55 protein-coding genes and 2 pseudogenes (2 of these 57 only partly in view) are annotated in these 57,671 nt (G+C 46.5%); 35 read left to right on the plus strand and 22 right to left on the minus strand.

Going from position 1 to position 57,671, the window contains the following annotated elements; genetic code table 11:
- The 4 genes and pseudogenes from DCMF_RS21140 to DCMF_RS21150 all read left to right on the plus strand — a co-directional run.
- Positions 1–172: the 3' portion of a DUF364 domain-containing protein gene (locus DCMF_RS21140; RefSeq protein WP_148136259.1), read on the plus strand. 593 nt of this gene lie to the left of the window's left edge; 172 of the gene's 765 nt are visible here — the last part of the coding sequence; its start codon lies off the left edge, out of view; it ends in the stop codon at positions 170–172.
- A 171-nt stretch (positions 173–343) separates the two neighbouring features.
- Positions 344–1,702, plus strand: a pseudogene (trsS, locus tag DCMF_RS29825) (radical SAM (seleno)protein TrsS); the annotation flags it as partial.
- A gap of 300 nt (positions 1,703–2,002) precedes the next feature.
- Positions 2,003–2,515, plus strand: a pseudogene (locus tag DCMF_RS29830) (DUF5714 domain-containing protein); the annotation flags it as partial.
- An 88-nt stretch (positions 2,516–2,603) separates the two neighbouring features.
- Positions 2,604–2,954 (plus strand): DUF134 domain-containing protein, encoded by a 351-nt coding sequence (locus DCMF_RS21150; protein ID WP_148136261.1) that lies wholly within the window; start codon positions 2,604–2,606, stop codon positions 2,952–2,954.
- Between the two features lie 77 nt (positions 2,955–3,031).
- Here the strand turns inward: DCMF_RS21150 and DCMF_RS21155 are convergent, their stop codons facing one another.
- The 4 genes from DCMF_RS21155 to DCMF_RS21170 are packed head-to-tail and all read right to left on the minus strand — an operon-like array spanning position 3,032 to position 6,902.
- Positions 3,032–3,769 carry an SH3 domain-containing protein gene (locus DCMF_RS21155; RefSeq protein WP_148136262.1) on the minus strand — a complete coding sequence of 246 codons (738 nt, stop codon included), beginning with the start codon at positions 3,767–3,769 and terminating at the stop codon, positions 3,032–3,034.
- Complete coding sequence (locus tag DCMF_RS21160; RefSeq protein WP_148136263.1) at positions 3,766–4,725, minus strand: hypothetical protein; 960 nt, start codon at positions 4,723–4,725, stop codon at positions 3,766–3,768. The genes DCMF_RS21155 and DCMF_RS21160 overlap by 4 nt, the downstream gene beginning before the upstream one ends.
- The gene (locus DCMF_RS21165; RefSeq protein ID WP_148136264.1) at positions 4,722–6,350 is read right to left on the minus strand and encodes a hypothetical protein; all 1,629 of its coding nucleotides are present in this window, start codon (positions 6,348–6,350) and stop codon (positions 4,722–4,724) included. The genes DCMF_RS21160 and DCMF_RS21165 overlap by 4 nt, the downstream gene beginning before the upstream one ends.
- Positions 6,351–6,362: 12 nt before the next feature.
- Positions 6,363–6,902, minus strand: a complete 540-nt coding sequence (locus DCMF_RS21170; RefSeq protein WP_148136265.1) for a TIR domain-containing protein — start codon at positions 6,900–6,902, stop codon at positions 6,363–6,365.
- A gap of 320 nt (positions 6,903–7,222) precedes the next feature.
- Here DCMF_RS21170 and DCMF_RS21175 point away from each other — a divergent pair, with 320 nt between their 5' ends.
- The 6 genes from DCMF_RS21175 (at position 7,223) to DCMF_RS21200 (ending at position 13,061) form a co-directional block, all read left to right on the plus strand.
- On the plus strand, positions 7,223–7,591 hold the full coding sequence (locus tag DCMF_RS21175) for a hypothetical protein (protein WP_148136266.1): 369 nt from the start codon (positions 7,223–7,225) through the stop codon (positions 7,589–7,591).
- Positions 7,584–7,886 (plus strand): plasmid mobilization protein, encoded by a 303-nt coding sequence (locus DCMF_RS21180; protein WP_148136267.1) that lies wholly within the window; start codon positions 7,584–7,586, stop codon positions 7,884–7,886. Before DCMF_RS21175 ends, DCMF_RS21180 begins: the two co-directional genes overlap by 8 nt.
- A gap of 136 nt (positions 7,887–8,022) precedes the next feature.
- Positions 8,023–8,631 (plus strand): TetR/AcrR family transcriptional regulator, encoded by a 609-nt coding sequence (locus DCMF_RS21185; protein WP_148136268.1) that lies wholly within the window; start codon positions 8,023–8,025, stop codon positions 8,629–8,631.
- Between the two features lie 92 nt (positions 8,632–8,723).
- Positions 8,724–10,466: an ABC transporter ATP-binding protein gene (locus DCMF_RS21190; protein ID WP_148136269.1), complete on the plus strand. Its 1,743-nt coding sequence runs from the start codon at positions 8,724–8,726 to the stop codon at positions 10,464–10,466.
- Between the two features lie 12 nt (positions 10,467–10,478).
- Positions 10,479–12,233 (plus strand): ABC transporter ATP-binding protein, encoded by a 1,755-nt coding sequence (locus DCMF_RS21195; RefSeq protein ID WP_148136270.1) that lies wholly within the window; start codon positions 10,479–10,481, stop codon positions 12,231–12,233.
- 18 nt (positions 12,234–12,251) lie between these two features.
- Complete coding sequence (locus DCMF_RS21200; RefSeq protein WP_148136271.1) at positions 12,252–13,061, plus strand: class I SAM-dependent methyltransferase; 810 nt, start codon at positions 12,252–12,254, stop codon at positions 13,059–13,061.
- Between the two features lie 97 nt (positions 13,062–13,158).
- On the opposite strand, the gene DCMF_RS21205 is transcribed toward DCMF_RS21200, so the two are convergent.
- Positions 13,159–13,548, minus strand: a complete 390-nt coding sequence (locus DCMF_RS21205; protein ID WP_148136272.1) for a metal-dependent transcriptional regulator — start codon at positions 13,546–13,548, stop codon at positions 13,159–13,161.
- A gap of 403 nt (positions 13,549–13,951) precedes the next feature.
- Complete coding sequence (locus DCMF_RS21210; RefSeq protein WP_214658792.1) at positions 13,952–19,450, minus strand: S8 family serine peptidase; 5,499 nt, start codon at positions 19,448–19,450, stop codon at positions 13,952–13,954.
- A 302-nt stretch (positions 19,451–19,752) separates the two neighbouring features.
- Here DCMF_RS21210 and DCMF_RS21215 point away from each other — a divergent pair, with 302 nt between their 5' ends.
- Both DCMF_RS21215 and DCMF_RS21220 read left to right on the plus strand, forming a co-directional pair.
- Positions 19,753–20,547, plus strand: a complete 795-nt coding sequence (locus DCMF_RS21215) for a SatD family protein (RefSeq protein ID WP_148136274.1) — start codon at positions 19,753–19,755, stop codon at positions 20,545–20,547.
- 2 nt (positions 20,548–20,549) lie between these two features.
- Positions 20,550–21,371, plus strand: a complete 822-nt coding sequence (locus tag DCMF_RS21220; RefSeq protein WP_148136275.1) for a DUF3307 domain-containing protein — start codon at positions 20,550–20,552, stop codon at positions 21,369–21,371.
- Here the strand turns inward: DCMF_RS21220 and DCMF_RS21225 are convergent.
- Positions 21,364–21,744 carry a SatD family protein gene (locus DCMF_RS21225; RefSeq protein WP_148136276.1) on the minus strand — a complete coding sequence of 127 codons (381 nt, stop codon included), beginning with the start codon at positions 21,742–21,744 and terminating at the stop codon, positions 21,364–21,366. The genes DCMF_RS21220 and DCMF_RS21225 overlap by 8 nt on opposite strands.
- A 452-nt stretch (positions 21,745–22,196) precedes the next feature.
- Here DCMF_RS21225 and gvpJ (DCMF_RS21230) point away from each other — a divergent pair, with 452 nt between their 5' ends.
- From gvpJ (DCMF_RS21230) to DCMF_RS21270, 9 genes are all read left to right on the plus strand, one after another.
- Positions 22,197–22,448, plus strand: a complete 252-nt coding sequence (gene gvpJ / locus DCMF_RS21230) for a gas vesicle protein GvpJ (protein WP_148136277.1) — start codon at positions 22,197–22,199, stop codon at positions 22,446–22,448.
- A gap of 190 nt (positions 22,449–22,638) precedes the next feature.
- Entirely contained in the window at positions 22,639–22,854 is a 216-nt protein-coding gene (gene gvpJ, locus DCMF_RS21235) for a gas vesicle protein GvpJ (protein ID WP_148136278.1), read from the plus strand.
- An 81-nt stretch (positions 22,855–22,935) separates the two neighbouring features.
- The gene (locus DCMF_RS21240; RefSeq protein WP_148136279.1) at positions 22,936–23,217 is read left to right on the plus strand and encodes a hypothetical protein; all 282 of its coding nucleotides are present in this window, start codon (positions 22,936–22,938) and stop codon (positions 23,215–23,217) included.
- Positions 23,218–23,315: 98 nt separating this feature from the next.
- Entirely contained in the window at positions 23,316–23,582 is a 267-nt protein-coding gene (gene gvpO / locus DCMF_RS21245) for a gas vesicle protein GvpO (RefSeq protein WP_148136280.1), read from the plus strand.
- Positions 23,583–23,620: 38 nt separating this feature from the next.
- Positions 23,621–24,523, plus strand: coding sequence for a gas vesicle protein GvpN (gene gvpN / locus DCMF_RS21250; protein ID WP_214658793.1), 903 nt, complete (start codon positions 23,621–23,623; stop codon positions 24,521–24,523).
- 14 nt (positions 24,524–24,537) lie between these two features.
- The gene (locus DCMF_RS21255; protein ID WP_148136282.1) at positions 24,538–24,795 is read left to right on the plus strand and encodes a hypothetical protein; all 258 of its coding nucleotides are present in this window, start codon (positions 24,538–24,540) and stop codon (positions 24,793–24,795) included.
- Complete coding sequence (locus DCMF_RS21260) at positions 24,795–25,727, plus strand: ArsA family ATPase (RefSeq protein WP_148136283.1); 933 nt, start codon at positions 24,795–24,797, stop codon at positions 25,725–25,727. The genes DCMF_RS21255 and DCMF_RS21260 overlap by 1 nt, the downstream gene beginning before the upstream one ends.
- Before the next feature lie 27 nt (positions 25,728–25,754).
- Positions 25,755–26,504: a GvpL/GvpF family gas vesicle protein gene (locus DCMF_RS21265; protein ID WP_148136284.1), complete on the plus strand. Its 750-nt coding sequence runs from the start codon at positions 25,755–25,757 to the stop codon at positions 26,502–26,504.
- Between the two features lie 4 nt (positions 26,505–26,508).
- Positions 26,509–26,805, plus strand: a complete 297-nt coding sequence (locus DCMF_RS21270; RefSeq protein ID WP_148136285.1) for a gas vesicle protein GvpG — start codon at positions 26,509–26,511, stop codon at positions 26,803–26,805.
- 185 nt (positions 26,806–26,990) lie between these two features.
- Here the strand turns inward: DCMF_RS21270 and DCMF_RS21275 are convergent, their stop codons facing one another.
- The 6 genes from DCMF_RS21275 to DCMF_RS21300 form a co-directional block, all read right to left on the minus strand.
- On the minus strand, positions 26,991–27,446 hold the full coding sequence (locus DCMF_RS21275; protein ID WP_148136286.1) for a hypothetical protein: 456 nt from the start codon (positions 27,444–27,446) through the stop codon (positions 26,991–26,993).
- Between the two features lie 14 nt (positions 27,447–27,460).
- On the minus strand, positions 27,461–28,447 hold the full coding sequence (locus DCMF_RS21280) for a glycosyltransferase (RefSeq protein ID WP_148136287.1): 987 nt from the start codon (positions 28,445–28,447) through the stop codon (positions 27,461–27,463).
- Positions 28,448–28,513: 66 nt separating this feature from the next.
- Positions 28,514–29,170, minus strand: coding sequence for an acetyltransferase (locus DCMF_RS21285; RefSeq protein WP_148136288.1), 657 nt, complete (start codon positions 29,168–29,170; stop codon positions 28,514–28,516).
- Positions 29,171–29,259: 89 nt separating this feature from the next.
- A complete protein-coding gene (locus tag DCMF_RS21290; protein WP_148136289.1) occupies positions 29,260–29,898 on the minus strand; it encodes an acetyltransferase in 639 nt (212 codons plus the stop codon).
- A 62-nt stretch (positions 29,899–29,960) separates the two neighbouring features.
- Entirely contained in the window at positions 29,961–31,091 is a 1,131-nt protein-coding gene (locus DCMF_RS21295) for a DegT/DnrJ/EryC1/StrS family aminotransferase (RefSeq protein WP_148136290.1), read from the minus strand.
- Between the two features lie 102 nt (positions 31,092–31,193).
- On the minus strand, positions 31,194–32,093 hold the full coding sequence (locus DCMF_RS21300) for a glycosyltransferase (protein WP_148138017.1): 900 nt from the start codon (positions 32,091–32,093) through the stop codon (positions 31,194–31,196).
- Positions 32,094–32,380: 287 nt separating this feature from the next.
- Here DCMF_RS21300 and DCMF_RS21305 point away from each other — a divergent pair, with 287 nt between their 5' ends.
- Entirely contained in the window at positions 32,381–33,442 is a 1,062-nt protein-coding gene (locus DCMF_RS21305; RefSeq protein WP_148136291.1) for a glucose-1-phosphate thymidylyltransferase, read from the plus strand.
- Between the two features lie 34 nt (positions 33,443–33,476).
- Complete coding sequence (gene rfbB, locus DCMF_RS21310) at positions 33,477–34,466, plus strand: dTDP-glucose 4,6-dehydratase (protein ID WP_148136292.1); 990 nt, start codon at positions 33,477–33,479, stop codon at positions 34,464–34,466.
- 120 nt (positions 34,467–34,586) lie between these two features.
- Here the strand turns inward: rfbB and DCMF_RS21315 are convergent, their stop codons facing one another.
- From DCMF_RS21315 to DCMF_RS21330, 4 genes are all read right to left on the minus strand, one after another.
- Complete coding sequence (locus DCMF_RS21315) at positions 34,587–34,823, minus strand: acyl carrier protein (protein WP_148136293.1); 237 nt, start codon at positions 34,821–34,823, stop codon at positions 34,587–34,589.
- A gap of 3 nt (positions 34,824–34,826) precedes the next feature.
- Entirely contained in the window at positions 34,827–36,542 is a 1,716-nt protein-coding gene (locus DCMF_RS21320; RefSeq protein WP_148136294.1) for an HAD-IIIC family phosphatase, read from the minus strand.
- Positions 36,539–37,267 (minus strand): SDR family NAD(P)-dependent oxidoreductase, encoded by a 729-nt coding sequence (locus DCMF_RS21325; RefSeq protein ID WP_148136295.1) that lies wholly within the window; start codon positions 37,265–37,267, stop codon positions 36,539–36,541. The genes DCMF_RS21320 and DCMF_RS21325 overlap by 4 nt, the downstream gene beginning before the upstream one ends.
- A 75-nt stretch (positions 37,268–37,342) precedes the next feature.
- Positions 37,343–37,756: a MaoC family dehydratase gene (locus DCMF_RS21330; protein ID WP_214658794.1), complete on the minus strand. Its 414-nt coding sequence runs from the start codon at positions 37,754–37,756 to the stop codon at positions 37,343–37,345.
- A 191-nt stretch (positions 37,757–37,947) separates the two neighbouring features.
- Here DCMF_RS21330 and DCMF_RS21335 point away from each other — a divergent pair, with 191 nt between their 5' ends.
- Positions 37,948–38,538, plus strand: a complete 591-nt coding sequence (locus tag DCMF_RS21335) for a DapH/DapD/GlmU-related protein (RefSeq protein ID WP_148136297.1) — start codon at positions 37,948–37,950, stop codon at positions 38,536–38,538.
- Positions 38,539–38,553: 15 nt separating this feature from the next.
- On the opposite strand, the gene DCMF_RS21340 is transcribed toward DCMF_RS21335, so the two are convergent.
- Both DCMF_RS21340 and DCMF_RS21345 read right to left on the minus strand, forming a co-directional pair.
- Positions 38,554–39,360 carry a flagellar motor protein MotB gene (locus tag DCMF_RS21340; RefSeq protein WP_148138018.1) on the minus strand — a complete coding sequence of 269 codons (807 nt, stop codon included), beginning with the start codon at positions 39,358–39,360 and terminating at the stop codon, positions 38,554–38,556.
- Positions 39,347–40,159, minus strand: a complete 813-nt coding sequence (locus DCMF_RS21345) for a flagellar motor protein (RefSeq protein WP_148136298.1) — start codon at positions 40,157–40,159, stop codon at positions 39,347–39,349. The genes DCMF_RS21340 and DCMF_RS21345 overlap by 14 nt, the downstream gene beginning before the upstream one ends.
- A 525-nt stretch (positions 40,160–40,684) precedes the next feature.
- Between DCMF_RS21345 and DCMF_RS21350 the strand changes: the two genes are divergently transcribed.
- Complete coding sequence (locus tag DCMF_RS21350; RefSeq protein ID WP_214658795.1) at positions 40,685–40,888, plus strand: TOBE domain-containing protein; 204 nt, start codon at positions 40,685–40,687, stop codon at positions 40,886–40,888.
- An 88-nt stretch (positions 40,889–40,976) separates the two neighbouring features.
- Here DCMF_RS21350 and DCMF_RS21355 read toward each other — a convergent pair whose 3' ends face one another.
- Positions 40,977–41,441 carry a hypothetical protein gene (locus DCMF_RS21355; RefSeq protein WP_148136300.1) on the minus strand — a complete coding sequence of 155 codons (465 nt, stop codon included), beginning with the start codon at positions 41,439–41,441 and terminating at the stop codon, positions 40,977–40,979.
- 51 nt (positions 41,442–41,492) lie between these two features.
- The gene (locus tag DCMF_RS21360) at positions 41,493–43,193 is read right to left on the minus strand and encodes an ABC-ATPase domain-containing protein (RefSeq protein ID WP_148136301.1); all 1,701 of its coding nucleotides are present in this window, start codon (positions 43,191–43,193) and stop codon (positions 41,493–41,495) included.
- A 511-nt stretch (positions 43,194–43,704) separates the two neighbouring features.
- Here DCMF_RS21360 and DCMF_RS21365 point away from each other — a divergent pair.
- The 10 genes from DCMF_RS21365 to DCMF_RS21410 all read left to right on the plus strand — a co-directional run bounded on the left by DCMF_RS21365 (position 43,705) and on the right by DCMF_RS21410 (position 57,033).
- Positions 43,705–44,298 carry an ANTAR domain-containing response regulator gene (locus DCMF_RS21365; RefSeq protein WP_148136302.1) on the plus strand — a complete coding sequence of 198 codons (594 nt, stop codon included), beginning with the start codon at positions 43,705–43,707 and terminating at the stop codon, positions 44,296–44,298.
- Between the two features lie 158 nt (positions 44,299–44,456).
- Positions 44,457–45,788 (plus strand): type I glutamate--ammonia ligase, encoded by a 1,332-nt coding sequence (glnA, locus tag DCMF_RS21370; RefSeq protein WP_148136303.1) that lies wholly within the window; start codon positions 44,457–44,459, stop codon positions 45,786–45,788.
- 118 nt (positions 45,789–45,906) lie between these two features.
- A complete protein-coding gene (gene gltB, locus DCMF_RS21375) occupies positions 45,907–50,451 on the plus strand; it encodes a glutamate synthase large subunit (RefSeq protein WP_236860083.1) in 4,545 nt (1,514 codons plus the stop codon).
- On the plus strand, positions 50,444–51,874 hold the full coding sequence (locus DCMF_RS21380; RefSeq protein WP_148136304.1) for a glutamate synthase subunit beta: 1,431 nt from the start codon (positions 50,444–50,446) through the stop codon (positions 51,872–51,874). Before gltB ends, DCMF_RS21380 begins: the two co-directional genes overlap by 8 nt.
- 43 nt (positions 51,875–51,917) lie before the next feature.
- Positions 51,918–52,580: a lipoyl(octanoyl) transferase LipB gene (gene lipB / locus DCMF_RS21385; protein WP_148136305.1), complete on the plus strand. Its 663-nt coding sequence runs from the start codon at positions 51,918–51,920 to the stop codon at positions 52,578–52,580.
- A gap of 215 nt (positions 52,581–52,795) precedes the next feature.
- A complete protein-coding gene (gene dapF / locus DCMF_RS21390) occupies positions 52,796–53,629 on the plus strand; it encodes a diaminopimelate epimerase (RefSeq protein ID WP_148136306.1) in 834 nt (277 codons plus the stop codon).
- Between the two features lie 167 nt (positions 53,630–53,796).
- Positions 53,797–54,564: a patatin-like phospholipase family protein gene (locus tag DCMF_RS21395; RefSeq protein ID WP_148136307.1), complete on the plus strand. Its 768-nt coding sequence runs from the start codon at positions 53,797–53,799 to the stop codon at positions 54,562–54,564.
- 27 nt (positions 54,565–54,591) lie between these two features.
- Positions 54,592–55,440, plus strand: coding sequence for a 4-(cytidine 5'-diphospho)-2-C-methyl-D-erythritol kinase (ispE, locus tag DCMF_RS21400; protein WP_148136308.1), 849 nt, complete (start codon positions 54,592–54,594; stop codon positions 55,438–55,440).
- A 19-nt stretch (positions 55,441–55,459) separates the two neighbouring features.
- Positions 55,460–56,164, plus strand: coding sequence for a GntR family transcriptional regulator (locus tag DCMF_RS21405; RefSeq protein WP_148136309.1), 705 nt, complete (start codon positions 55,460–55,462; stop codon positions 56,162–56,164).
- A 95-nt stretch (positions 56,165–56,259) separates the two neighbouring features.
- Positions 56,260–57,033: a nucleotidyltransferase family protein gene (locus DCMF_RS21410; protein WP_236860084.1), complete on the plus strand. Its 774-nt coding sequence runs from the start codon at positions 56,260–56,262 to the stop codon at positions 57,031–57,033.
- Positions 57,034–57,297: 264 nt separating this feature from the next.
- Here DCMF_RS21410 and DCMF_RS21415 read toward each other — a convergent pair whose 3' ends face one another.
- Positions 57,298–57,671, minus strand: the 3' end of a protein-coding gene (locus tag DCMF_RS21415; RefSeq protein WP_148136311.1) for a magnesium transporter CorA family protein. The gene runs 556 nt beyond the window's last position; the window shows 374 of its 930 coding nt (coding positions 557–930); the start codon falls outside the window, past its right edge — the gene reads right to left on this strand; the stop codon is at positions 57,298–57,300.

Below are 57,671 nucleotides of genomic sequence, written 5' to 3' on the forward strand. Positions count from 1 at the left end.
CGGGTCCAGCACCCCTTTATACCCTCAGGCATTTCATGGAACCGGAGTGACGATGCTTTCCGGAACCAGATGGCTGTCGGAGCATAGAGACCCTATTCTCACAGGGATAAGTCAATGTTCCGGGGTAAGACAACTGATTAAATATGCCCAAAAGATGTCGGTCCGGGTGTAATTTCGTGTCAACCCGTAATAGATAACTTTTCACGAATCTTGCTTTACCTTGCCGGATTCTTGTCTGATTACTTTTATCTATGACATGATATTTCTTTAAATTAATTTTGCCGTCATTCCCTTTCGCAGTTATGATTACCGCCAGCAAGGATCTTATTTTTGGAGGAGTAATATGAATCAGCCTGAAAACATACTCCGTATGACGGAAAGCGTATGCCCCATCTGTTTAGATAAAATACCCGCACAGCATGTTCTGGCCGGCGGGGATATTTACCTGCAAAAAACCTGTGCCAAGCATGGCCGTTTTTCAACAATTATTTGGCGCGGCGACAGTAAACTTGATTATCATACCTGGACCAAAGAAAAATTGCCTTCCCAGCCGGAAGTGTGTCTGACAGCGCCGGAAAAGGGCTGTCCTTTTGACTGCGGCTTATGTTCTGAGCACAGACAGCAAACCTGCTGCGTTCTTCTGGAGGTGACTGAACGCTGCAATCTGAACTGCAACTTTTGTTTTGCTAACAGCAGGGCGGAGAGTGCCGACCCTTCTTTTGAGAAAATCTCTGCGTGGTTGGAGTATCTTGCAGATCTTGGCAAACCCTTTATTCATCTTTCCGGGGGAGAACCTACCGTACGCAATGATTTGCCGGAAATTATCAGCCTGGCCAAAGGGATGGGTTTTCCTTATATTCAACTGAATACCAACGGACTTCGTTTGGGCCGTGAGCCGGAATACGTGAAAAAGCTGAAAGAGGCGGGTTTGTCCTCTGTCTTTATGCAATTTGACGGCACAAGAGATGAAATATACCGGCAGCTCAGAGGCCGTAGCCTTTTGGCGGAAAAAGAAAAGGCGATCCAAAATTGCGGGGACAATCACCTGGGCGTAGTGCTTGTACCGACAGTTGTTCCGGGGATAAATGCCGATAATATTGGTGAGATCGTCAACTTTGCTCTGGCCAGAATACCTTCGGTAAGAGGCATCCACTTTCAGCCCGTGAGTTATTTCGGCCGGTATCCGGCGGCACCTCTGGACGAGCAGCGCATTACTCTACCCGAGGTGATCAGCGCTATTGAAAACCAGACGAAGGGAATCTTTAAAAGGGAAAACTTTACGCCTTCAGGCTGTGATCACGCCCGCTGCGGTTTTCACGGGAGTTTTGTCCTGTATCCGGACGGCAGTGTGAAGTCCTTAACGGAGAGAAGTGAACAGGCTTGCTGCTGCAGCAGGCCTACGGATTCTTCGGCAGTCGCGAAAAACAGGAATTTTGTCGCGAGGCGCTGGGTCAGAGACAGCGCCGAAAATGACCGGGAGCAAATAGAAGAGAATTCCGGCTTGGAGAGTATTGATTATTTTCTCTCCCGGGTTCGCTCCCACGGATTTACGATCACCGGAATGGCTTTTCAAGATTGTTGGAACATGGACCTGGAAAGGCTGCGGGAGTGCAGTTTGCATGTTTTCAGCCCGGACGGAAGGATTATCCCCTTTTGCGCTTACAACCTGAGCAGCGCCGAGGGAGAATCGCTTTATCGCAAGCCGGGTCTATCTCAAATAAGTTTCATGAACCGCACCGCACAAATAAAGAATAAAGCTGATGTACTAGGGGATAAAACTACCGTACCGGACCAGCAGCATGAATCTTGTTGCGGAACGGTGAAAAAAACCGAGGGCTGCCTTATCTGCGGCAAAAAATTGATCTATTCGAAAGAGTCCTCTAAGGAGATGTGTTTCATCTGTAGGAAAGAATATGAGTCGAAGATGAGATGCGTTGACGGCCACTTCATCTGCGATCAATGCCACAGCGGGGATATTCTCCAAATGGTGGAAAGCTTTCTTATTGCCAGCTCTGAAGTCAATCCTCTCCATCTTATCCAAAGGGTTTTTGATCTGCCCGGGCTGAATATGCACGGACCCGAGTATCACAGCATGGTGCCGGCGGTTCTGGTGGCTGCCTATCAAAACCTAACCGGAAAAAAGGATATAGGGAAAATCCGGGAAAGCATTAAACGGGGTGCTTGTATCAAAGGGGGAGGATGCGGATATTATGGAACCTGCGGTTCCTGTGTGGGAGCAGGAATTGCAGTAGCGGTAATAGATGATGTAACACCCATGTCTGTTGATAAAAGGGCCTTAGCCAACACCGTTACCGGACTTGCTCTGCTGGAGATGAGCAAGCATGGGGGTCCCAGATGCTGTAAGAGGGAAGCAGTTACCGCAATTAAAACGTTTATGAGGAATACCACCTATTTCCGAACCGTGCCTGATGTCAATTTTACCTGCAAACAGTATAAAATCAATAAAGATTGTATTTGGGAAAAATGCCCGTATTTCCCTAATTTGTCACGGTGATTATTTGTTCTTGGGCTGATGACAAAAGCGATGATGTGAATAACGGAGAACGTGCCTGTGCTTTTCAAGCCAAAACGAGGTGAAAAATATGTCAAGACCCAGGAAATGGAGAAAAGTTTGTTGCCTGCCGGCAAGCAACATATTTGGACCTTTTAACGCCGTACTGAACCGGGACGGCCTGGTCATCATGCCGGTTGATGAATATGAAACCATACGGCTCATTGACCTAGAAGGGTTTACCCAGGAAGAATGCGCCGCCCAAATGCACATTGCGCGCACAACGGTTCAGCGTATCTACAATGATGCCCGCCGAAAATTAGCAGATTCTCTGGTGAACAAAAAGGTGCTCAGAATCGAGGGCGGAGATTACCAGCTTTGCGACGGCCTGGAAAAAACATGCGGCTGTGGCGGGTGCCCCAAACATCGATACCGGGGGTAAGGAAAAATGAAGGTCTTGGTGAAAAAGAGTAACCAAGGGGACAGCACACCACAGCCTCCCGTTCCTCTGGTTCCCCATTAATCCGGAATCCCGTCTACATATTTTTTGCGAACCCAACCAATGATGCCATCTATAGTCTCAACTTGAACCCATTCTTCTCCATCGCTTTTTAATATTTTGCCAAGATAATATAGCGAGTCTCCCAAAGAAAGTTGACATAATGATTTACTTGAAGTATCTGCATTCTGCCATATATTTAATGATGAGTTTTTCTTGATGCCAGTAACTTTGATGATTGGTTTGGATGGTGAAGCTTCTCCATGTGTTGCCAAAGAATCTATTGGCACCGGTTCTCCTAAAACTTTGTACTCCGTTTGCACATAAAAAGTCTGAATCGCGCGTAGCGCCGCATTCTCTTCCAAATTAAGAATATCCGGAAGAGCGATTAACGCAACGATGATGAAATAGACTACAATAATTTGACTCATATGACGATTGCGGTGTTGGTTAAATAAGATGCAATATTTTTCCAGATTTTTATCAAATGCTCCTAAGATATCGGTAATTGTGTTGTTAATCTTTGCGAAAACTCCGCCCTTTCTTTTATGTAATCGTGTTAGTATTGTCCAACTAACCATAATATATAAAACTTTGATCATGCCTCTAAAGCACCACAAAAGTAGTGCGATAAGTCGCACAACGATCGGCATGAGAAGGGGCCAGGCAATACATGCGAGAATGCCCAACCAAATGAGGGCTCTAACCCCAATCGGCAGCGCATAAATCTGAGAAATTAGGCTTGTGTTGTCAGTCACTCGGCAGCATCTCCATCCATGTCCTTATCACCTTCCATATCATTGAAGACTGCGTCCGCTTCCTCAAGAGAAGGAAATCCAAGTTTTTTCATACCATCTCCGGAAGGCAGTCCTTTTATATTATCTCTTATGTATTCTGCGGCTTCGTTATCAGTTATTAGATCTGATTCTTTTAGTTTATTGATTAAGTCGATAATAGTATCAGTGTTTCTAACTTTTTGCATTCCTTCACTTTGAGTGAAATCCATTGCCATTTTAAGTGCCTGGGCAGATGACAATTGCCCCGCTACTACATCTTTAAATATGTTCGTAATCATATCCGTCCCGGTTAACGTGCTGGCATTGCTTGCTTTATATTTTTCTATGATCGTATTCGTTAGAATTTTTTGTTTTTCAGTTTCTTGCTTGAGCCTATTCGCAGAAATACTATGAATATGCTCACGCGCATTTGCATTTGGGGTACAGGTGACATCGTGAATAACATACTCAATACCTGTATCCTCGTAGTTATATTTCTTTGATGAAAATTGAGAAGCTAAAGCATCGTCCATATCCGAATAGTCAACAACGGAATATTTTCGCGCAACACGTCGAATCGTCGGGAGAAGATGGGGCTTAACACATTCAGCTATGTCAAAAATCCCTTTTAAGTAAAAGGCTAATGGATCAATAATTTGGATAATTGCCGTGATAGTTACATCAAACAAAAATGGTTCATTCAAGCTCGGTACTGTTACGGTAAATGAAATTGTGGTTTTCGTAATGTCAATTTCGATCTTTTCATCAAACTTTCCTACATATATCTCTCGTGGGGTGACCCTATCGTTGATACAAATTACAATTCCTTTTTCAGATGAGTATAAAAGAATCGCTCTTCCCTGCATCACAGAAGGAACCTTGGGGAAAAAACTATTTTTGTAAGGAGTTTTCGAAATAATTGGTGGATACGAACTCATTCCAATGCCTCCAATTTATTATTAGCAATTGCCGTCTTTCGAGAGGACTTTAACACATTTTCAAGAAGAATATAGACTTCTTCTGCGGATGTACAGGTCTTCGGCATCTTTCTTCCTAAAAAAAAGAGAATATGGTCATAATACGACCGATCGGAAAATGCGATACAATGGAAAAATATTTTCAGCTTTTCCATGGGTATGTTATACGCATCAATCTCAACCAAATATGCTGCGAGCAAATCAAAAATTAGGTCTCTCATGATTTTCTTGCTAAAAAGGAATTTCAACATGGGTAACAATTTTTCCACTTGTTGTCTTGAATCGCATGCAACCAGGGGTAATTGAGGACGGTTTTTTGTCACGGAAAAATATGCATAATGTACCAAAGAAAAATAGATAAAACAAACATTTTTTTTATAACTCAATACATCTTTAGAAAAAATTGTGTGCAGGTGCGCAGAAATCAGGTTACGAAACCGATCGGAATAGATTAAATTTTCTCCAATATACTTTAAGTCGGTATTCTGAAACGGTTTAGATTCTAAGGCACTGACAATCCTGCTGAATATCGCATCTTCTATCTCTCTTGTGTATTCGCCTTCCAATTTTTGTATGTATGCCATGCAGGGAATTCTCCAGAGCCAACCTCCGCGAGTTGTTGCCCACTTTTTTAAGAGCTCGTCCATGTTGTTCTTATACCTTTCGACTTTAAAAAGTTCTCTTGTTATTCCAAACAGAAGGTATATATTATTAGGATCTGACAAAAGTCGTGGATAGATTTCATCCATACCATATTTAAAATCAATTTGAATTAGCTTTGAAAAAGCACTAATTATCTGATTAAAGGCTAAGCTTCCTTTTATCCTTTCCTGCCCGGATATAGAAATTAGCCAGTGAATCATGGAATTTCTGATATTGGGGAATAAGTTCCAAAAATTCTCAAGTATTTTTTGAGATTGCTGATTTTCTGTGAATCGAACACACTGAGAAGTAAATGTGCCCAAACGGGAAGTAAACTCAATCTCTCCACGTTCTGCGCCAATCATCCCTAGTATTGTATCTTGAGAGAGATAGCTCTCGGCGTTTTCCATCTGAGCCCGTTCTTTTTCATCCGGATTTTGAGGCAACTCCTGGTAAAGACTCTGTGTAAAGGACGGCAACTCACTAACCGCCGTGACCTCGAACAAGCTGAGAACCAACGCATAAGCAAGAGTTCTGCTTGCCTTTTTGTCGGACACAAATTGATCACAATCTGTTGAATCCTCTAAGTGGTAATTTTGTTTTCCTCGTTTTGTTGTTTCGTTCGGTTTGAACGAATTGATATTTCCATTCATGTTATCTATGGCAAGGGAATTCCCATAGTAATTGTTTGTAATTTGTATTTCATTCTTCTTTGAATAATCGTAAGGTAAAGATTCTAGTAAGTCTTCTATCATCTTAGCTGATTGAACGGTGTTCTTTAGGGAGGGATTTTTCTCTCCTTGTTCTGCTGGTTCGTTCGGTTTAAGCGAAGTGCTGTTTCTGTCCGGGTCATCTGTTACAATAGAATTCAAATTATAATTGGTAGAATTAGGAGTGCTATTTCTTATATTCGCTTTGACATTCTCGTTATCCATATTTTGCATTGAGACTCACTCCTACAAATTGATATCACCAGTCATCGTTCCAATCACAACTTGCTTTCCATAGTTGTTATTAACTATGTTAATATTGTTCTGAGATGTTCCCTTTGCTTCATCTATATGGGATTTATCTTTAGCGGCACCCCTAGTATCTTTGATGATTTGTTTTATTAGACTGGCAATCATAGCAGGATTGTCTGTTCTGCGATAAATAACATCAGAATCCAATCCAGGCAGTGACGAATCATCCATGTAAAACGGGATTAGGCAAGAGGCCTTTTCTTCTGAATTGCGTACCAGTGCGGCATTTGCTTCCTGCATGGTTGCATCCTTTCGGATATACTCTTTTGAGACAAATGCAGCGATATAACGAGCTTCATAGCGGAATATACGATAAAAGGCTCGAACCATATCTTCTCCGACTAGTTTGTGCTGGTATTCTGGTGCGAAAAATACACAGAACCCTTCTTCGGTGAGGATTTTGTATACACGCTGAACAATGGATTCATTCTCGCTTGCATACGACAAGGCTAGATCATATTTATACTGGCGCACAACACAAACACCCCTTTATGTATTAGATATAAATCACCGGGACAATCCCCCCAAAAAATAAAGAATTGCATCTAGAACCCGACACGATTTTTATTTCCTTGTATAATTTTTACATCATATGCTACTATTCCCTAATATTGTAACATCGTAAAACAAACCTAGTCAATCATGATCATCGTAAGCAATCAATAAATCGTTACATAGAATAGTAAATTTTCACATAAGATAATTTTTTTATCTCCTGCTTGAATTTGCTAAAATAATTTTGTATACTTAATGTAATACAAGGGAATACAATATCATGAAAGACGGCTATGCTTATGCGTCCTAAAAGAATAATAAGTCATGAATTTGAATCCATTTTCAACGGAAATATCATTTTGGACTACGATATTGAGCAGAAACTCAACAATAAACACAAAGTATACAAAGAAGATTTACTTGATGTTATATCTGATCCTTATTTGATAGTCATGAGAGCAACACAAAAGTCGCCAATTAACACCAGTAGGATAACCTCCTCCGGTATCGTTTATGAAATTTTATGTGAATCGGAATCTAATCGTGTTATGTTTGTTGTTGGTAGATTATTCAAAGATGGCAATTTATTTATTATTACTGCATACTGGGCAAATAATAGTTTAGCCGCATTTTATTATCAAGAAAGCGAGGCTTTACGTAATGAATAATAAAGAACGAAGAAAAATAGAAATTAAGAGACCCGAGGAAGTCACTACTTTAAAGACGGTTGAAAAGAAAGATCTATTAAACGATGCTGAATTATTTGATCGTGATAATTATGATCCCTTAAAAAATCTATCAGAAAAGGAAATTATCTTTCCTCAAAAGAGAACTGAAATCATTACAATACGATTATCTCAAAAAGAAAATAACCAAATTAGAAAACTTGCGGAAGAAAACGGTTTAAGCAAAAGCTCATTTATCAGGATGCTCGTAAAAAGATCACTTAAAAAGGCGGACTAACAAGAGGATGTAACCAAGGGGACTGTATGACGAGTTACTACAAGATTTTTATCATTAAGACCTTGACAAAAGGAACGGGCAGCGTTAATATAACATTGTTATATAACGCTGTTATATTTTAAAGAGAAGGGATAAAATGGCTGAAGACACCCGGCAAAACATATTGGATTGCGGGCGGGATGAATTTTTACAAAAAGGGTTTGAAGGGGCCTCTCTGCGCACTATAGCGAAAGCCGCAGGCGTGACTACCGGTGCGATTTACGGCTATTTCCCCGATAAAAAAGCCCTGTTTGACGCACTGGTATCCCAGCCTGCCCAGGAATTGCTGGATAAATTTATCTCCATTCAGGAGGAGTTTGCCGCCCTTCCTCCGGAAAGACAGGCAGCAGAGATGGTTCAAACCTCCCATGACGGTATGGCGTGGATGGTGGAGCATATCTACCGTCATTACGATGCCTTCAAGCTTCTGGTTTGCTGTTCCGCCGGCCCGGATTATGCCGCCTACGTGAATAAGATGGTAGAGATTGAAACCCGGTCCACCTTCCGGTTTATCCAGGTCATGTGCCGGGCGGGAAAGCACGTGCGTGATGTGGATGAACAGCTGGTTCATATTTTGGTGAACGGGCTCTTTTCCGGGTTGTTTGAAATTGTGGCCCATGACATGCCCAAGGAAAAAGCCCTGGTCTATATCAACGGGTTGGAGGAATTTTACACAGCGGGCTGGTTTCAAATTTTAGGGCTTTGAACAAAGGCCAAAATTTTTACCCTTAAGTTAGAATAATCTAACTTAGTCCGATAATTTTTCATTAAAAAATACATATGGAAGGAGTACTTACGATGGATAAATCCAAAAAGAAAAGCAGGTTTGCGCGTTTAGCGGAATTTGCCGGTCCCCACAAGGGAAATTATCTGGCAGCGGTGTTCCTCGCTGTGCTGGGTGTTGCCTGCAGCATGATCCCCTACTTTGCCGTGTCCCGGATCGTCATCCGGCTCATCGAGGGGGAAGGGGACTTTTCCTATTTTCTTTTCTGGTGCGGTATGGCGGCTCTGGGTTTTCTGGGCAAGGTGCTGCTGCACAACATTTCCACCACCCTTTCCCACAAGGCGACCTTTGCCGTCATTTCGGAGGTAAGGCGGCGCATTGCCGCCAAGCTGACCCGGGTACCCATGGGCTATGTCCTGGAAACCCCGTCGGGTAAAATCAAGAACACCATGGTGGAAAAAGTGGACAGCATTGAGCCTACCCTGGCCCATGTGCTTCCGGAAATGACATCCAACCTGCTGGTCCCCCTGGCCATCATTATTTATCTCTTTGTGCTGGATTGGCGCATGGCGCTGGTCTCTTTAATCACCCTCCCCATCGGCGCTATATGCTACATGGGCATGATGAAGGACTATGAGACAAAATTTGGGGAGTATATGGCGGTAGGCAAGCACATGAATGCCACTGCAGTGGAATACGTGGGGGGCATCGAAGTGATTAAGGCTTTTGGGCAATCCGCCACCTCCTATCAAAAATTTGCCGATGCGGTAAGGGCTAACGCCAATTACGGACTGGACTGGATGCGCCAGTGCCAGGTGTACTTTGCCATGGGTATCGGCATCTGGCCCGCCGTTCTCATCGGCGTGCTTCCCATTGGCTGTATTTTTTACCTGAACGGCAGCCTGCCCGCCCCCACCTTTATCACCATCATGATCCTGGCCCTGGGAATTATGGCGCCCCTGCTCTCCGCCATGTATTACACCGACGACATTGCCAAAATCGGCACCATTATGGACGATATCGGCCTGGTCCTGGATGAGCCGGAGCAAATTCGCCCCACTTCCAGGGCTTCTCTTAAAGGCACCGGTATTGTCCTCCAAGAGGTCTCCTTCGGTTATGGGGACACCGAAGTTCTGCACGGCGTGAACCTGCGTATTCCTGCAGGTTCGGTAACCGCCCTGGTTGGTCCCTCCGGCGGCGGAAAAAGCACCATTGCCAAGCTGATTGCTTCCTTCTGGGATGTCACCGCAGGTTCCGTTTCCCTAGGCGGCGTGGACGTAAAAAATATCCCGCCCACCCAACTCATGGACATGATTGCTTATGTGGCCCAGGACAACTACCTCTTTGACCTGTCTGTGCTGGAAAATCTGCGCATGGGCCGCCCCTCCGCTACCGATGATGAAGTAAAGGCCGCGGCCAGGGCATCCGGGTGCCATGACTTTATCATGGGCCTGGAGCATGGCTATGACACCATGGTGGGTGGTGCCGGAGGACATCTTTCCGGCGGCGAGCGCCAGCGCATTTCCATTGCCCGGGCCATGCTGAAAAACGCGCCCATTATTATTCTGGATGAAGCCACGGCCTACACCGATCCGGAAAACAAGGCGGTGATCCAGGCGGCGGTGGCAAAGCTGGTGGCAGGAAAGACCCTCATCGTCATCGCGCACCGTCTATCCACCATTACCAACTCCGATCAGATCGCGGTCATCGACCAAGGCAGGGTGACTGCCCGGGGCAAGCATGAAGAACTGTTGGATTCCTGCCCCCTATACCGGGTTATGTGGCAGGCACATATGAGCGCCAGAGATGTGGCGTAAGGAGGGAGAACTATGCTGGGAATTATTCGCAAATTTTTTGCCTTTGCCGGAAAACGCCGAGGCAAACTGCAGCAGGGCATTGTATTTGCCTTTATCAATTCTATTTTCCAGGCCCTGCAGATCATGGCCCTTTATGTGGTGCTGAACGCCCTGGTGGAGAATCAGGTTAGCGCCGCCACCGCATGGAGTTCCTTTGGCATCATGCTGGCGAGCATGATAGGCTGTATTTTGACCAAACACAAATCCACCATGGGGGAAGCGGAGGGCAGCTTTTACATGTGCGCCGACAAGCGGACGGAAATCGGCGACCGCATGAAATATATGCCCATGGGCTATTTCAATGACAACAGCCTGGGGGCCATCACGGCCACCGTTACCTCCACCATGGAGGATGTGCAGGATGTAGCGCCCCGGGTCATGGACAAAACTATCCACGGCTATATTCATGCCGCCGTGATCACCCTGATGCTGGTTTTTTTTGACTGGAGAATCGGTCTCATCGTCGTGGGGGGGATCCTGCTCTTTATCGGCGTCAATGCCCTGATGCAGAGAAAATCCCGTCACATCTCTCCCGCCCGGGTAGCGGCCCAGACCGCCCTGGTGGGGGCCGTACTGGAATATGTCCAGGGGATGAGCGTAGTGCGGGCCTTCAACCTGGCGGACAATGCCCATAAGACCATGGACCGGGCTATCGAGGAATGCGAAAAACAAAATGTGGGGCTGGAGATAGCCTTTATTCCTTTTATCTTTTTCCAGAGCCTGATCCTGAAATGGGTGAGTGTGGTGCTGGTCATCGCCTCTATCTGGTTTTATCTGGCGGGTACCATGACGCTTTCGGTGTGCCTGCTGATGCTGATTTCCTCCTTCATTATTTACAGCCAGCTGGAGACGGCAGGCAGCATGTCCGCCCTGCTGCGCCTGATTGACCTGTCCATGGACCGGGTGGAGGAAATCCGCCGGACCCCGGTGATGGATGAAAAAGGCCATGACATTTCCCCGGCCGACTGCACGATTGTAGGCAGTGATGTCAGCTTCTCCTATGGGGAGCGCAAAATCATCGACAATGTCAGCTTTGTCATCCCTCACGGCACCACGACTGCTGTCATCGGCCCCTCCGGCGGGGGCAAAACCACCCTGTGCAACCTGATTGCCCGTTTCTGGGATGCGGACGGGGGCCGCATTACCCTGGGCGGCAGGGATGTGCGGGACTATTCCCTGGACAGCTTGCTCTCCAACTTCAGCATGGTGTTTCAGAACGTCTATCTCTTCAACGACACCATTGCCAACAACATCAAATTCGGCAAGCCGGACGCCACCATAGAGGAAATCCGTGCTGCGGCAAGGAAAGCTTGCTGTGACGACTTTATCATGGCCCTGCCCAAGGGATACGACACGGTGGTGGGCGAAAGCGGCGCCACCATCTCCGGCGGGGAAAAGCAGCGCATCTCCATCGCCCGGGCCATTCTGAAGGATGCACCGGTGATTATTCTTGATGAGGCGACGGCCAACGTGGACCCGGAAAACGAAAACCATTTGCAGGCGGCCATTGCCGAGCTTACCCGCCGCAAAACCGTGATCATGATCGCCCACCGGCTGAAAACCGTGCGCCATGCCGATCAGATCCTGGTGCTGGACCGGGGGAAAATCATCCAGAGAGGGAAGCATGACCAGCTTATGGCTGAGGGCGGCCTCTACGCCGATTTTATCGGCATGCGGGAAAAATCTCTCGGCTGGAAGCTGGACGGAACCGTCCGGGCCGCCGGATAACAAGGAAGGAGGAGTAAAATGATTCCATTAAAGGGTGTGCAGGAAACGATGCTGATACCCCTTGCTATTAAGGCAAGCGAAACAAAACGGCCCCATGCCAGGATCCATGATTCCAAGGCGGTGGAAATCATAGAAAAGCTGGATCTGGACACGTCCAAATATGATAAATTTATGAGCCATGAGGGGGTTGTAGCGAGAACGATTCTTTTTGATGCGGCCACGAAGCGCTATTTGAAAAAATATCCCCAGGCTGTGTGCATTTCTATCGGCTGCGGCTTTGATGCCAGATTCTCCAGGGTGGACAACGGAACGCTGATCTGGTATGATTTGGATCTTCCTGACGTGATTAATGCCCGAAAACAATTTTTCCCGGAGCATGAAAGAGTGCATTTGATCGCAAAATCTGCTTTAGATCCTTCATGGCCCCAGGAAATAAAAAAAGGCGATAAAACCATTCTTCTGATCGAAGGCGTGCTCATGTATTTTAAAGAAGAAGAGGTAAAGCAGCTTTTACAAATTATCAAAGACAATTTCGATAATGTGATCTTACTGGCAGAACTGATGCAGCCTTTTTCGGCAAAAGGCAGCAAGTGGCATGATACCGTCAAAAGCACAGAGGCAACATTCAAATGGGGCGTAAAGTCAGGCGAAGAAGTGGAAAAACTCTGCCCTGGTCTGAAGCTGGTTGACGAAAAGAGTTTTAATTGCGAAATGAAAAAACACTCCCTCAGGGGGAGGCTGTTCGCTTCTATTCCCGTTATTCGCAATTTTAACGACCGGCTCGCTATTTTTACCTTGAATGGGAAAGGACCTTCTATGAATGGATGAGAAGGAAAGGCGTTCCTTTACAATATATCCCTGATTTAGGAGAAAAATCTACATAAGCTCTGCTAACCACCGGCTGTATGCCCTGGACCAACGATAGTCATGACTTTTGAAGCTCTGTGAAATGAGCAAGGAATTGCTCCATGGCCTGAATGGAATCGTTGCTGATCACATGTTCAATGGCACAGGCATCCCTGTCCGCAATAGCGGCATCAATGTTTAAAACCTTTGTAAAGAATTTCTGAATCACTTGATGCTTGATTGAGGTAAACCTGGCCAACTGAAGTCCGGCCGGAGTAAGAAATACTTCCTTATATTTTTCCGCGACAATAAGTCCTTTTTCAGAAAGTGTGGACATGGCGCTGTTAGTGCTTGCCTTTGTAACGCCTAATCGTCCGGCAATATCGGATACTCTTACCCCTGCCTGTCCACCGGATAACTCATAAATGGCCTCCAAATAATTTTCCATGGTAAATGTCAGTTTTTCCATTGATTTTCCTCTTTCTCTGATCGTGATATTTTCATAGCACATCCGAAGCGGAAAACACTCTTTCATAATAAAAGTCAGAATAGGACAACTTTTGTATATTATATCCTTTCCCTTGTGTTGCGTCAATCTTGGACGGCAAGCTGCTCCGGGAACAGGGAATGCATTGCCGTATTAAGATTCAGCATGAGCCGCCCAAAGGGCGAATTGGTATCTTGCCCAATTTTTTTCTGTGAAAAAGGCTCAACAGTCAGATGATTGCTGATTGTTGAGCCATATTTGTGCCGGTCTTTAATATTAGCCGGAGTCAATTAGCGCGCTTTATTTCGCTCTTTTTATGCGGGGGTTTCGTTCCGGCTGCCGCAGACGGTCTGGGGCAGCCGGAACGGCCCTGTCATCTATCGTCTTATAACAACCCGGCTTCCTGCATAAATCTTTTCAGAATCACCGCACTCTCTGCCCGGCTCGCTTGACCGCCCGGGGCTAGAGTATCGGCCGTCCGTCCCTCCATAATGCCGGATGTGACTGCAAAAGCCATATCATCTAGCGCCCAAGACGAAACCTGGGTACGGTCGGCAAAACTCTGTAAAGTTTCATCCGCATTCATTTCCGGATCTTCCGGCATCTTTTCCAGATACTTTAGAGCCCGGACAATCATGACGGCCATCTCTTCGCGGGTTATCGTGCTCTGGGGAGCAAAGGTATCCCCGGAGCTTCCCTGGATCAGGCCGGCTTGATAGGCGGCCGCCACATCATCGGCGAACCATGCTTCGGCCGGCACATCACGGAAAATTTCTTCCTGGCCGGAATCGGCCGTCACGCCCAAGGCCCGGACCAGAAGGGCGGCAAACTCAGCCCGGGAAATACTTTTTTCCGGTCCGAATTTGGTGTCGCTTAACCCGGTGACAATATGCCGGGCCACCAGTACTTCCACGTCATTCTGGGCCCAGTGACCGGCCGGAAAGTCGGTGAAAGCCTTTTTATATTCCAGCACCAGGTATTTGCTCCAGTGGGGAGTCTCAAAACGGATTTTTCCGCTTGCGGCGTCGTAGGTGCCTCCCACATATTCCATTTCATCTGTTTCTTCATTGTAGTAGTAGACGCCCAGAAGATCCACATTGCAGCCTTGCAGCTGCTCGGGCGTCAGTTGCAGGGTTATGCTTATGGGAGACCGGAAGGTGGAGACGGTTCCTTCTTCGTTCCCCTTGACCAGAACGGTAATTTCCAGGTTTAATCCGGCCACGAAATGCATGCCGTCACTTAAAACAAGCCTTGCGTTTTCTTCTCCGCTCTGCTGTCCGAAGGTGATTTTCACTTCCACATCCTGATCTGTTCCGGCCGAATCCAGAATTTCGTCCAGATCCAGTGCGGAGAGCAGGTCTGCAATGGCCAAATTTTGTCCTGCAATCACGAGATCCTTTTCCTTATCTTGCAGCAGCTTCAGGCCGTCCAGCGTAATCGTCACGGAAGGATTCTTTTTGTTCTTTGCCTCCACGGTCAGTGCTTCCGCATCCGGATGATCCGCAAAATATTTTGACACATCTTCTTTGTCCACTGCGATCGGGGCATCATTGCTGCCGCCACCGCCGCCACCTCCACCGCCGCTGGAACCGCCGGCAGTGACCTCAAAGGCCTCGGTATCGGTGATCACACCCTCAGGGCCAATTTGCAGAGCCATTTGGGCCGTATAGCTGCCAGTGGCTGCATCGGAGGGGACCAGGTAACTTGCCGTTAAATAATGATCCGCATTCTTCTCGTGATAAATGCGGTCTTCTCCGTGGAAAATGCTGAGAAAAGGAGCAATCACATCGTAGCTTTCCGCTGTCATTTTTCCCCGCTCATTCTGAACCAGCAACTTCCCTTCAGGACTGAAGGAAAGATAAATCCCATCCTCGTGATACCAGCGAGGAGATACTCCTACATCGGCTATCCTGTTTCCATAAACCACGTCCCGAATCGTCACGTCTCCTTGCAAATAATCTCCTTTATCGACCTCATTTTCTCTCAGGCTGAGGTCGAAGGAAAAGTCGGTGCTGAAACGAAATGTCTCTTCATCCCCCGAGTCCAAGGCCTGTCCGTCTTCAGCCCAACTCCAGCCGGGCATTTCTTCAAAGTAGGCCCATACGCCGTCCGGGTCTTCCCGGAAGGCAAGGGTAGCTATCCGGTAAGTACCGGGAGTAAGATAAAGTTTATCTCCCTGGTATAGCTCGAAAAAAGGAGAATAAGGCACTGCATTGTTAACGGGGAGCAGGGCTAAGGAAGAAATTTCTCCGGTTAGTTGGGGCGTTATGGTCGCGGTGTCATCCCCGTTCAACAAAATGGAAAATTCTTCTGGCCCATTTTCTGATCTAGAAGGAACTTCAACCAGGGGAGTATTTAAATAAAAGGCGGCGGTGTTCTCGTCCGGGTCCGGGTCCATGCTATAAGAATATCCGGAAATGGAATAAATGCCAGGGTCCAGCCAGACCTTCAGCTTCCCATCTTCATCCGTGCCCCCCAGATAATTTGTTATCGACCACAAATTATCCCCTTCCCCGGCGGGAAGAAAAACTGTATTCAAGATATTCATATTTGCGATCCCGTCGTCCGAGGCACTTGCTGTGATCTCCACCTGCCGGGCCCTGGTCCCGTCGATCTCGAGGGAATCTCTCTGCCCGATCATCCCCACATTCTCGTAAAGGAAAAAGGGCTCTTGAAGTGAATCCTCATCAGATGAAGCTACCACGATCAGGACCTGGTCATCACGCTCAATTCCCGCACCGATAGGCAGGTGCAGGATCCCTTCGTCATTCAGGTCCTCATACCAGGCTTCTTCCCATTCATCAGCCTCCGTCCAGACATACACACTGACCCACGCCCCTTCAGCAGACTCTCTGCCCGGAGCGGTGATCTCCAGAATTACCTCGTCCGAGGGAGAGAAATCTCCCAGGGAAAAATTCCCGCTCTCCGGACGAGATTGAATAGATCCCAGAGGACCGGCGTCTAGGGAAAGAAGCGCCTGGTAGTTGCCGGAAACGTAAACTGTAGGATCCAGATAGTAGGAAAATCCCGTAAAGGATGGGCATTCTATTTCCTGAGTTCCCCATTCGCCATCGTTATCTTTCTCAATCTGCAAGACGGGAGAAATTTCCGTCGGTTCGTCGTCAGCGTAGCTCACAATTTCCCAGGCCCGGGTTTCCCGATCCCAGCGATAGGTGACAGCCTCTTGTGCACCTGCGCCATTAGGCAGCCGGCCGGATACGCTGCTCTCTCTTTCATCGGACAAATCCCCCTCATATTTGACTACTTCCCAGAGGAACAGTCCGCTGTTATCCTGATAGGTCGTATCCCCATAAAGGGAATCTCCCGGAACAAGCTCTGTTTGCTCAAGGGTCAAGGAAAGCTGCATATTTTCTCCCACTGTGATCGGGTGGCTTTCTCCGCGAGAAAATGTCCACTGATTCTCAGACTCAAACCCATTCTCAGGCGCAAACCAATATTCCCAGGTTTCGGGCCCATTTTCCCCTTCCGGTTTGACAACACATAGATCCAACCACAGCGGGTAAGTTCCTGGCGTAATGATGATCTCCTGACCGCCGGTAACCGGTATGCCAAAATAATCGTCTAAGTAAAGCCACCCCCACCAATCAGACTGCCCTGTCACGCTTACCTGAACCCGGGACGTATTTGTCAGGTCAAAATTTACAGTTGACTGGTCCGGTATCCTGGCCTCCTGGTGCAGGTAATAGGCGTTCTCCCCATCCGGGGCATTGAGGGCATAAAAGCCGTAGGAACCGGGATCCATCCAGGCGTTCATCGTTCCCTCGTCACCCAGGTATCCGATTAAATCGGGCAGGTTCAGGGGGATGCCGTTTTCGTCCTGATAATAGCACCAGATTTCGCCTCCCGCCATGGGTTCCGTTGACTCCCCGGAATGGGCCTCAAAGGTTACCGGCTGGGCCTGGCTGCCGTCGATCACCATCATTTGGGGGGCTTCCAGCCGACGTACATAATATACCGGAACCCAGTTCCCCTCCTCATCCTCCTGCCCGGAAGCGACCAGGACGACATAGTCATTGAGATCCGTGGCCCAGGAGCCGGGCACCCGCAGGGTGCCGTTACTGTCCGTCTGTCCCTGGTACACCGATTCGTACCAGTAGTCCGGCGGTCCGTCTTCCTGATTCCGATACCAGATGGAAACCAGTGCCTCCCGGCCAGGCGTCCCGTCCGGATTGATCACCTGAAACTGCAATCCGCTCTGTACCTGATTCTTTACTTCCACGGCCAGGCTGCCTTGTCCCAGTGAATTTTCCCCTGAATCCACCGCCTGGGCGATCAGGGTATAGGAGCCGTCCGCCAGGGGTTCTCCTCCCGGGGCCTTGGTGGTATCCCAGGTGAAATTGTAAAACAATTGGCCGTCTTCTTCTGGATCTTTAATTACCTCGCCCAGCAGGTGATTCTCATCTATTTCATCCAGATAAAACCGTACCGCTCCGACTTCATCGGGATAGGCTACCTGTACTTGGAGCGGAATTTCGCCCCAGAGCCTGCTGCCCCCGTCGGGGCTGATAAAAGTAATAGTGTCCAGTTCGGGCAGCTCATCGGCGCTCAGGGCGTCCTCCGCCTGGACCAGCCCATATCCGTAATCCGGATCCCAGCCCTCTTCTCCCAGATCCCGGGCTGTTTCCTGGATCCGGGCGGCAATTTCCCCGGCATTTTCATCCGGATGAGCCATTTTTATCAGGGCCGCCACTCCGGAAACAAAGGGAGCGGCCATAGAGGTACCGCTAAAATAAGCGTAGCAACCCTCGTCGCCCAGGTCACCCAGGACTTCCACATCCTCCATGCCATAAACCTTTTCCGGCACGGTGCTCAAAACATGGACACCGGGAGCAACCACATCCAGGGACTCTCCATAATTGGAGAAATCAGCCTTTTCAAAATTATCTTCCTCTACAGCCCCTACCGTTAAAACCCCGGGCAAGGACGCCGGATAAAAATAGTCCACCACGTCGTCCTCATTGCCTGCCGCTGCTACCACCAGGCATCCTTTTCCCTGGGCGTAAGACACCGCCTCGGCCAGGGTCCGGCTGTAACCGGGGCCGCCCAAACTGAGATTGATCACCGCCGCTCCCTGGTCGGCAGCTGCCCGGATACCCAGGGCCACATCAAAAACCGTTCCTACGCCGTCTTTATCCAGCACCTTGATGGGAAGGATGGTGACCGGGAAGGTCCCCGCCACACCGGCAACGCCCAGATCATTGTTGGTCACCGCCCCGATGATGCCGGCCACATGGGTGCCGTGGCCGTTATCGTCCATGGCGCCGTCGGCATCATTGCCGGCCGTATTTCCGTTGACGAAGTCTTTATCGTGGGTTGTGTCCACCCAGACGGGCAGATCGGGATCATCGGCCAGATCCGGGTGACTGTAATCCACGCCGGTGTCTACAACCGCCACAGTAACCCTCCTTGAAGAATCCCCTAACTCCTCCCAGGCGTCAGGGACATCAATAGCATCTAATCCCCATTGGAGGGAGTAATAAAGATCATCCGGATCATCCTCTCCGGAGATCCGGTAAATATAATTGGGCTCCACATAGGCCACATTGGCATCTTTCTCCAGTTCGGCCATGGCCTCATCCAGGCTGTCTTCGTCTTGCAGCCGGATTAAATGGACATTCAGATCGTCATCCGCGGTGATCATCTGGGCCTGCATCTTTTTTAGTGATTTATTGATGCTGGCCGTACCGGGGTCAGACCGGTACTTTACGATTAACTCCCCGCTTGTTTCCGGATCCCGGGACCCGTGATTCTGGCTTGCTGTCCCATTCACCGGGAATAATAAAAACAATCCCAGCACCAGGAGTGCTGTGGCAAGAAAGATATGCTCCCGCATATTTTTCTTGTGCTGAAATAAACTTCTCATCCAAATCATTCTCCCATCTCTCTCATCTTCTCCTCACCTATCGCCTTTTTCTGCGCTTCTGCTTCCGTCCCCCTTTCCGGCCTATTCTCGTAGAAGCGGAAAAAATACTAAACGGTAATTATTTCCCTATGCGTCCATCGATTCCTGTTTTTGTTAAAAAATTTTTGGGAAAATAATCCGGCCGCGCAAAAAATGGCGAAGCAGGGGAGCGACGGGAGAAATTGTCAATAGAGGAAATTTTATTGAAAGAATAGGGACCGGTTGATATAATCAAATTATGTCAGAATGGGGGAGGGGAAGGAATGGGCCTTTTTGGCGTCATTAATATGGATATCGTCAACTCCAGAAAAATGAAGGAGCGCAAGACTTTTCAAAATAATTTACTGGATTTTATAGAAACAATGAATCAGAAATACCTGAATACCTTGTTAGTTGCGCCGATCCGGATCATATTGGGTGATGAATGGCAAATCGTTCTGAAAAAACCGGCCCAGTGTTACCGGGTGATCCATGAATTTCAGCAATTTCTCTGGCAAAGCGGCCTAGAGGCTTATGCAGGCTTTAGTATCGGAACGATCAGCACGGAAGTTTTTGATGACAACAGAATCATGGACGGCCCGGTTTTTGTCGCGGCCCGGGAAGCCCTTCTCGTGGTAAAAAAGAATGCCAAAAACCATGCCAAGTCCTTGTTTAGTAAAAGAAACCGGGTTTTTCTTTATGACGGGGAATATCCTTATTTGTACCTGGAACGGAACATGGCCATGCATAGTGAAAAATCTGCTTTCGAGGAAGTGGCCGCAGCATTAGAACCGGAGAGCAGTTTTCCCTCTGTTTCCGACCGGCTCCTCTTGGTGAAAATCATCAATCTCTTGATCGAAAACAATGAAATCCTGAAAGAGAAAATGAGTCCCAAACAAAAAGATACCTATATTAAATATTTTAATTCCCCTTCTTACCGGAGGCTTTCCGAGGAGTTAAAGGAATCTACCAGCAGCATTAGCCAGAAACTGAACATTGCGGAATATTTTACCATTCAAAGAAACCATCAGATGGTTTCCCAACTGCTTGAGCTGTATGGTAGTTTAAGGAGAGAGTAAGAATGGATATTTCTATATTGCTTTGCCTGATTCTTGCCCATGTGACCGCTGATTTTTTACTGCAGCGGGAAGCAATTATTGATTTGAGATTTCATAGCCGGCGGAAAACCAGGTTCTGCGGGAATGCTTTACATGCCGGCATTTATTTTTGCCTTTCTTTTGCCTTCACACTTCCCTGGTTTTCCCTCCCTTTAATGGGAACGGTGGGCCTTGCCGCGATCATCCACTTGATCATAGACATGACAAAGTCGGAACTTGTGATGATGAATCCGGAAAGACGACATCATTTATGGCTTTTCTTAGGGGACCAGACGGTCCATTTAATTTGTCTATTTATTCTTTGGGTTGTCCTGGTAAAAGGAGACATGCAAGGCCTGCTCCGCTTCCTGGAGCGATATGCGATCTGCGCGGATATTACTGCCCCAAAAATCCTGTTGATCCTATTGCTCTTTGTTGTGGGTATCTGGGGAGTAGGGCATTTTATTAAGATATACAGCAGCTGGCTCCGCTATTGCGCGCAGAAAAGAGAAAGCAAGGAAGGCAAAGAGCGGGAAGCTGTTTTGGAGAATGAGGTGCAAAAGGGTGTTTACGAGGGAGGATTTATGATTGGCTTGCTGGAGCGGGCATTTATTATTATTTCCCTTGCCTATGGGCTGCCCAACGAAGTGATCGGTTTTGCCTTAGCGACCAAGTCGATCGCGCGCTTTAAAAGGTTTGACGATGATACATTTGTCGAGTATTTTATCATCGGTACTTTCATCAGTTTTATTTCTGCCATCATCGTCGGCATGCTGATTCTGAAGATTCTTCACAGCCCTACTTGATAATAACCAGTGAATGATTCCCTTCTTTGGCCAGGTTAACTGCTTTACGGGCATGATAGAAAGAAGGTCCGTCCAATTGATTGACCGTAAGCTCAAAATCGTGGATGGTGACCGTACCGATACCAATGCCGCAGTAAAATTGGATTTGTGCCATCGTTTCCTGAAAAAAATCTAAAATGCGTTGATAATTACAGGGATACTTAAGCAGCCCCTGCCATTCGTCGCCAACGGTAATAATAAACGGAGCGGCCAAGTCTTCGGAAAAATTACGGTTGGCCCGTTTTAGCATCTCAATAATCTGGTATTGGACAGACTGGCGGTTTTTTAATTGTCTTGAACTTTTAAGATCACAGATCATTGTCATATAGACCATATTCGTCTCTCCATCAAAGTGGTGATAGCCGGATTCTGCCATAAGTATGTTAAGGTATGATGCTTAACATATAGCTTATTAAGGAATAAAACTTAACAGACTCCTGATTGATTTTTCGCACTTAACACCATTATTGACAACCATATGAAAGCTTATACTTTAAATCAGGTAAATATCTGTCAAGTAGTCTATAATATGGTTTGCTGTACACTTTGTGTGCAAGTACGAGGAGTATCCGGGAAATTAAAAGGGTTTCGGGAAAGCAATTAATCAATAAGGTTTTGAGAATAGTCATAAACCCAACCTTTGTGAGCTTACGACTATTTTTTTTGTTTAAGGATAAATTGTGTGTCAATTTCGCGGCTTGTACATATAATGTATTAGGGGTAGGGGAAATCTCCTTTCATGGTTGATCATTTCGGGCTTGGAATCTAGTTAGGAGGGTAGTATTTATGAAGCACAGTGTACATGCTTCAAGCCTTGCGGAAGTTCTTGACCGTATTTTAGATAAAGGTATTGTGATTGATGCATATGTCATCGTATCGTTGGTAGGTATTGAATTGTTGGCGGTAGAGCTTAGAGCTGTAATCGCATCGGTAGAAACATGGCTTCTTTATGCTGAGGCAGTAGGATTAACGGAAGAGCACCACCATCATCACGACCACGATCATGACCATCACGGATATAAAGAATATGCCGCATAATTAAATATATCATATTCCATGATCTAATATCTGGGCATAGCTTGTCCAGATATTTTTTTGCTCTGAAAACCGCTAACATGGAACCAATTAAGAAAGAAATGAATATCTTACTAGTAGGTAAGGAGATGAGTTTTGTAACTGATTCAGCTTTTTACCGGGAAAAATGAAAAACATCTCAGGAGGGAAATCAATGAAACATAGCGTCGCTGCCTCGAGTTTAGCAGAAGTTATTGACCGTATCTTGGACAAGGGTATTGTAATTGATGCGTTTGCCCGGGTCTCATTGGTAGGAATTGAGCTTCTTGCCATTGAAGCAAGAATCGTCATTGCCAGTGTGGAAACCTGGTTATTATACGCAGAAGCAGTGGGTCTTACCAAAGGCAAATGGGAAGAAGCTGCAGCATAATAAATTATTCTGATGTTGATGTATCGGAACATAAGTGATTATGTTCCGATACATTTCTTAAAAAATCTGGGAGGAATTACGGTGGGACGCAAAGGCGAAATGGAAGCAATAGCCTGCAGAATATTAAACGCATATGAAGATCGGTGCAAGGACTTAGAAAAATTAGCCTGTGAGTTCAAAATTATGCTGGAAAAGTCTGCCCTGAAAAGGGGCAGCAGATGGGTGAAGGATGAAGAAATCGTCAGGCAGCTGGCAAAGATTCTTTGTGAAGCGGAAGAGCTTCTGGACGATATAGAAAAAGAGAGGTTGGAGGCCGCCCATGTATTTGATCGTATGATGGCAGCTTCCAAAGAGTGTAAATAAACTTTTCGGAACGAAAAGGGGTATTCCGGCATAGAAAGGACTGGCCATGCAGTTGTGGTACAGTCTTTTCTAAAGTAAAAGATTATGGGGGGGAAAATATGTTTATTGACAAAGTGATCGGTGAAGTAAAATCCTTTTTTCAGCACAGCATGGGAAGAACCGGTGAGGTCATAGGTGTCACAAAAACAGAGGATGGTTGGGTTGCCGAAATCGAAATTCTCGAGGATGAAGAGTATTTAAAGCAACATGGCCGAAACGGGATGATCGCCCTTTATGAAGTCCGTTTGACGACAGATTTAGAAGTGATGCACTATGAACGAAAATCTTTACGGGAACGAGGGAAATTCGAAGCCGTCCCCCAGTAATATAATCTGATATCAATATGTTTGTGGGAGGAGAAGTTGTGGCATACGTGGATAAAGCCTTGAATAAAGACTATGTAAAAACGCCATTTATCAACAGCATTATTAACAGGTCCCAAAATTATCTGGAAGCCGGCTTTCCGGTCCATTTTTCCGGTCCTGCAGGAACGGGTAAGACTACGCTGGCATTGATTACAGCTTTAGCTCTGGGGAAGCCTGTGATTGTTACTTATGGAAATGATGACTTTTCCCATACTGATTTAATTGGCTCAGTGGTGGGGTTCAAAAAGCAAATTGTCAGAGATAATTATGTGCATTCGGTGATGAAAAGCACCGATGTTTTTACGACCAGCTGGATAGACGGGGCCATTACCAGAGCCTGTAAAAACGGATATACCTTGATATACGACGAATTTACCCGATCCAGGCCGGAAGCAAATAATGTTTTGTTGTCGGTGCTTGAAGAAAAGGTGATGCATCTTCCCAATCTGGCCAAAGGGGAAAAAGAGATCGAGGTTCATCCGGAGTTCCGCGTCATTTTCACCAGCAATCCTGAGGAATATGCCGGGGTGCACAAAACTCAGGATGCTTTAAAAGATAGAATGATTACCCTGGACTTAGGGGAATTCGATGAAGAGACGGAGACGAAAATCGTTCAATTAAAATCAGGCGTCCAGTGGGAAACTGCCCAAAAGATTACCGCCCTGGTGAGAGGTTTTCGGAGCAACTGCCAACATTCCTTTAAGCCTACGGTTCGGGCCGGCATCATGATTGCCAGCGTCGTCTCTTATCTTCATCTGGATCCGGACCGCAAGAATCCTCATTTTTGCCAAATTGTTTCTGATATTCTCATGTCCACCGTATTGCCGCACAAAAATGTGCCGGAAATCGTTGAGGCAGGCGGGAAATATTTGTTTGAACTGCTTAACATGCACTGCTCGTAAAGGGGGGCTCTGGGGTGATTTCAAAAAATGTTGTGAATAGTACTAAACCAATGACAATAGGTTCTTATTACTTCCGGATGTACCAAATGATCAGCGAACAAGAGCGGCTAATTGGCCAGAAGGAAGCCCTTTGGAAAAGGCAAAAAATACTCCAGCATCAGATCGATCATTTGGATCAGGAGATTCAACGCTTTGACCGCGGGTTACTGGCGAAGAGAGAAACTTTAAAACAACAAAATTTAAAAAGCTATTGGCCTGGAAGGAATAGATAATGAGCCCTCTGAAGTTTGTTTTATTTTGTGGCAAGGGCGGGGTTGGGAAAACAACAATGGCCGCGTCCAGTGCCATTTATTTTGCCCTCTCGGGAAAAAAAACCCTTCTTTTTTCCACCGATCCTGCTCATTCCCTATCTGATTCTTTAAGCCAGCAAATTGGCAGCAGGTTGACCGGGATCAAGGGTGTGGAGAATTTGTTTGCCTGGGAGCAGGATGCGGAAGAATTGATGAATGAGCTCAAGAACGGGTATGGAGAGGGAATCCTGCACTTTCTCACCTCATGTACATATTTAGATGAAACAGATGCCCAAGATTTGATGGATCTTACCCTTCCCGGTTTGGATGAGCTGATGGGGTTAAAACAGATCATTGATTATCTGGAAAGTGACCAATTCGATCTCTATGTGTGGGATGCGGCGCCCACCGGGCACACCCTGCGGCTGCTGCAAATGCCTGAAATCGTTGATCAATGGATCAAACTGGCGGCCCAAATGAGGTGGAAATACCGGTCCATGGTAGGGCTGTTGTCAGGAAAAGATTTTTCCGACCGGACCGATGATTTTGTTTTTAACCTGAAAAAAAGCATCAAAAAACTAAACCGTTACCTGACGGATCCCAGTATTTGCCGGATGATCGCTGTGACGATTCCTGAATATATGGCGGTCAATGAATTGGACCGGATGTCGGCTTACTTGAAGACCAGGTCTTTTCCGTTACGCCATATTTTGATTAATCAGGTGATTGGAGCAGATAATCAGTGTCTCTATTGTCAAAATAGAAGACAAGAACAAGAAAAGTATCTCCAGCGTATCCGGGTCCATTATCCTGGCTTTTGTTTGACTGAGGTTTTCCAACGGCCCCACGAAGTAAAGGGCCGGGAAAATCTCATCGATCTGCACGGGGAAATTTGTCCTTTATTGGGGGAATAAACTGTTTCAAGAAGGAGGATCTAAATCATGGTAAGCAGGCTTTATCTTTACGGGGTGATTCCATGCTCCGATCCCGTAAACTTGGAGGAATATGGGATTGGCGATGATCAGGCCAAGGTTTATACGGTTCCTTATCAGGACCTGGCGATGGTAGTGAGTAACATTGACATGGGGACGGTGGACCCGAGCCGGAAAAATGCCTTATGCCATGAACAGGTGCTCAGCGCTGTGATGCAGCAGTATGCGGTAATTCCCTGCGCTTTTGGCACCGTTGTCAAAGATGCCGGTAAAATCACCACCCTGTTGGAACGGCAATATGAGGATCTGAAGAAGACTTTTCTGAAAATCTCCCATAAAGTAGAATTAGGGCTAAAAGTATTTTGGAAAAAAGAGTTTTTTCAGCACCTGCCTGATGCGTATCCGGATCTTCAAAAGTTAAGCCGGGAAATCGCCCAGGCAGGGGCAGCCAACTGTTACGATAAAAAAATCCAGTTAGGTGAATTAGTGGAAAAGAGAGTGGAAGAGAAACGCCAGTATTACCTGGATGTGATTTTCCAGGATTTATCCCAGTTGGCTGTGGAGGCAAAATCGAATAAAACCCTGGGGATCAATATGGTTTTTAATGCCGCCTTTCTCGTCGATAAGGACAAAGAAACAGATTTTGACCGCAGGGTAGAGAAGCTCTATGAGCAGGTTCAGCAGGATGTGATGTTTAACTACAGCGGCCCTTGGCCCCCGCATAACTTTGTGGATCTTTTAATTGGGGGTGAGGATTAAGGCGGTGTTGATTATCGATGATATTTTGTTGTTTCCCTACCGGGGTCTGAAATTTATTTTTAACCAAATACTGGACCATTTGGACCAGGAGTACAATAGTGTTGATGCGGTAAAAAAAGAATTATCCGAACTGCAGTTACGCTTCGAAATGGATGAGATCTCGGAGGAAGAATATGACCAGGCGGAAGCTGTTTTATTGGTCCGGTTAAAAGAAATCAGGGAGCGGGGGAAAACCGATGAAGATCAGGATGAAGATGATGAAGATGATGATGAAGAGAATGAAGATGATGACGATGAATAAGAAACTCAGAGAAAAACAGGACGGGAAGAAGCATGACAGCGGCCAGGAACTGTGTCCGGAAGAAAAAGGGGTTTGTTTTTACTTAGTGATTGTCCCGATAGACAGAGCGTAGGCGATGGGGATAGATGGGGCGGAAAAGAAGAGCAACGAAAAAACAGCGCAAGAGTCTGCGCTGTTTTTATCATTTATCCGGTCTTTTTATTGGCCATATGGGCTTCCAGCCAGGGAACGACCTCTTCCACACTGTTTAAGAGGGCGTCGGCCCAAAGGTGAACTTCACTGCGATCTCCTTTGTCCGGATAACCGACAATAATGGAATGCTTGCCCATCCCTATGCCTAAAGCCCAATCGGCAGTGGCATCAATGCCGCAAGGGAGCAAGAGAATAATCAGGTCTGCCCACTTGATTGCTTCCCGATTTTCATTCACGGCATTGCGCCATTCCTTCCGGTTGAGATATTGACTGTAAATATGTTTCACAGGATCAAACTGTTCCGGAAACATTTCCGGAGGTGTTTCATGGTTTCTCCTGCACTCGGGGTCCGTAAAATCGAATACTTCGTGGTTATGTGCCCGGAGAGTCTCGGCCAGCTCCCGTACTAAGACCCGTTTTTTCCAAGATGCGCTGATGTATATTCTCATAGGCTCCTCTAGAATCAATTAGAATTTTTCATATAGTGGTCAAAATTTTCTGATGACCATTCTTGATTATAGACACGATCTTTCATTGATTCCGAATCAATAACCGAGGCGCAATAGACCGTTCTTTTTCCTTCCGCTAATTCTTTAAAGGTCTCTAAATATTTCCACCTATATTTCGCTGCAAAGGATTCGTTTACATTCAACTGCTTGCTGAAAGAGAAGCAAGGGGAAACACTTCTGCTTAATGTGCAAAATTCTTTTCCCTGGCATTCATCACAGCCCAGATACTGGGTCATTGCAATCTCAACCGTCGTTAAAAACCCGGCTTTAAATTTGGTATAATGATGAACCCGGGGAGAAAGTTCGGCGTCACCATAGCCGTTTTCTTCACTCCAGTAGCCGATTTCTTTAATTAGTTCCGGTCTCAAACCCTGGAGATGGCCGGGAACAAAATCCATCTCTACGCCGATGGTAGCATTTTTCAGCTCGAGATAGGAGGCATTTCCTTTTACTTTGGGGATGATGGGGGGCATATACCTGGGATAAGGTTTGTCTCTCATCACTCCTAAAAGGCCCGCTTCCGGGAAAGCCTCAAAAACTTCCATGAAACGGGAAATCCAATTTTTTGTGGTGATAAAGACATCACTGTCTACCGTGAAAAAATATTGATCCGGCTTCCTCTTGAACAGATTAGAGTTGACTGCATAGATCGGCCCCATATTTAAAGAGAATCTGGTTTTGGATTTAATTCTCTTGTCCGTAAGGCTTTGCAGATAATCCCAGGTATTATCCTTTGAATTGCAGTCAATAATGTGCATTTCAAAATCCTCATCGGAATCAAGAATATTCTCCAAGTTCTTTACGGTTAGGCCTAAACGGTTAAAGGTAATAAAACTGATAAAGGGGGGCGGGGGAGAAGTCTTTTTGACCTCTTTCGCTTTATTGATAAAAGGGACCTTAATATCCTTAATGGAATTGGGGAAAAACTGATTTTTTTTCATGATAAATTCATTCCTTTCTATATACACAGAATTTGTGTAAAAGTCTCTGTAATGGTCAATGGTCTTTTATACTTCCGGTGAATTTAAGAATTTAATTGGCTTGGCCGGCACACCTACTGCGGTGCAATTCTCCGGCAGATTATTGATCACCACGGCTCCAGCCCCGATGATGCTCCACTTGCCGACAATTTTTTTGGGAATCACAACTGCTTTGGAACCGATTTCACATCCTCTGCAAATCCATACGTTGCCGGAAAGGGTGATGTCCCAATACAGAGTAGAATAATCATCGATGATAGCATCATGCCCAATCCCGCACCCGGGACTGATGGTAACATAATTACCGATTTTCGTATTGACGGAGATAAAAGAATTCCAACAAATAATATTGCCGTACCCTATTTCCATGTATTTATTCATTTTCACAGTGGGATGAATTAAATTAGGGTAATCTACACGGTATAGCAAGGATTTATTGATCACCGCATATTTATCTCTGGCATTTCCAATGGCACAGACAACTGATATTTTTTTGCGTTTTTTCTCGAACCAGTTAAAGCCGCCCAGAACCTTAGTGTCATTGATCAACGTGCCATGCTTTTCCGGGGTTTCATCGATAAAGCCTAATAAATGCCATGTTTTTTGATCTTCATTGATTTCGCGTATCAGTTGTGCAACCTCTCGGCCGAAGTTACCCGCCCCTATCACAACGATATCTTTCATATGCCAACCTCTCAGTATTTAAAGATGGTTCTGTCTTGTTTTGGGGAAATCCATGGGACCCCCTGTCTTACGCCAGTAATGATGAATCGTTAAAATTTCATGATCTTGGAAGGCCGGGACATTACCACAACACCGTCCTCCACATCAAAATTCACCACGGACCCCATACTGATTTTTGCTTTCTGGCCAATTCTTTTCTTTTCCATGATGACACAGTTGGAACCAAGAAAAGCCCCTTCCTGAATCACCACATTCCCGGCAATAATACAGTTCACCAGACAGGATGCATAATCCTGGATCACCGTATCATGACCAACAACACTGCGCATATTGAGAAATACATGGCTGCCTATGACGACGTTCACTGAAATAATGCAGTCGATGCCGATAATAGAACCTTCTCCGACAAGGGCATTTTTGGCGACTTTTGCAGAGGGATGAATTAAAGTGGCAAAATTGAAATGATAGTCTTTGATGGTTTGATGAATTTTTTCTTTTGCCGACGGGTCGGCTATGGCAAGGACCATATATGTATCGGGAGCCAAATCTTTTAAGAGCTTCTTTGTGCCTAATACCTGATAACCGTTGATCGCTTCTTGCTGAGCACCTTTGATGTCATCAATATATCCTTTGATTTTCCAGGTGGGCTTAACCTCATTGATATCCTCAATTAATTCCACGATTTCCCTTGCCATTCCCCCAGAACCGTATATCACAATATTTTTCATATTGACCTCCGTTGCTCATGATGAAGGAAAAAAAGTTTACTTATGTGGGCAGGTTCCCCTGCTTACCTGAGGGATCTGATGATGGTGCAAATTTTTTCTACAGCACTGTGGGGCAATTGTCCATATAAGGGAAGAGCAAGTACAGTCTCCGCGATCCGATTGGCCACCGGCAGTCTTTGCCTGTCCGCTGAGGGAAGATCCCGGTAACAAGGGAAATTGCTGCATAAGGGGTAAAAGTATTTACGGGTAATAATATTGTATTCTTTTAATTTTTCATATAGTTCGTCTCTCGATAATCCGTATTCTTTTTTATCAATCTGAATCACAAAATAGGGGTAATTAGCGAAAACATTTTCGCTTTCTTTCATGGTTTTGATGCCCGGAACATCACTTAACATTTGGCGGTAAAGGGCGGTGATTTCTTTGCGCCGGGCGATTTCTTCCGGTACCTTGTCTAGCAGCAGGATACCGACAGCGGCCTGTAATTCATTGAGTTTCCCGTTGGACCCGGGCTCTGCGACATGATCCGTACCTCTGATGCCAAAGTTTTTTAATGAATCCGCCCTTTCTTTGAGATACGGGTGATTAAATGTCAAAGCGCCGCCTTCCACGGTATGATAGATTTTTGTGGCATGGAAACTGAACATGGATACGTCGCCGAAGGAGGCGATATCCTGCCCGTTTATTTTGACGCCAAAAGCATGAGCGGCATCATAGAGTACCTTGAGGCCGTTTCTTTCCGCCACATCCTGAAGCTTTACCACGTTACAGGGCCGGCCGAAAACATGGACGGGAAATAGGGCGCTAGTTTCCGGTGTGATTAACGATTCCACCAAGTCAGGATTCATATTGAAGGTGTCTTCCTCAATATCGCAGAAAACGGGCTTAAGATGATTCCAAGCCAAGGCATGTACCGTTGCAGCAAATGTAAAAGGAGTCGTGATTACTTCTCCCGACAGTCGTAAAACCTGGCAGGCCAACTGCAAAGCTACGGTACCGTTGCAAAAAAGGGAGAGATAAGGGACGTGCAAAAATTCGGCTAATTCTTTCTCCAGTTGTTGAACCATCTTTCCATTGTTGGTTAATTGCTTGCTGTCCCAGATTAATTTCACCAGTTTTGTCAATTCTTCAATACCGGGCAATAAAGGTTGACTGACATAAACCGGTTGGGAAAAAGGCTCCAGTAAGTTCATTTTGCCCACTCCTCGTAATAGGGTCAGGGGACACACCTCTCTATGGGTATTCCTCGATTACTGAGGAATGTCCCCAACTTATGTTACCGATGTTCTTGATCGTTAGTTGGCGTTGTCAATATAAAACCGGAAATTTTCCAGCGCCCAGTTCAGATTAAAGATGTGATTGGCCAGGGCGTTGCCATCGAGGGCAGAGGCGCAATAGACCGGCCGGGCTCCCGTTTTCATATCTTTGAAGGTTTCTATCAGTTTCCAGTTAAATTTTTTTACAAATTCATGGTTCTTGTACAATTTCTCGTAAATGGTAAAACAGGTATTGCGGTATTTATCAAGATGACACTGGCTTTCATAGGGGCAGTTGTGGCATTCAATTGTTTGGGGCATGCGAATGCTGATACTGGGAACAAAGCCCACTTTGAAAGAGGTAAAATGACTTACCCGGAAACAGAGTTCGATGTCGCCGAACCCATTTTCCTCACTCCAGTAGCCGATCTCTTTAATTAGTTCCGGTCTTAAGCACTGGCAGCATCCGGGGAGAAAGGCCCCGTTGGGATCTACAGAATTCTTGTCAAGCTCCAGATACAAGGCGCCATTTTTTAATTGGGGAGTGACCGGGGGAAGGTCCTGGGGATAGGGATATCCTCTTTGTACGCCGAGAAGTCCCACTTCGGGAAATTCCTCAAATACCTTCATAAAACGAGAAATCCAATCTTTTGTTTCAATATGAACATCATTGTCCACCGCGATGAAATACTGGTCGGGTCTTCTGTGCGTGAGATTCAAGTTTAAAGCATATATTTGTCCTGAATTGACTTGGACACGGGTCTTGGATTTGATCCGAACGTCTTGAACGCTTTGCAGGTAGTCCCAGGTGCCGTCATAAGAATTGTTGTCGATAATGTGCATTTCAAAATCATCTGTTGATTGCAGGATGGCGGGAAGGTTTTGTACGGTCAGGCCTAAACGGTTAAATGTAATATAGCTGAGCAGAGGAGGAACCATCAAGTCTCATTCCCTTCGTTTGAGTTTGTTTATGTAAATTACAATTTATATTATGTACAAGTGATTTCAGGTGTGACAAGTTTTCGCGGAACATCTTAAGGCGGAAAGGGGCGTATTTCCTGAAGCGGAGCGGAACGGGAATACGCCTGATGTGCCTTCAGCACCCGGAATGTCTCCGCACCGTACAAAAATTTTGGGGATGTCCTCAGACTATGCACCTTCCTTTGCTTTGCACAATAGTATATGAATAGGTTGGCTTAGGTAAAGACGGAGCGGAGGAGGGCATTATGAAAGCTTTAGTATTAAGCGGCGGCACCGGCACCAGATTAAGACCCTTGACTTACACAAGCCCCAAACAGTTAATTCCCTTGGCAAATAAACCGATTATTATCCATGTGATAGAAAAAGTGGTTCAGGCCGGGATTCATGACATTGGGATCATAGTAGGAGACAGTCAGGAGGAAATAAAAAAGGAAGTGGGTGATGGGGGAAGATGGCATGCAAAAATTAGCTACATTTATCAATCCCTGCCCCTGGGGCTGGCCCATGCAGTAAAAATCGCGGCGCCATTTATCGACGGCAATGACTTTTTAATGATACTGGGCGATAACATCTTCAGTATGGAACTGAGCGAATTTATCGGTAATTTTTATCTCAGAAGGGTGAATACTTCTGTATTGCTGCATCAGGTAGACAAGCCCGCCCAATTTGGGGTTGCTGTTGTAGAAAACGATCGTATTTTAAAACTGGTGGAAAAACCGAAGGAATTTATCAGTGATTTGATTCTTACCGGGGTATATCTATTCGACAAAAGTATTTTTGCTGCCATTGATCAAACTGTGCCGTCCGCACGAGGAGAATTGGAAATAACCGATGCGATCCAAAATCAATTACAACAGGGCGGGAAGATTACCTATGATCTGATCAAAGGCTGGTGGAAAGATACCGGTAATGAGCAGGATATCCTGGATGCCAACCGGCGCATCCTGGATGATATGGAAAATGAAATGCCTGAGATTTCAGATGCCAATTCTGTTTTAGCGGGGAAATTGCGCATCGGCAAAAATGTGGCGATCAGCAATAGTACGATTATGGGACCTGCGGTGATCGATGAGGGTTCCGTGATCACCAACAGTTTTGTCGGTCCTTATACGTGCATCGGTAAAGGAGTAAAAATCCAGAATTGTGAAGTGGAAAATTGTATTATCCTCTATGGGGCCCAGCTGGATAATGTGCGTAAAAGGATCAGCAACAGTCTGATCGGAAAAAATGCGGTGATCAAATCCTTTAATAAGAGACCTTTTTCCAGTGCTTTTGTGGTCGCGGATGATAGTAAAATTCATTTATAAATAAAACCAAATTATAATTTATGGAGGGCGAGTAATGAAGATTTTGCTTGTCACAGGAGGAGCCGGATTTATCGGCAGTAACTTTATTCGCTACTTTCTAAAAACCTGTAAGGATGTTATTGTCGTCAATTATGACAAACTTACTTATGCGGGCAATCTGAATAATTTAAGCATAATTGACGAGGACCCCAGGTATTATTTTGTCAAAGGTGATATTTGCGATCAGGAACTGGTGCAACAGGTCTTAAATGAATATGATCCGGATTATATCATCAATTTTGCGGCAGAATCCCATGTGGACCGGAGTATTGACGGGCCAACCGTATTCGCGGAAACCAATGTGCTGGGGACATTAAATTTACTGGAATGTGCCCGGAATTATTGGATGAAAGATAGTCAAGCCGGCAGCAGAAGGTTTGTGCAGATATCTACCGATGAAGTCTATGGAAGCATTGAAAACGACTGGGACTGTTTTACGGAAAATTCCCTCTACCTGCCCAACAGCCCCTATTCCGCATCAAAAGCAGGCGCCGATTTACTGGCCCGGGCCTTTTATAAAACATTTGGTTTCCCGGCGATTGTGACAAGGTGCTGCAACAACTATGGATCACACCAGCATAAAGAAAAATTTATTCCCACCTGTATTATTCAAGGGCTGAAAAATAAGCCCATACCCCTGTATGGAGACGGCACCAATGTGCGGGAATGGATCCACGTGATGGATCATTGTGCGGCTATTACCCATGCCCTCTTCTACGGGGCCCCGGGGGAGATCTATAATATTGGCAGCGGGGAAGAGCTGTCCAATCTCTCTTTGGCCCGTTTGATCCTGGAAAACCTGGGCAAGGGCCCGGAATTAATCCGTAAAGTAAATGACCGGCCCGGCCACGATAAACGGTATGCTTTAGACAGCAGCAAGGCTCATCACGATTTAAAATGGTCCTGCACCTATCAGTTTAAACAAGGTATCGCCGAAACGGTCCAATGGTATCGGAACAACCAGTCCTGGTGGGAAAACTGTTAAATGTGAAACGAGAAAAAGGGGCCAGATTCGGGCCCGGGCGCCGGTTGCTGTGCGTATAAAAAAACCGGCGACAGAATATGAAAAGCTGCGTGGTGTTCCCAGCAGCTTTTTTCGTTGCCCTTAAGTGGTGTGAGCGGCTTTTTGCATTAATATGGTATAAATATGACCCAGATTTTTGAATTCCGTGGCTTCATCCATGGTAAACTCGATGCCGTATTCATCCTCCAATGCAGAGATCACTGCCCAGTGGTTGAGGGAATCCCATTCCGGCAGAGTTTCCGTGGTGGCGTCTTCTGTGAGTTTGGCGGGATCAACATGAAGAATTTGAGATACCAGATCTAAAAATTTTTTATCCATAATTCACTCCTCATTTTCTAAAACAAAATCGATATAAGGAATGTGCTCTAACTTTTGCTCTGTGCTGATGCGATATAAAGTTCCCTTTTCATTGACTGACTCCGGAGAAAAGCCGGCCTGGGCATAAAAGTTTTCGTTGGCCCGGTTTTTTTCCGTTCTCAGGTAGAGGCCGAATACAGTTTTAATGCCTTTTTCCTTGAGCAGGGAAACAATTTTGTTCATCAAAGCATACTCCACATTTCGGCCCAGGACGCGACAGCTCATTAAAAAGGTGTCGATATGGGCAGTGTCGTCTTTTAACTCAATAATACACACGCCCACGATGCCGTTGTCGCCGAATTTATCCAAAACCGTACAAGAAAAAACCAAAAAGTTATTTGAACGGGCCATGTTTTCAATCTCGGTTTGGGTGTAACGTTTGGTGGTCATGTTAAATTGATTGGTTTTTTGTGTAAGCTGCGCGATGCGCGGGATGGAAAAGCTGTTTGCATGCTGCAAAATTACCTTGATTTGGAGGCTGGCCAGATAATCCTCCAGATTCTGAAACTGCTGCTGGGACTCAAGCCTTTTTTGATTGGCCTCATACATCTGGTTCCTGTTCAGGTCCTCGTCGGTGATTTTAAAGAACTCAAATTCAATCATCTTTTTTAATGTATCGGCATATTTGCTGGTATCATCCGGGACATCGGCTACGGTTACTTCAGGCAGCATGGATTTAACGTATTCTCTTTCCACCGGATTATCGTCAAAGAAAACCATACTGTCCATGCCGATATTCAATTCTTGCGCAATTTCTTTGATATTCGCCACTTTATCCTGCCAGTTCATTCTCAAAGAGGAAAAATGGTGTTTGCGTAAAACCATATGGGGATGGTTTTCTATGATCTCCAAGGCGTCTTCCGCATTGTTTTTGCTGTTCACGGCCAAAATAATTCCTTTATGATACAGGTTGAGGATTTCCCTTTGGAAATCATAGAAGCTTTTTCCCGGTCCGGCGAGATCCAGCTTAATACCGGAAATGCCGTCTTCTCCGGCCACTCCCCCCCAAAGCGTGTTGTCCAGGTCCAGCACAAGACATTTCTTTGTCATGAATTTAAAGGGTGCAATATAGCGCATGTATTCTCTGACCAGGATTTTCGTAAAGGGAAAGGAGATGGTATTTTTGGCGATGTAATACATTTTGGGATCTGTCGCATTTTCATAGCCAAAGTGGGCGCACAAGCCGCCATAATCGAACAAGTAAACATAATCCTTATCCTTTGCCCACTCTCCCAGCTTCAGGTTGAGCAGCGCAATCATGTCTTTTAGGCCCGGGTAATTTTTGCTGTCCAGAATACCGAGGGGTGAAAAATAGGGTATTTTAAAGTTGTGTAAAATTATTTTCGTGGCGCTGTTGGTATGGATGCTGTCCACAACTGCGGTGATGGATTCAAAAATCGATTCCATCAGGGCATATTTTTTTTCTGGACTGCTTGTTAAGGTGGTAAATGTGTACCAGTCGGGAAACAATTCGCTGCCTTCCAGAAAAAGTACGGTAAGCTCCGGCTGGGACCGGTAAAATCCGCTCTCGGTGTTTAAGGTCTCCTGATGATACTGGTTGTAAGGGCAATTATAGATGTTTGCCCCAATATCATTTTTTTTACATTCTTCTTTCAGGAACCGGGCGAGATAATCTGTGGTACAGTTGCCCAGAAAAGCAATATTGATCGATGCTTTCATAAAAAGGTTTCGCCTCCGTTAACAGGGATATTGACTCCATTGAGAAAATTGGCATCTTCGGAAATAAGGAATTTTAACACGCCGGCCACATCTGCCGTTGTGGCCAGTCTTTTCATGGGATGCCTCTGACCGGACACTTCCAGGAATTTTGGGGGCAAGTAGGCGGTAAGTTGGGTGGACATCATGCCGGGAGAAAGCATATTTACCGTAATCCCGTATTTACAGAGCTCTGCGGCGGCCGCTTTGGAAAGGCCCAACAGGGCATATTTGGCCGTAATATAGAAAGAAAGCTTTTCCGGCGGCACATTCAGCACATAAGAGGACAGGATATTAATCATTCTTCCGTATCCCTGTGTTTTCATGATCTCTGACACTTCCCGCATAAACAGATAGGAACCTTTTACGTTTACATCGATGAGATCCTGAAATAGGTTCCAGTCTGATGCAAGAAAGTCACCGGGTTTAAAGGAAGGGCAGGCATTGTTGACAAGTACGTCAATTCTTCCCTGGCTTGCCTGGATTGTTGAGACACAATATGCGATTTCCCCTTCATCCCTTTGGTCGCATCTCATGGCAAATGCGCCGGGTGGGGTTTTCACCATGGTCCCCGGAGGTTCTATATGTGTGAAATACACGCAATTATCTCCCTCGGCGCACAGGGTATCCACAAACTTGGCCCCCAAACCACTGCTGCCTCCGGTAATTAAAATTACTTTTTTTCCCAATGGACTACTCCTTTCTCCTTAACTTCGCCCCTTGCTTTCCCGAAACCCGGATCCCGAAAAGCCCTTTGGGCTTTTTTACTTGACAGATACCTTTACTGTGCCTCGGGAAACTTTTTGGCCCAATTGATTAGTAATTTCTATTTTCATCACAATAATATTGAGGCCTAAGGCATTTGTTTGCACCTGGTCGGTTACTTTCCCGGTAATCTTGATCCTATCGCCGATCCTTACCGGAGAAATAAAATCGATGGATTGAGACAGCCACAGGGCTCCTGGCCCGGGTAAGTGCATGCCGATCAGTGTAGAGAGAAAGGAAAGGATCAGCATGCCGTGCACTACCCTGGACCCTAACCCATGCTCCAGGCAGTACATTTCATCCATGTGAACAGGGTTGTAATCTCCTGAGAAGTCGGCAAAATCCTTTACCATTTCCGGGGAGATCGTTTTTTCCAACGAAAAGGTATCACCAGTCTTGATCATGACGGACATATTCCTATACACCTCTTTCTCTATATATGTTATGGGCTTGTTCGGAAAAAGGTTCATAGGAGATGGGAACAATCCTTATGCACACAAATAGATTGCTCCTTCATATGATATGATACAAGGTTGTACATTTCATAAAGGGTTTGGGCAGCATCATTAGCCAGATTGTTTGCTTAGGAAGGGTGAATTTGGGCATGAATTATATCGACAAATCGGTTCAGGGAATACGGCAGTGCCGGGTGGGGTATTTTTCGGTACTCTTGGCAGACGTAATTTTGGGGAAGAATGTGCAAATCGGCAATCATGTAACGGTTTATCCCGGGACGGTGATTGGAGACCGGGTGATCATAGGGGACAATTGTACATTGGGTGCGCAGCCGCGCCTTTTTGACACGAGTGGGGAGAAGGCCTCCGGCGTCTTGCGGCCGTTACGCATTGGAGCCGATACCATCATCGGTTCCGGAGCAGTTATTTGTGCAGGGGTAGCGATTGATGAGCATGTTTGGATCGGTGATTTGACGTGCATCAAAGAAAAATGCCGGATTAAAAAGCAGGTCATCATTGGTCCGGGTGTTTTTATCGAGAGCGGGGTCAATCTGGGGGAGGGCGCTCAAATTCAGACCCGGGTATATTTAAGCGCCCATACGGATATTGCAGACGGAGTTTTTATCGGACCGATGGCAAGTGTGCTTCATGATAAAGTGATCGTGGGCAGGGGGGCTTTTGTACATGGGGGAGCAAAAATAATCACCGGTGTAGAACCGGGTGCGGTAGTAATGCCATAAACATTCCGGAAAAAATCAGGGTGTCTTTGTTTGATTGGGCTCCCACTGGTTGTATTCCGATTTCATAATGACAATATCCACTCTTCTGTTCAACTGCCTATTTGGGCCCGAGTCATTTGGCGCGATGGGACGGTACTCACCGTAGCCGATGGCGGAGATTTTATCAGGGGAAATCCCTACGTCGGCAACGAGAATTTGCAGGACCGTGGTGGCCCGAAGTACAGAAAGTTCCCAATTGGACGGAAACCGGGCGTTATGGATGGGGCGGTTATCCGTATGTCCTTCTACCCGTATTAAGTTGGGGAGTACTTTTAATATTTCCCCAATTTTTATGACGGTCTTTTTTTGGTCCGCATGCAGTTCTGACGAACCGGAGTCAAAAAGGGCCGCATTACTTAAACTGACTACCAGGCCTCTTTCGCTCACATAATGGCTCACGACTCCCTCCAGGCCGTTTTCCTTAATAAAGTTGTCCAATATTTTTTCCACTTCTTTAAAGGCGTTTTGATCAACGGAATCATTGGTTCCATAAGTGGGGGTCCGATTTACATATAGAGAATTTGGGGTTACTTGGGTGGAGGGAAAAGTTTCACCTGCCGAAATACCGGATACCATACTTGGCCCGGAGGAGCCTTTCAGGATATACTGGGTCCCGGTAAGGGTTTTGCCCAGGGTTTGGGCCAACATTTCAAATTTTGCCGCATCAATCCTGCTCATAGAATAGAGGATGACAAAAAATATCATCAGCAAAGTAATAAAGTCGGCATAGGACAGAAGCCATCTTTCCGTGTTGTCTTTTTCGTGTTCCTCAGGCCGCCTCATTAGCTTCACGTTCTTTCATCGTATTTGAAGTCTTTTCTTTCGTTCTTTCAATCAGGAAGGTTTTGAGTTTTCTTTCTAAAGTGAGGGGATTTTCCCCCCCTTGAATCGCCAAGGTTCCTTCCATAATCAATTCTTGGACAAGTCTTTTTTGGGCAGAGAGCCCCTTCAGCTTGTAGCTGATGGGAAGCCAGAACAAGTTGGCCGAACTAAGACCATAAAAGGTAGCAATAAATGCTACAGCAATGGCGGGCCCTAATTTATCCGGCTCGCTCAGATTGGATAAGACGTGAACCAATCCCATCACAGTGCCGATAATACCTAAGGTAGGGGCATACCCGCCGGCTACTTCAAATATACCGGCATTTTTTTTGTCCACCATATAACTCAGTTCAATTTTATTCTCAATTATTTCCCGGAAAACCTCCGCTTCGGTGCCATCCACCGCTAATTCCAGGCAATCCTTCATCAGAGGGTCAAATTTGTTTAAATTTTCTGAATTAGTCTCCGCTTCTAAACTTAAAAGTCCTTGAGCCCGGGCCTTTCCGGAAAGGGTGACCAGATATTGAATGATTTCTTCCGTATTGTTTTGCTCTTTTTTGATCACCTTCATGACCAGGCTGGGAATCCTGGCGATCTCTTTCATGGTATGAGAGGCCATGGTGGCACCGATGGTTCCTCCGAAAACAATTAAGGCAGCAGTTTTGCTGAAAAGAGCATTAAGATGTCCTCCATCCAGTACAAAGGCGAGGGCGATACAACCGAATCCCAATAATATCCCTAACGGTGTAGAAATATCCATTTATGCACCATCCTTTGCTAAAAAACGACATAATTATCTTACTATATACTAGCATATTTTTCCCGCCTAGTCAGTAAAATACTTTGCCAATTTGTTAAATTAGCTTATAGGCTTTGTTAAATGATTAATTGCCTTATATATTATTATCGTTTCATTTTTGCTGTTCTTTACAGGGGTTGACAGGAAAAACCTAAAATTGTCCTTTTAATTTTCTTTTTGGTATTTAGTAAGGATGGCTCCCTCATTTTATTTGGTTAGCCGGAGAATGAAATAAATAAAGAATACCCAAAGGGGGATGCTGAAAACAATACCCCAGAATAACCCGATAAAAAGGTTTTGCGGGTGATCCGTGTCGATCATGGAGAATTCCTCCCAGTTATTTGACATTTCTTTCCCTTATTATTTCCTGAATCAGCTGTTTTAAGACTTTTGATGCCGGGTCAGAAATTTAGTTATTTATACAATATGCTTGAATGGAAAGAAAATAGGGCATGCTAATAGAAAATTAGGATGGGAGGAAATAGTATGAAGGTTAGCGGGCGTAATCAAATCGGCGGGCGTGTTGCGAAAGTGGAACGTGACGGGCTGATGGCCAAGGTGACAATTGATGTGGACAGATGTACCATGACATCGGTGATTACGGGAGATGCCGTAGATGATTTGAATATTAAGGAAGGGGACCAAGTGTCCGCTTTGGTAAAATCTACCTCCGTAATGCTGATGAAATAAAAAAAGCCCCACCAATTAAATCAACATTGCTTACTTGCTGATACAGTAAAAAAAGCTGGCAACGCCAGCTTTTTTGGTGCCGGGCATCTTATTTGCGATAGTAGTTCTGAACAGAGGGGAAGAGTGTAACGGCCTGGATGATTAAGCCGATGGCGATGTAGAATACGTGTATGAAGGCGACTCGATTGATAAAATAGACCTGTACCGTGATCCAAATGATTAAGGCAAAGCCTATGTAGAGCGAATAAGCCCAGGACCAGTGCATTTCATGAAAAATATTGATCTGGTCCGCTCCTTTCCAGGGGCGTTTTGTGATCAGTGCGTAAGATATGATTAAAGGCGTAACACCTAGTATGACGAATAAAATGATGGCGGGGATCAAGAAGCTGGTGAACGGCGAATGCTCTAGTAAGGTCAGAGGCATTTTGATCAAACCGCCACTGGGATCCATGATCAGCGTCGACCCGCCGAAAAGAGCCCCGATTCCCAAGAATAGGTGCAGAAAAATCAGAAGTTGGCATGTAAAAGGCTTCTTAACCAGGGATTTTTCCATGGCGTATTTCCCCATTTCGCAAAATTATTTGTCAAGCCCCATCGGAAAAGTTTATTTCACTTTTAACGTGCGTACTCTGTTTATGGCTGCGGCCAACTCCAGTTTCCGGGGCAGGGCCAGGTCCCCGGGATGCTGTCCGTAAAATGGCGAAACCAGGTCTAAACCGTGTTCCGAAATCTGGTGGTACAGTTTATAGATCAGATCGGGTAAAGATGTTTTTCCGTCTACCAATTTATGAGCTAAATAGGAAATCATATCGGCAATGGCCCGGGTTTGGCTGGGGTCTACCAGCTGTTCCACCAGGGAAAGATCGACCGGGGAGTTGCCCAGTAAGACCGTATGCAGCCCTTTGGCGCTTATTTTGTCCTTTGGGCCGTGTAATATGCGAAAACTGTGGGGAAGAATTTGCCGACCTATGATGCTGCCGAAATTTTCTCCCCCTTCCCCTCTGCGGGTTGTGGGGATTTTGTCGATAATGGATTTGGCTTTTTCCGTCACATCGTAAGGTTTATATTCGTCCATCATAATCACCGTGCCGGCGGCTTCAAAATAATCTCCGGAACCTCCCATGACCAGAACCGTAGAAACACCCAGCTCCCGGTAAAGCTGCTCTACCCTGTCCACAAAAGGAGTAATGGGCTCCTGGTCTTTACCCACTAATTCCTGCATGCGGGCGTCCCGAATCATAAAATTGGTGGCGCTGGTGTCCTCATCAATTAAAAGCACCCGGGCATTCATTTCTAAGGCTTCCATGATATTTGCCGCTTGAGAGGTGCTGCCGCTGGCACTCTCGGTGCCAAAACGGATGGTATCCGTACCCCGGGGCAAATGGGAGATAAAAGGGGAGATGTTTACTTTTTCCACGCTGCGGCCGTCTTCCGCCCGTATTTTCACGGCACTCTCGTCGGTAATCACATATTCCCGGCCGTCTCCGGGCACATGATTGTACACACCTCGTTCCATCCCTTTTAAAAGAGTGCTTTTGCCATGGTACCCCCCGCCCACAATCAGAGTAATTCCCTTCGGAATCGCCATGCCTCGTATGGGACCGTCATGGGGAAGGGGAATTTCCACTTCCAGAGAGGGCGGTGACTGAAAAGGAACGAGAGAGGAATTATTTAAAGGGCGGTTGCTGATGCCACTCTCTCTGGGCAAGATCGATCCATTGGCCACGAAGGCTACATAGTGGTGTTCCGCTAAATACTGGCGGAGGAAATTCTGCTGGTCGGCCAGTCCCAGGTGCCGGATCAGTTTATTTTGAGGAAAATGAAAAATTGCTTGCTGGATCAGGGCAGGGATTTGGGTGCAGAGCATCTCTTTCGCCTGCTGGCCCAAAATCTGTCTGCCGGCGGCGGGCAGCCCCACAGATAAACGAACTTCCACCTCGCGCCCGTTTATTTTTACGGAGGTGCGGGGAAGAACCTCCTGGCCCGGGCTGTCTATGCTGATCAGCCCGCTTTTTCCCGATCCCCCGTGGTTTATCCGGTAGGTTTGGATGGTGTGGGCGATTTCCCGGGAAAAAAAATCTTCCGCCGCTGTTTTTCGGATCTCGGGCCGGTACCAGGTTTCCGGGAATTTAGCCTGCTCTTGGGAGATTTTCACCCGGATCCGGGAAGGAGGGGCGAAAGGATCGCTTTGGGCATAATCGATGTGCAGAGTAAACCATTCACCCCGGTAGGTCCCTTGAATCTCCTTGTATCCCTTATATCCTTTGCCGTCTAATTTGGATAAAAGTTTTTTTAGATGCTCCATGTTTTTCCTGCCTCCTGAGAAAGAAAAAATGATTACGCTACTTTAAGCCTATGTATAGGATCTCAATTATTTTTTACGGCACCCCTTTGCTTCATACCAAGCCGGCATGAATGAACCGTGGGGATTCACCTTTATTCACTCTAATTCGGGAAAAATAAATAACATCCTGTTTGAAAATCATTTTTTTCTAGTCCCGTTTTTTTACACGGGGACAGCAGACAGCCCCTACTTTTCCCGGTTCCCGGTAACCGGTGACCGGATCCCGCCCCCAAAGCCTTTTAGGCTTTGGCTGACATGTATACAATATTTTCCCGCACACAACTATTGAGTTGTGGCGGGTTTTTGTTATAATGGTTAAAAAGGTTTCGAGATTTTTTTATGTGGGCAATGGAGTCCTCGTTACTAAAAAGTCTTTTTTGGGGCGGGGATTTTTCTTTGGCAAGGATGCTTTCACTTATGAAAGTTTCTGTGCCGGATAAACTATTACCGTTAGGAAGGCGAGGTGTTGCTTATGCATGGGGTTGAGTCGAAGATTTTTATCGGCTCTGCGGACAGAGCATTGAGAAAAAGGTTGAGGTCCATACTCCAGCAACAGGGACACCTGATTATCGGGGAAGCGGAGGACGGGGCCGGCTCGCTCCGGGTGATCCGCAGGGTGCTGCCGGACCTGGTAATTTTGGATAAAGACCTTCCCGGTATGCCCGGTATGGAAGTATCCAAAATTATTGAGGATGATAAAATTTGTCCGGTATTGCTGCTTACGCCTACCTGGGAGCAGGAGCTATTTGAAAAGGCAAAGGATTCCTGGGTTTTTGCCTTTTTGGTGAAGCCGATTCAGGAAGGGCATTTGCTTTCTACCGCATCCTTTGTGATCAATGCTTTCCAAAAAATGATGAAATTGGCGCGTCAGGTCGATGAACTGAAAGAGACTTTGGAAACAAGAAAGATTGTGGAACGGGCAAAAGGTATTTTGATGAAAAATCTGGATTTGCCTGAAGCGGAAGCATACCGGCGCATCCAACAGCAGAGCATGGATAAGTGCCTGCCCATGAAGCAAGTTGCGGAAGCGATTATTCTTGCCTATGATATTAAAAAGAAAAAGTAATCATGAATAATATTGTATACTTGTTCCCGAACCATTGATTTTTTTGCCGAAAGAAGAGTATAATTCCTTTAATCAAAATTTAGCTCCCAGTATGATCGATCCCAAATGGAAATCGTTTTTCACATAGAAATTTTTATATTTTGAGGAGGTTAATGACGATGGCGAAATACTCCAAAGAGGATATTTTATCGATGGCCAAAGAAAATGATGTCAAATTTGTGCGCCTGCAATTTACTGACATTTTCGGGGTTCTGAAAAATGTTGCCATTACTGTGAAGCAGCTGGAGAAAGCCTTGGAAGGAGAATTGATGTTTGACGGGTCTTCCATCGACGGTTTTGTGCGCATTGAAGAATCTGACATGTATCTGCGTCCGGATCTGAACAGTTGGGACATTTTTCCCTGGAGACCTGCGGAAGGATCGGTAGCACGCTTTATTTGCGATGTCTATAATCCTGACGGCACTCCTTTTGAAGGGGATCCCCGGATGATCTTAAAAAGGGCCATTGCAGAAGGGGAAGCGATGGGTTATACCATGAATGTAGGACCCGAATGCGAATTCTTTCTTTTTCAAACGGATGATAAAGGGCGCCCTACTTTAGACACCCATGATAAAGCAGGATATTTTGACCTGACCCCGGTGGATTTAGGAGAAAATGCCCGCAGGGATATGGTGCTGGCCCTGGAAGATATGGGTTTTGAAATTGAAGCGTCTCACCATGAAGTTGCCCCCGGTCAGCATGAGATTGATTTCAAATATGCGGATGCCTTGTCTACGGCGGATAATATCCAGACTTTTAAGTTTGTGGTCAGAACGATTGCCCAGCGCCATGGCCTTCATGCCACTTTTATGCCAAAGCCTGTTTTTGGCATCAACGGATCAGGCATGCATACCAATCAATCCCTTTTTAAGGGGAGCAAAAATGTCTTTTATGATCCCAACGGGGAATTGGAACTGTCCCGGGAAGCTTATTATTATGTGGGTGGATTAATGAAACATGCCCGGGCCATGGCCGCGATCACCAATCCCACCGTGAATTCCTATAAAAGGCTGGTTCCGGATTATGAGGCGCCGGTGTATGTAGCCTGGTCGGCAAAGAACAGAAGCCCTTTAATTCGCATTCCCGCCAAAAGAGGCCTGTCCACCAGAGTGGAAATGAGAAATCCCGACCCCTCTTGTAACCCTTATTTGGCCATTGCGGCCATGCTGAAAGCAGGCTTGGACGGGATCAAGAATAAGATCCTGCCTCCGGATCCGGTGAATCGAAATATTTATGAGATGACCGGGGCAGAGAAAGATGCCATGGGCATTGCTAGTTTGCCCGGAAGCTTAGAAGAGGCATTAAAAGAGTTGAAAGCAGATGAGGTAATTAAAAGCGCCTTAGGGAACCATGCTTTATCCCGTTTTCTGGAGGCCAAAGAAATGGAATGGGATTCCTACCGGACCAAGATTACCTATTGGGAAATTGAACAATATTTGACCAAATTTTAACCCGACTAACCATGTTTAAATGAGCGTGAGGACTCCTGTACGACTGTATTAGTTGGGGACATATGTTAATGTGTCCCCTCACTTTTTAGCGGAGATTAGGATAGAAGGAGAGGCTTTTATGATGCAAGAACTGAATCAATTTCCCCAAAGTCAGGGTCTTTACGACCCGTCCATGGAAAAAGACGCCTGTGGCTTAGGATTTATCGCCGATGTGACAGGCAAAAAATCAAATGAAATCGTCAAAAACGGGTTGGAGATTCTGAAGAGTCTTACCCATCGAGGCGCTACCGGGTCCGATCCGGAGACAGGAGACGGGGCAGGTATCTTAATTCAACTACCCCATGAGTTCTTTGTTTCTGAATTAGCGAAAATGGATCTGCACCTTCCGGCGGACGGGGACTATGCGGTGGGCATGATATTTTTTCCCACAGAACCGAACGCCCGTTATTACTGTGAAGGGGTATTTGAAAGAATTCTCCGGGAAGAAAACCAGGAACTGATCTCTTGGCGCGACGTACCGCTTCATGATAAGGCTTGCGGGATCTCAGCCCAAGGTACAAAGCCTTTTGTGAAGCAAATATTTATTGCCAGAAACGGTCAGCAGGCCGATCTGTTTGAAAGGAAACTCTATATTGTCAGAAAAAGAGTGGAGAAGGCCATTAACGAGGCAGCAAGGCCTTATACGGATGTCTTTTTCGTGTGCAGCCTTTCTCTCAAAACCATTGTCTATAAAGGGCAGTTTCTCGCCCATCAAATAGAGAATTTTTATCCCGAGCTGAAGGATGAGCGATTAAAGAGTGCCATTGCCGCCGTGCATCAAAGATACAGTACCAATACTTTCCCATCCTGGCGCCTGGCCCATCCTTACCGCTATTTGTCCCACAATGGGGAAATCAATACCATCCGGGGAAATATCAAGTGGGTTAGTGCCCGGGAAAGTGTGATGACCTCCAAGCTGTTCGGTGCTGAATTTGAGAAGGTATTGCCGATTATCCAGCCGGATAGCAGTGACTCCTGCAATTTGGACAATATTTTCGAGCTTCTTGTTTTGAATGGGTATTCTATACCCCATGCCCTGAAAATGTTGATGCCGGAGGCCTGGCGTTATGATAAAACCATGCCGGCGGAATTGAAAGCGTTTTATGAATATCACGAAGGTCTCATCGAGCCCTGGGATGGACCTGCGACCATTGTTTTTTCCGATGGGGTTCAGGTGGGAGCCACCCTGGACCGGAACGGCCTCCGACCGGCCAGATACGTGATCACGAAAAACAATACCGTGATTTTAGCTTCAGAATCGGGCGTCCTGCGCATTCCTGAGGCACAAATCCTGAAAAAGGGAAAATTAGGGCCGGGGAAAACTCTTATTGTGGACACCAAAGAGAAAAGGATCATCTACGATCATGAAGTGAAACAAGAGCTGGCCAACCAAAAAGGGTATGCCGAATGGATTAAGGAAAATGAAATTGATCTGAAAAAAATCAGTTTGCATAAAGCCTTGCCCAGAATGGATGAAGAATCCCTGGTTACGAAACAAATTATTTTCGGGTACACGGAAGAAGAACTTAGGCGGATCATTGCACCAATGGCGCAAGACAGTAAGGAAGCCATTGGTTCCATGGGCAATGACGCTCCTTTGGCGGTTCTTTCCGACCTGCCCCAACTCTTATTTAATTACTTCCGTCAGCTTTTTGCCCAGGTGACCAATCCGCCCATTGATCCCATCCGGGAGAAGAAAGTAATGTCCCTGAATCAGTATCTGGGCCGGGGGGGGAATATTCTCAAGAAAATTGACGAATTGGCACCCAATAAGTTTATTGAACTGGAACAACCCATCCTGTATGCGGAGAAGATGGAAAAAATTAAAAGTATCGATGTGGATACTTTAAGAAGCATTACCATCCCCATCATCTTTGAAGCGGATCAATATGAAAAAGGGCTCAGCGATGCCCTGACCGCCTTGAAAAAGAGAGTGGAAGAAAGTATTTCCCAGGGGTACCGGATCGTCATTTTGAGCGACCGGGACGTGGATCGTTACCGGGCGCCTATCCCCAGTCTGCTTGCGGTCAGTGCGGTGCACAATCATTTGATTCAGAAAAAACTGCGCACCAAGGTTGATCTGATCATTGAGACCGGCGAGGCCCGGGATACTTTTCATATGGCACTGCTCCTGGGCTACGGGGCTACGGCGGTATATCCTTATATGGCCCTGGAAACCATTAATCACCTGGTGAAAAATCAGCTTTACCTGAAAAACATTACGGTGGAAAAAGCCAGCATGAATTACGTACGCTCCTTAGGCTACGGGATTCGCAAAATTACCTCCAAAATGGGCATCTCCACCTTAAGAAGTTTTAACGGCGCCCAAATATTTGAAGTGATCGGACTGAACGAAGAACTGGTCAAGGAATATTTCGCCGGCACCCCGTGCCGTTTGTCCGGGCTGAAGATGGACGGCATCGCCAAGGAAACTTTGCTGCGTCATCATCAGGCCTTTGAAATCAACGTGGGTACCCAAAGACTGGCTGTGGGAGGAGACATTCATTACCGGAAGAACAATGAAGCCCATTTGTTCCGTCCGGATACCATCGCTAAGCTGCAGCATGCCTGCCGGACCCAGGATTATCATTTATTTAAAGAGTATTCCCGTTTGATTGATGATCAGTCGAAAAGCCTCATGACCATCCGGGGACTTTTAAAATTTAAGGAAGGCCAGCCGGTTCCTTTGGATGAGGTAGAACCGGTAGAATCAATCCTGAAACGCTTTGCCACCGGAGCCATGTCCTTCGGATCCATCAGCAAGGAAGTCCATGAAACTTTGGCCATCGCCATGAACCGCATGGGGGGCAAAAGCAATTCCGGTGAGGGCGGGGAAGATGAAGCCCGTTATATCAGAACAGAAAACGGTGATTTTAAAGCCAGTGCCATCAAGCAGGTGGCGGCGGCCCGGTTCGGGGTCACAGCCAATTACCTGGTCCATGCGGATGAGCTGCAAATCAAAATGGCCCAAGGGGCTAAGCCGGGTGAAGGGGGACATTTGCCGGGAAGCAAGGTAACCGAGGAGATTGCCCGGGTACGCCACTCCCTGCCGGGAATCGACTTGATTTCTCCTCCTCCCCATCATGATATCTATTCCATTGAAGACTTGGAGCAGTTGATCTTTGACCTGAAGAACATTAATCCCAAGGCACGGGTGAGTGTGAAGCTGGTTTCCGAAGCCGGTGTAGGGACGGTAGCGGCAGGCGTGGCCAAGGGCAGTGCCGATATGGTTCTGATCAGCGGCCATGACGGCGGCACCGGCGCCTCTCCTGTTTCGTCTATTAAAACAGCAGGGATTCCTTGGGAAATCGGCCTGGCGGAAACCCAGCAAACCTTGCTCTTAAACAACCTGAGAAGCCGGATCGCCGTACAGGTAGACGGCCAAATGAGGACAGGACGGGATGTGGCGATCAGCATTCTCCTGGGGGCGGAAGAATTCGGCTTTTCCACGGCTGCCCTGGTGGTGTGCGGCTGTATCATGATGCGCAAGTGCCATAACAACACCTGCCCCGTAGGCGTGGCCACCCAGGATCCGGAACTGAGAAAGTATTTTCAGGGAAAGCCGGAGCATGTGATCAACTTCTTCGGTTTCATTGCCAGGGAACTGCGTGAAATTATGGCCGATTTGGGCTTCCGAACGGTAGATGAAATGGTGGGCCGGGTGGATATGCTGGAGGTGAATGAGCGAAACCGGCATTGGAAAACCAAGGAGCTGGATTTAAGCGCTATCCTCTATCGCCCGGAATTGCCGGTGCGGTTCGCCCAAAGAAAAACGGAAGAACAAAAAAATCAAACCCGTGATATTCTGGACCGACAACTGATTGAACTGGCCCAGCCCGCCCTGGAAAAAGGGGAAAAGGTGCAAGGTATTTTTGAAGTAAAAAATACCGACCGGACTATTGGGGCCATGCTCTCCGGCGAAGTAGCAAAACGTTATGGCAGCAAGGGCCTGCCCCAGGATACCATTGACCTGACCTTCATCGGTACGGCAGGTCAAAGTTTCGGCGCCTTTGCCGCCCCCGGCATTACTTTGCGCTTGTACGGAGATGCCAATGATTACGTGGGAAAAGGACTATCGGGGGGCCGGATTATCATCGCACTGCATAAGGAGTCTTCCTTAACAGCAGAGGAAAACATCATCGCCGGAAATACCATTTTGTATGGGGCCACTTCCGGAGAGGCCTATATCAATGGGAAAGTGGGAGAAAGATTCGCCGTGAGAAACAGCGGGGCTGCGGCCGTAGTTGAAGGTGTGGGCGATCATGGCTGTGAATATATGACAGGAGGACGGATTGTGATTCTGGGGGAAACAGGGAGAAACTTCGGCGCCGGTATGAGCGGCGGCATTGCCTATGTGCTGGATGAGCAAGAAAACCTGAGCAGCAAATGCAACTTTGAATTGACGGAGATGGAACCGCTGACTCAGGAGGATCTCCGCTTCGTGAAAAATTTAGTGGAAAATCATGTGCGCTTTACCAACAGCCAAAAAGGCAAAAAGATTCTGGACCATTGGCAGGCGTACATGGGTAAGTTTGTGCGCATTATCAGCCCTCAATACCGGGAAATCACGGAAAAATCTTCCCAAATCACGGCAGATAGTTTGGTGGTGAAAAATAATGGCTAATCAACAACAACCGGGCTTTAAAATCTATGAGAGAAAGACGGCCCCAAAAATCCCCGCCCAGGAAAGAATCAAAAACTATAAAAGTGTCTATCTTCCTCAAACGGAAGAAGAAATCCGGATCCAGGCGGCCCGGTGCATGGACTGCGGCGTAGCATACTGCAACAACGCCTGTCCCCTGGGAAATATTTTGCCTGACCTGAATTATCTTGTTACGGAAGGGCAGTGGAAAAAAGCACTGGATATTTTGCATAGCACCAATAATTTTCCTGAGTTCACAGGCCGGTTATGCCCGGCTTTGTGTGAAGCGGCCTGCGCCCTGGGCATCAACCAAGAACCCAACACAAACCGGGAAATTGAATTAAGCATTATTGAAAAAGGTTTTTGGGAGGGATGGGTAAAACCCCTTCCCCCCCTGATGCGCACCGGGCGTAAGGTGGCCGTAATCGGTTCCGGCCCGGCAGGACTTGCGGCGGCTCAGCAACTGGTCCGGGCCGGCCATGACGTCACGGTCTTTGAAAGATCGGAGCAGGTGGGGGGAATTTTAGCCCTGGGGATTCCTGATTACAAGTTGGAAAAATGGGTTTTAGAGCGCCGGATTGACCAATTAATCGGAGAAGGGATAGAATTTAAAACCGGTACCCATGTAGGAACGGATGTTTCCGTGGAAGCCGTGAAAGCAAAATATGACGCCGTTTGTTTAACCGGCGGCTCCACCATCCCGAGAGATTTGGATGTAGAAGGAAGGTCTTTAAAAGGAATCCACTTTGCCATGGAATATTTGACCCAACAGAATCTGGTCAATCAGGGGAAAGAGATTCCCCGGGAAGAAAGGATTGAGGCGAACGGAAAAAATGTCGTCATTATCGGCGGCGGCGATACCGGCGCCGATTGTCTCGGTGTCGCCCTGCGTCAAGGGGCCAAACAAGTGTATCAATTTGAGGTGATGCCCCAGCCCCCGAAAAAAAGAACGGAAAAAATGCCCTGGCCGACCTGGCCCATGATTCTGCGCACCAATACGGCCCACGAAGAAGGCGGGGAAAGAAGATGGAGCATTGCCACAAAATATTTCTCCGGAGAAAACGGGCAGGTGAAAAAGGTTCATTGTATCGAGCTTGCCTGGACGGAAGATGAAAAGGGCGAGAAAAAAATGACCGAAATCCCGGGCAGCGAATTTGTACTGGAGGCGGACCTGATTATCTTTGCCATGGGATTTCTCCATCCGGAACATGGTGCCCTGCTCCATAAATTTGGCGTGGAATTTGATCAAAGAGGAAATGTGAAAACGGATGCCCATTATATGACCAACAGCACCGGCGTCTTTGCCGCCGGAGATATGAGGACAGGTCAATCTCTGGTATGCCACGCCATTGCCGACGGCAGGGCTGCGGCTGCCACCATTGACAAATACCTGAAGAACCAATAAAAATAGGATCGTAATGGATGAATTGTGGAGGAAGTAATACAAGATGAACAAAAGTTTGCAGATCATAAATTTTGGCAAGAGAGAATTCAGTGATTTTTATAAAGTAAATTATCGCTTGTGGTTACAGCGTTTAGCCAACGACATTATTGATTCCCTGGTTTTTGTAGAGCACCCCCATGTGATTCTGGTGGGAAACCAGGGCAACGCCAAGGAGATCAGATTCCCTTATGCCATGACCAGAAGAGTAGAAATACCCGTTTATGAAGTGGATTGGGAGGGGGACATTACTTACCGGGGACCGGGCCAACTCTCTGTTTATCCGGTGCTTCATCTGAACAGGCATGGCCTGGGGGTTGAAGAAATGATCGGTAAGTTTGAGCAATTATTAATCCATCTGTTTCATCAATATGGGATTAAGGCACATAGCATACCGGGTGAAAAGGGGGTTTGGGTGGAAAAGGCCAGGATTGCCTGTATCGATCTGGAGGTGCGCCAAAGTGTCACCCGCTTTAGTCTGGCCATTAATGTGAATCCCCGGCTCTCCCTGTTCCGGATCCTGCAGCCGGATCTTAATACGGCCCATGGCGTTACTTCTTTGTATCAAATCTTAAAGAAAAAGATTGATCTGGAAGTTCTAAAGAGCCAGTTTGTGGATTTATTTCAAAGGGAATTTGGCTTTCGTGCCGAGGATGCCTCTTCCTTTTGAATTGAAAAAAGCCCTGAACGGGCTTTTTTTGCTTTCAACGCAAACGAGGCGCCAGGGAGAAGAAAATTTTTGGGGGAGTAGAATTATCGGTTTCAAAAGGCGGGTTCATTTTTCCCTTTCAGTTGAATATGGTCGGTAATTTGTGCTATCATAGTAATAATAATTTTCACATTATTCTTTTTTCTGGAAGCCTCTCAAAGGGAGATGATAAAACCATGGAGTTTCTGAAGATGCAGGGTTTGGGAAACGACTTTGTGGTGGTTGATGCATACAGACAAGAACTTCCCGAGGATTTAGGCAGTTTAGCCCAAAAAGTGTGCCATCGGCAGTTCGGGATTGGAGCAGACGGGTTGGTTCTGGTTCTTCCTTCGGAAAAAGCGGCAGTTAAAATGCGCATTTTTAATGCCGATGGTTCGGAGCCGGAAATGTGCGGAAACGGGATCCGGTGTTTGGCAAAGTATGTGTATGAATCCGGATTGTGTCCCCGGACAGAATTTACTGTAGAAACGCTGGCCGGGGTCCTTCGGCCTGAATTAATGCTAGAAAAGGGCAGGATCACCGGGGTCAAGGTGGATATGGGAGAACCGCGCCTGTCTCCCGACCGGATACCGGTGCTTTTTGCCGGTGACAAAGTAGTCGGGCAGCCCTTGGAGGTGCAGGGAGAAAAGTATGTCGTCACCGCTGTTTCTATGGGCAATCCCCATTGTCTTATTTTTGTCGATGATGTGTCCCAAACCCCGGTCAAAAGTCTGGGGCCCTTGATCGAAGTTCATCCTTTGTTTCCGGCCAAAATAAATGTGGAATTTGTGGAAATAGTGAATAAAAAAGAAGTTAAAATGCGCGTGTGGGAACGGGGCGCCGGAGAGACCCTGGCTTGCGGTACCGGAGCCTGCGCCACGGTTGTGGCCTGTGCCCTAAACGGTAAGACGGACCGGGAAATAACCGTCCACCTCTTGGGCGGCGATCTGATTCTGGAATGGGCGCCCAATAACCATGTCTTTATGACCGGACCGGCAGAAGCGGTTTTTGAAGGACGGTATTTTATCTGAAAAAAGAGGGATGCACAGGCGAATAAAATAGAGGAAAATGAACAGGAAAAAAGTGCAACTGATTAAGGTGCACTTTTATACACTGCTTCCCGCAGAAACAACCTGATTTTTGCAAAAAGCTGCATATACTATAGAGCTGATAACCCTATGAAAAAGGAGTGTCCTATATGCAGCCCAAAATCGGTTTGGCTCTCGGGGGAGGAGGCATCCGGGGTTTCGCCCACCTGGGTGTTTTAAAAATCCTGAAGCAATACCATATTCCGGTGCATATGATTGCCGGAACCTCGTCCGGTGCCATGGCGGCTGCGCTCTACGCCTTGGGTGCGGATCTGGACATGACGGAGAAGATTTTTCTTTCCCTCAATTGGAAGAGCCTGGTCAAAGTGGGCCTGCACCGGACCGGATTCGTAGACGGGCGCAATTTGATGGAATTGATGCGTATGGTGACCAAGGACAAAAATATTGAGGAAACAGCCATCCCTTTAAGAATTGTCGCCGTTGACCTGATCAAACGGGAGACTGTGGTCTTTGACCAGGGGAAGATTGCCGATGCGGTGAGAGCCAGTATCGCCATTCCGGGGATTTTCACTCCGGTGCAAAAGGAGGGCAGGCTCCTGGTAGACGGCTTCGTATTGAATGGCTGTCCGGGTGATGTGGTGCGCGACATGGGCGCCGATATCATCATTGCGGTTAATTTAAGTACCCGAACAGAGGATGTGCCGGAGAACATTTTTGACGTCGTCTTACGGTCTTTGGAATTGATGTCTGAGACAAAACAGGAGAATTGCGCCGATATCGTCATTACGCCTATTGTGAAGCCCATCGGCCAATTGGATTTTAACAAGGGAACGGAATGCCTCCAGATGGGAGAGGCTGCCGCGCGTCAGGCCATGGCACGGATCGTAGAAATCATGGAAAATTATGAGAGATGTTAAGCTCTTTTCTTGGGGGAATTGGCTAAAATGAACGAAATAGAACTGGATGCCCATGCCAAGATTAATCTTTCTCTGGATGTGATCAGGAAACGGCCGGACGGGTATCACGATGTGAAAATGATCATGCAATCGATCAGTCTGGCCGACCGGGTGACGGTAAAAAGAGGGGCAGACAGGATTGAAATCAGAGCCAATGTAAATACTATTCCTTTGGATGAAAGAAATATTGCCTTTCAGGCCTGGAAACTGATGAAAGAAAAATTTCACCTGCCGGGTGGAGTCAGTATTCACTTGCACAAAGAGATTCCTGTGGAAGCAGGATTGGCCGGAGGCAGTACCAACGCCGCTGCCGTATTGCGGGCGGTCAACCAAATTTTTGACTTGGGCCTAACCGATCTTGATCTGGCCAAATTAGGAGGGGGAATCGGCGCCGATGTGGCTTTCTGCGTGCTGGGGGGGACAGCTTTGGCGGAAGGAATCGGCGAAATACTTACTCCCTTGCTTCCTTTGCCAAGAATCTGGCTGGTCCTGGTCAATCCCGGTTTTGGCGTGTCGACGGCGGAAATATACCGGCGGGTGCAGGTAGAAAAAATTATGCGCCATCCCGATACGGATGCCCTGGTTCATGCGGTTAAAAAAGGTAAGATAGCAGGAATTTTGACACAGATGGCAAATGTATTAGAGGAAGTGACCATTCCTATGCATCCGGATATTGCAGAAATCAAAAAGGTGCTTTGCCAGGCAGGGCTATCTCCTTTGATGTCGGGCAGCGGTCCCACCGTATTTGGCCTCGCTCCCACCCAGGAGCATGCGGTACAAGCTGCCCAAATCTTGAAACCAAGATGGAAAACTGTTTTAGTAGCCCACACCATATGAGCAAATCGGAGGGTAGGATATGAGAAAAAGACTATTGCCCGTTAACCTGGAAAGTTATAAACCACTCCGGGAGATTGTCTTTGAGACGATCAGGGAAGCGATCATTTCAGGCCATCTGAAACCCGGGGAACGTTTGATGGAGGTTCAATTAGCGGAAGAAATGGGTGTCAGCCGGACTCCTGTGCGGGAAGCGATCAGGAAACTGGAATTAGAAGCTTTTGTCGTGATGGTTCCGCGCAAAGGAGCCTATGTGGCAGGAATATCTTTAAAGGATATTGCCGATGTTTTTGAGGTGAGGGCAGCGATGGATTCTTTGGCAGCAGGTTTAGCGGCGGAAAGAATTACCGATGAAGAACTGGAGAGCCTGGAGCGGGCCTTGGTGTCCTATACGGAATCTTCCGATCAGAATGATCTCGATGATAGTGTTTATCGAGATACCAGCTTTCATGATATTATTTATCAAGCCAGCCGAAATGAACGATTGATTCAGATTGTAAACAATTTGCGCGAGCAGATTCAAAGATTCAGGGCCACCTCCCTGGCCTTTCCGGGGCGGATGAAGATTGCCGTGGACGAACATAAAAAAATTGTGGAAGCACTTTCGGAAAGAAATATCGCCTTGTCCCAGTCCCTGGCCCAAGAGCATGTGGAGAATGCGGAAAACAGCATGCTGGAAGCTTTGCAAAAAAACGGCCGATTGACAAAGTTGGATCACGGAGAATAAAAATAATAATTTAGGTTAAACTGGTAATAATCACTAGTTTTGTGGAAGTCCATTCCAGATCATAATAAATGCGCTTTTTGAAAGGGGGAAGTCGGGTGACCGGAATTGATGCTGTCATTCTTGCAGGAAGCACAAATGAAGGCCGGCTTCGAGAATGTAGTCCTGAGGCTTTTGAGGCAATGGTCGAGATTGCACGTCGTCCCATGGTATCCTATGTATTTGATGTCTTGAATGCATCCCGGTTTATTAACCGCATCGTTGTGGCGGGCCCTTTTGATGAGATGAATGGCTTATTTGGGGAAAGGGACAACGTGTTGATAGTGCCGGGAGGAGAGACAGCCATCGACAGCTTGATCAATGCGCTGGATGTATTGAAAACGAAGGGAAACGTACTTGTGGCAACCTGTGATATCCCTCTTCTTACCGAAAATTCGGTGGCGGATTTTGTGAAAAGGTGCTCCCGCAGGCAGGCAGATGTTTACTACCCGATCATACCCAAAGAAGTCATTGAACGCATGTGCCCCGGGGTAAAAAGAACTTACGTGAAGTTTAAAGATGGCGTATTTACCGGGGGAAATCTTTTTCTGATCAATCCGGCGGTGGTAAAAGACCGGGCAGAAAGGGCCAAGGCTTTCGTGCAAAGCAGAAAATCACCCTTTAATTTGGCCAAGCTTGTGGGTTGGACTTTTTTGGTAAGATTTTTGCTCCACTTAGCCACGTTGAGTGAAACGGAGAAAACAGTATCCCAGATTTTTGAGATGAAAGGAGCTGTGGTCATTTCTCCCTTTCCGGAAGTGGGAATTGACGTGGACAAGCCCAGTGATTTGGCCTTAGTGCGGGAAAAAATTTCTCAGAAAATGCAAGTGTAGCGACAAGCCTAAAGGCTTCTCGAGACCCGGGTACCGGTTACCGGGATCCGGGAATTATCAAAAGACAAGATCCTTGTAACCCAAGGGTGAAAACAAAAATGCTGTTGGCAATGGAGCAACAGCATTTTTAATATCTAAGGAAAGTATAAATTTTTATTCTTGGCCCCTTGATCTGAAGGGTTCCTGATGGGTATCAGCAGCAGGCATGCTATGATTTCATTGGTTTTTCCCGGATCCCGCAAGAAAGCCCTTTAGGCTTTCTTGTCAAAACATATTCCGTTTCGTTAAATACATAATACTGAGGACGGAAAGTATCAGAGAGATACCGAGAACGATAAAAAAACCATAGGCCGAATTTTGAAAAGGCAAATCTACGTTCATACCGAAAAAGCTTGCCACCATAGTGGGGAGTGCTACCACAATGGTGACGGCCGTTAAGAATTTCATGACGATATTCACATTATTAGAAATAATCGAGGCAAAGGCATCCATCATACCGCTTAAAATGTTGCTGTAGATATCTGCCATTTCAATGGCCTGCTTGTTTTCCACAATGACATCTTCCAGTAGATCCTGGTCTTCTTCATACATTTTTAGGGCTTTACCCCGGAGCAGTTTTTCCATCACCTTTTCGTTAG

The sequence above is a fragment of the Candidatus Formimonas warabiya genome (genome assembly GCF_002777255.1).
Lineage (GTDB): Bacteria > Bacillota > Dehalobacteriia > Dehalobacteriales > Dehalobacteriaceae > Formimonas > Formimonas warabiya.

Coding starts and splice junctions, on each gene's coding strand:
- glnA (WP_148136303.1), top strand. CDS start 44,457: ATGGCGAAATACTCCAAAGAGGATATTTTATCGATGGCCAAAGAAAAT.
- DCMF_RS21305 (WP_148136291.1), top strand. CDS start 32,381: ATGAAAGCTTTAGTATTAAGCGGCGGCACCGGCACCAGATTAAGACCC.
- gvpO (WP_148136280.1), top strand. CDS start 23,316: ATGTTTATTGACAAAGTGATCGGTGAAGTAAAATCCTTTTTTCAGCAC.
- DCMF_RS21350 (WP_214658795.1), top strand. CDS start 40,685: ATGAAGGTTAGCGGGCGTAATCAAATCGGCGGGCGTGTTGCGAAAGTG.
- DCMF_RS21195 (WP_148136270.1), top strand. CDS start 10,479: ATGCTGGGAATTATTCGCAAATTTTTTGCCTTTGCCGGAAAACGCCGA.
- DCMF_RS21315 (WP_148136293.1), bottom strand. CDS start 34,823: ATGGATAAAAAATTTTTAGATCTGGTATCTCAAATTCTTCATGTTGAT.
- DCMF_RS21160 (WP_148136263.1), bottom strand. CDS start 4,725: ATGAGTTCGTATCCACCAATTATTTCGAAAACTCCTTACAAAAATAGT.
- DCMF_RS21275 (WP_148136286.1), bottom strand. CDS start 27,446: ATGAGAATATACATCAGCGCATCTTGGAAAAAACGGGTCTTAGTACGG.
- DCMF_RS21185 (WP_148136268.1), top strand. CDS start 8,023: ATGGCTGAAGACACCCGGCAAAACATATTGGATTGCGGGCGGGATGAA.
- DCMF_RS21210 (WP_214658792.1), bottom strand. CDS start 19,450: ATGAGAAGTTTATTTCAGCACAAGAAAAATATGCGGGAGCATATCTTT.
- DCMF_RS21280 (WP_148136287.1), bottom strand. CDS start 28,447: ATGAAAAAAAATCAGTTTTTCCCCAATTCCATTAAGGATATTAAGGTC.
- DCMF_RS21300 (WP_148138017.1), bottom strand. CDS start 32,093: ATGGTTCCTCCTCTGCTCAGCTATATTACATTTAACCGTTTAGGCCTG.
- DCMF_RS21380 (WP_148136304.1), top strand. CDS start 50,444: ATGGCTAATCAACAACAACCGGGCTTTAAAATCTATGAGAGAAAGACG.
- DCMF_RS21360 (WP_148136301.1), bottom strand. CDS start 43,193: ATGGAGCATCTAAAAAAACTTTTATCCAAATTAGACGGCAAAGGATAT.
- DCMF_RS21175 (WP_148136266.1), top strand. CDS start 7,223: ATGCGTCCTAAAAGAATAATAAGTCATGAATTTGAATCCATTTTCAAC.
- DCMF_RS21180 (WP_148136267.1), top strand. CDS start 7,584: ATGAATAATAAAGAACGAAGAAAAATAGAAATTAAGAGACCCGAGGAA.
- gvpJ (WP_148136277.1), top strand. CDS start 22,197: ATGAAGCACAGTGTACATGCTTCAAGCCTTGCGGAAGTTCTTGACCGT.
- DCMF_RS21330 (WP_214658794.1), bottom strand. CDS start 37,756: ATGTCCGTCATGATCAAGACTGGTGATACCTTTTCGTTGGAAAAAACG.
- DCMF_RS21355 (WP_148136300.1), bottom strand. CDS start 41,441: ATGGAAAAATCCCTGGTTAAGAAGCCTTTTACATGCCAACTTCTGATT.
- DCMF_RS21215 (WP_148136274.1), top strand. CDS start 19,753: ATGGGCCTTTTTGGCGTCATTAATATGGATATCGTCAACTCCAGAAAA.
- DCMF_RS21225 (WP_148136276.1), bottom strand. CDS start 21,744: ATGGTCTATATGACAATGATCTGTGATCTTAAAAGTTCAAGACAATTA.
- DCMF_RS21395 (WP_148136307.1), top strand. CDS start 53,797: ATGCAGCCCAAAATCGGTTTGGCTCTCGGGGGAGGAGGCATCCGGGGT.
- DCMF_RS21320 (WP_148136294.1), bottom strand. CDS start 36,542: ATGAAAGCATCGATCAATATTGCTTTTCTGGGCAACTGTACCACAGAT.
- DCMF_RS21340 (WP_148138018.1), bottom strand. CDS start 39,360: ATGAGGCGGCCTGAGGAACACGAAAAAGACAACACGGAAAGATGGCTT.
- DCMF_RS21290 (WP_148136289.1), bottom strand. CDS start 29,898: ATGAAAAATATTGTGATATACGGTTCTGGGGGAATGGCAAGGGAAATC.
- DCMF_RS21165 (WP_148136264.1), bottom strand. CDS start 6,350: ATGCAAAATATGGATAACGAGAATGTCAAAGCGAATATAAGAAATAGC.
- DCMF_RS21205 (WP_148136272.1), bottom strand. CDS start 13,548: ATGGAAAAACTGACATTTACCATGGAAAATTATTTGGAGGCCATTTAT.
- DCMF_RS21190 (WP_148136269.1), top strand. CDS start 8,724: ATGGATAAATCCAAAAAGAAAAGCAGGTTTGCGCGTTTAGCGGAATTT.
- DCMF_RS21295 (WP_148136290.1), bottom strand. CDS start 31,091: ATGAACTTACTGGAGCCTTTTTCCCAACCGGTTTATGTCAGTCAACCT.
- dapF (WP_148136306.1), top strand. CDS start 52,796: ATGGAGTTTCTGAAGATGCAGGGTTTGGGAAACGACTTTGTGGTGGTT.
- DCMF_RS21260 (WP_148136283.1), top strand. CDS start 24,795: ATGAGCCCTCTGAAGTTTGTTTTATTTTGTGGCAAGGGCGGGGTTGGG.
- DCMF_RS21285 (WP_148136288.1), bottom strand. CDS start 29,170: ATGAAAGATATCGTTGTGATAGGGGCGGGTAACTTCGGCCGAGAGGTT.
- rfbB (WP_148136292.1), top strand. CDS start 33,477: ATGAAGATTTTGCTTGTCACAGGAGGAGCCGGATTTATCGGCAGTAAC.
- DCMF_RS21405 (WP_148136309.1), top strand. CDS start 55,460: ATGAGAAAAAGACTATTGCCCGTTAACCTGGAAAGTTATAAACCACTC.
- ispE (WP_148136308.1), top strand. CDS start 54,592: ATGAACGAAATAGAACTGGATGCCCATGCCAAGATTAATCTTTCTCTG.
- DCMF_RS21150 (WP_148136261.1), top strand. CDS start 2,604: ATGTCAAGACCCAGGAAATGGAGAAAAGTTTGTTGCCTGCCGGCAAGC.
- DCMF_RS21345 (WP_148136298.1), bottom strand. CDS start 40,159: ATGGATATTTCTACACCGTTAGGGATATTATTGGGATTCGGTTGTATC.
- lipB (WP_148136305.1), top strand. CDS start 51,918: ATGAACAAAAGTTTGCAGATCATAAATTTTGGCAAGAGAGAATTCAGT.
- gltB (WP_236860083.1), top strand. CDS start 45,907: ATGATGCAAGAACTGAATCAATTTCCCCAAAGTCAGGGTCTTTACGAC.
- gvpJ (WP_148136278.1), top strand. CDS start 22,639: ATGAAACATAGCGTCGCTGCCTCGAGTTTAGCAGAAGTTATTGACCGT.
- DCMF_RS21200 (WP_148136271.1), top strand. CDS start 12,252: ATGATTCCATTAAAGGGTGTGCAGGAAACGATGCTGATACCCCTTGCT.
- DCMF_RS21220 (WP_148136275.1), top strand. CDS start 20,550: ATGGATATTTCTATATTGCTTTGCCTGATTCTTGCCCATGTGACCGCT.
- DCMF_RS21335 (WP_148136297.1), top strand. CDS start 37,948: ATGAATTATATCGACAAATCGGTTCAGGGAATACGGCAGTGCCGGGTG.
- DCMF_RS21265 (WP_148136284.1), top strand. CDS start 25,755: ATGGTAAGCAGGCTTTATCTTTACGGGGTGATTCCATGCTCCGATCCC.
- DCMF_RS21365 (WP_148136302.1), top strand. CDS start 43,705: ATGCATGGGGTTGAGTCGAAGATTTTTATCGGCTCTGCGGACAGAGCA.